This is a genomic window from Micromonospora sp. URMC 107, assembly GCF_051386315.1.
GTDB lineage: Bacteria > Actinomycetota > Actinomycetes > Mycobacteriales > Micromonosporaceae > Micromonospora.
On sequence record NZ_JBPQTK010000047.1, the window covers coordinates 1 to 41,630 of the forward strand.

A 41,630-nucleotide genomic window follows, 5' to 3' on the forward strand; every position below is an offset into this window, starting at 1 on the left:
CCCCACCCGCGCAACCAGCATTCCCGCAGCGCCCCACCACCCCGCTCTCCACCGGTGCACTCCTGGTCAACGGCCGCCACCAGCCCCGCATCGGCCACGAGGTCACCCACGAGATGGTGTCGGCGGAGCAGGTCGACCTGCTCTGCGCGTTCATCAAGTGGTACGGCCTGCGCATCGTCGAGCCCGCCATCCGCGAGCTAATCGCCCGGGGCGGCAAGCTCCGCGTCATCACCACCACCTACCTCGGCGCGACCGATCAGCGGGCCCTCGATCGGCTCGCCGAGCTGGGCGCCGAAATAAAGGTGTCCTACGAGACCAGGACCACCCGACTGCACGCCAAGGCGTGGCTGTTCCGCCGGGGCAACGGCATGAGCACCGCGTACGTCGGCTCGTCGAACCTGTCGAAGACGGCGCTCATCGACGGCGTGGAGTGGAACGTCCGCGTCTCCAACGTCGAGCAGCCGCACGTCATCAACACGTTCACGGCCACGTTCGAGGATTACTGGAACGACCCGGCGTTCGAGGACTACGACGCCAGCCGGGACGCCGAGCGGCTGCGCAACGCCCTCAGTGGGGAGCGGCGCGAGCACTCGCCGACGCAGATCGCCAACCTGGACGTGCGGCCGTACCCGTACCAGGCGGAGATCCTCGCCGACCTGGACGCCGAGCGCCAGGTGCACGGCCGGCACCGGAACCTGGTGGTGATGGCGACCGGCACCGGCAAGACGGTCATCGCGGCGCTGGACTTCCGGCGCCTGCATCGGCAGGGCCACGTCGACTCGCTGCTCTTCGTCGCCCACCAGGAGCAGATCCTGACCCAGAGCCTGGCGACGTTCCGGCAGGTGATGCTCGACGGCAGCTTCGGCGAAACGCTGGTCGGGGGCAAAACCCCGACCAGGTGGCGGCACGTCTTCGCCTCCATCCAGTCGCTGCACCGGCGGGAGATCGACCCCGAGGCGTACGACATGGTGATCGTCGACGAGTTCCACCACGCGGAGGCACCGACGTACGCCCGGCTGTTGGAGCGGCTTCGGCCGCGCGTACTGCTGGGGCTGACGGCGACCCCCGACCGGGCCGACGGTCGCGACGTGCGGCGGTGGTTCGACGGCCGGGTGGCTGTGGAGCTGCACCTGTGGGAGGCGTTGGAGCGGCAGTTGCTCGCGCCGTTCCAGTATTTCGGGCTGCACGACGACGTGGACCTGTCGCGGCTGCGTTGGAAGCGCGGGCAGGGGTACGACCTGGGCGAGCTTGATGGCCTCTACACCGGCAACGACGCGCGGGCGCGGCTGGTGCTGAAGGCGGTACGCGACACGGTCGACGTGGAAGGGATGCGGGCGCTCGGATTCTGTGTGAGCATCGCCCACGCCCGGTTCATGGCGGAGTGGTTCACCCGGCACGGCGTGCCGTCAGCGGCAGTGACCTCCCAGGTCGACCGGCCCGTGCAGCATGACCTGCTGCGGGAGTTCAAGGCCGGCAAGCTGCGGGTGCTCTTCACCGTGGACCTGTTCAACGAGGGCGTCGACCTGCCGATGGTCGACACGATCCTGATGCTGCGGCCCACCGAGAGCGCCACGATCTTCCTCCAGCAGCTCGGCCGAGGGCTGCGCCTGGACGACGACAAGCCCTGCCTGACGGTGCTCGACTTCATCGGCGGCCAGCACGCCAACTTCCGCTTCGACCTGCGCTGGCGCGCCCTGACCGGCGTCAGCCGCCGAGAGATCAAAGAGGCCGTCGAGCAGGACTTCCCGTCGCTGCCCAGCGGCTGCCACATCCAGCTCGACCCGGTGGCCCGCAAGGCCGTGCTCGACAACCTACGTACCGTCATGCCGACGTCGAAGAACGGCCTGCTGGTGGAGCTGCGACACCTCGGGAACGTCAGCCTCGCCGAGTTCCTGCGGGAGACCGGCGTGGAGATCGAGGACGTGTACCGATCGGCGACCATCGGCGGATGGACCGGGCTGCGCCGGCTCGCCGGGCTGGAATCGTCAGCGCCGGGGCCGGACGACCGGGAGTTGGGCCGGGCCATCGGGCGGATGCTGCACCTCGACGACCCGGACCGGCTGGACCTGCTGACCCGGGCGGCGGCGGGCGAGCGGCCGGACGCCGGGCGGCTGTGGGACATGCTGCACTTCGACCTCTGGGGGCCGAACGCGCCGCTGACCTCGCGGGACGAGCGGCTGGCGCGGCTCTGGGCGGAACCGGCCCGCTGCGCCGAGCTGCGGCAGGTGGCCGAGGTGCTACGGGATCGGATTCACCGGGTCACGCCGGAGCCGCTGTCGGCGGCGGTGCCGCTACGGGTGCACGCCCGCTACAGCCGCAACGAGGCGTGCGCCGCCTTCGGCATGCCGAACCCGGGATCGCTGCGAGAGGGGGTGAAGTGGCTGCCCGACGCCCAAGCGGACCTCTTCTTCGTCACCCTGGTCAAGTCGGAGCAGCACTACTCCCCCACCACCATGTACGCCGACCGGGCCATCACCGACAGCCTGTTCCAGTGGGAGTCGCAGAGCACCACGTCGTCGGCCTCGGCGACCGGTCAGCGCTACATCCACCACGCCTCGCGCGGCTCGACCGTGCACCTGTTCGTGCGGGAGACCCGGGTCGCGGACCGGGACCTGGGCGCGCCGGCCTACCTCTACGCCGGCCCGATGACCTACCAGGAACACACCGGCGACCGGCCCATGCGCGTCATCTGGCGGCTGGCGCACGCCCTCCCCGCCGACGTGTACGCCACCGCCCGAACCATCGCCGCATGAGCACCCGACAGGAGGTGTTGGAGAGGCTAACCTCCCTGCGGCTGCATCAGCAGCGTGGCCGGCGCGCACCGCACAAGCCGCTGCTGGTGTTGCTGGCACTCAGCCAGCTCACTGAGGTCGGCTCCAGCGAGCTGCCGTGGTCGCAGGCGCAGGAGCGGCTGAGCGACCTGATAACCGAATTCGGCCCGGCGTCGAAGACCGGGCGGGCGCAGAGCGCCGCGTACCCGTTCACCCGGCTCCGCAGCGATCGCGTGTGGACGCTGAACCGGAACGTACCGATGGACCTGGTCGGACCGCTGGCGGTCCACGACGTGGCGGGCCGTTTCGAAGCCGCCACCGAGACGGCTCTGCGCCGCGACCCCGAGTTGGTGCGGCAGGTCGCCCGCGCTCTGGTGGAGCAACACTTTCCGCCCACCATCGCGCCCGACGTGCTAACCGCCGCCGGCCTGGACCCCGACGACATCCTCCAGGCACCGGGCGTCACGCCGGTCCCCGCGCGACGGCGTGACGCGGCCTGGCGCATGAAGGTGCTTCAGGCGTGGGATCGGCAGTGCGCGTTCTGCGGGTACGACGGTCAGCTCGGCCACGCCTCGGTCGGAGTGGAGGCGGCGCACGTGCGCTGGTGGGCCTTTGACGGCCCGGACAGCCCCGACAACGGCCTGGCTCTTTGCGTGCTGCATCACAAGCTGTTCGACTTCGGCGCGCTGGGGCTCGACGGTGACCTGCGCATCGAGGTGTCGGCCGCCTTCACCGCCCGTACACCGGCGGGTCGGTCGACCTATGACCTGCACGAGAAGGTTCTGCGGCCCCGCCCCGGGACGGCCATTCCCGCAATCGAGCACATTTCCTGGCACCGCCGCGAGGTGTTCAAGGGCGAGTCCCTCGCCGCATAGGAACGGCGAACCGATTCGGAGAAGGAGCGCTCAGGCGGCATCGGCGTCCGGAGCGAATCTGACGTCCAGTTTCATGCTGAGCGCCCGTGCGAGACGTTCCAGGACCGGCAGAGTCGGCACGGTGCCGCCAGCCTCGAACCGGGCCACTGCGGACTGGGTCATTCCCGCGGACCTCGCCAACTGGCTCTGGCTCCATCCCTTGTGTTCCCTCAGGAGCCGCACCTCCTGACCGAGCTCGAAGGCGATGCGCGTCGCCTCGTACGCCTCGGCGGCTCCTGGCTCCGCCATCCGGCGATCACGCAGGTCGTTCCAGTCGACGCGATCACTCATCGCTCCGCCCCCTCGTTCACTGTGTGCCGCTCCGCCACGCATCGCTCAAGCGCCCGGCGGGCTCGTTCCACCTCCCGGTCCTCCCGCATACGCGTCTTGCGAAACACGGTCAGCAGGATGATCCGCCGATCGGAGGCTATCCAGTACGTCACCCGGACCGCATCGCGCTCCAGGTAGAAGCGCAGTTCCCGCAGCTTGCCGTCGAGCTGCCGGGAGTGCGGTTCGCCAAGCAGAACTCCCTTACTCCCAAGTAGGTCGATATAAAACGCCGCTCGCGCGAAGTCCGCGCTGGGCAGCCCCTCCAGCCAGTCTCGAATCTCTGGTTCCAGCTCAACGCTACCCCAGGCCATAGCATCAATGCTATGGCACCGTGATGATTCCCCTGGGCATTGCGCCCCCGCATGTCGTTTACGAACTGCTTGTCAGGACGCGTGGGCGGAGGCGTCCACCACCCGGTTGCTGGCGATGGCCAACTCCTCGTCGGTGAAGAGCGGCCGGAAGCGGGGCCGGATCACCACCGCCTCGGCGGTCAGGTCCACCCGCCCCCGCTCCCAGAGCGCGGTGAACCCGTCGGAGACCACCGGGTGGTGCAGGAGCTGCCGGGCCGTGGCGAGGCCGCCCTTCTCGGTCACCATCCGCAGCAGCAGGCTGGCGTGGTAGTTCGCCTCGTCGCGCGCCCGCTCGTACGTACGTACCATCGCCTCGTGGAACGCGGCTTCGAGCGCCCGGCGGTCGGCCGAGACCTCGACCGCCTCGTCCGCCAGCTCGGCCTTTCGGTCGTATGCCCGCACCATCGCCTGGTGCAGCGTTTCCTCCAGTTCCCGCCGGGCGGACGTCCCCTGCCCCGCCGGCGCGGGCCGCGACTCGACCGGGCCGCGCTGCTCGGGCGCGGGCCGGACCGGCGGCGCGGCCTGGCGGCCGTCGCGGCTCTCGCCGCCCGACAGCCGCAGGAGCCGGGTGACGCTGCGGAAGCGTACGGCGGCGGGGCTGGTGGCCGGGAAGTACTGAACGAGGCCCGCGTGCCGGCCGTGGCTGTCCTCGATCGGCATGTCGCGCTTCATCGACGCGGCGGCAACCACTGCCTTCGCCTCGTGCGGGCGCACCCAGCAGACCAGTCGCGCACCGTTCGGGTGTGCCCGCTCGACGCGGACGTTCGCCCGGTACTTGCGCGCCTCGGCGGAGGCACTGTCGTAGTAGCGGGCCCACCCCAGCACCTTGCCTTCGTGCCGCACCGGCACGTCGCGGCAGTGCTGGTAGCTGTCCAGGGCGGCCACCGCCTCGTACGGCCGCAGCCAGGCCACGTTCCGGTAGCCGGCGGGCACCGGCACAATCCCGTCCTCCAGGGTCCCCGCCGGCTCGTCGGCCGGCGGTGCGGCCGGGGCCGGCGTGGGCCGCACCGGGGGTGCCGCCCCGCGCGGCTCCTCGTCGCCGCTGCTCTCCGATCCGGCGCGGGTGGCCGGCGCCGGACGAACGGGCTCGACCCCGACGGGCTCGGTCGCCACCGACGGCGATTCGGTGCTGACTGAACCATCGTCGCCGGTCGTCTCCGCCAGCGGCACAACGTCATCAACCGGCTCGGCGGGCGCCGGGGCCGGCGTGACGGTGGAAGTCGCGCGGGTTGCCTCCGTGCTGACCGGCGCAGCCTCGACTACGTCCGCGTCGATGACCGGCGCAGCCGTTGGGGACGACACCGCGATGCCCAGCTCGGCGATGCGCTGCCAGAGCGGCTCCAGGGCCGCCTCCGGGTCCCGGCTGAAGACGCTGCCCCGGATGCGGACGAAGACGCAGTTGCCGACTCGCTCCAGCACCGCCTGGCGGCGCATGTCGCTCTCCCACTGGTCCGGCCCGTGGTAGGCGTCGCCGTCGCACTCGATGGCGAGCCGCCGCCCGTCCGGCGCGGGGAGGACGAAGTCGATCCGGTATCCGCCGATGCGGAACTGCGGCAGCGGCCGGTATCCCCGGCTCAGGATGCGCCGCAGCACCGCGCGTTCGAAGTCGCTGTCGCAGCGCCGCTCCAGGTCGTCGTACGCCTCGTCGGCGGCGGTGACGTTCTGGCAGTAGGTGAGCAGCAGGCCCCGGGCGTCGTCCTCGCGCAGGTCGGCGGGCTGGACGGAATGGAAGACCCAGAGCTGGTCGCGGGCGCGGGAGGCGGCGACGTTGACCCGCCGGTGGTGGTCGCGCTTGGTGAAGGCGGAGACCATGCCGTTGTGCGGCGAGACGACCGTGGAGACGAGCACGATGTCCCGCTCGTCGCCCTGGAAGGTGTACGAGTCGCCGACGCGCAGCCGACGTCGTTCCATCTCCTCCTCGCCCACCACCTCGCGCAGGCGGGTGAGCAGGTAGACGGCCTGCCCGCTGGTGCTGAGCAGGCTCACCACGCCGATGGTGCGTCCCTCGTACGCGGGGTCGGCGACGATCGCGGCGACCCGCTCGACGAGGGCCTCGGCCTCGGCGACGTTGACGTTGCCGTAGGCGGGGAGGTCCTGGCGGATGCCCTCGGGGACGTGCACGGCGATGACGGGGTCGCCGATGCCGGCGGGCCGGTCGGTGCGCAGCGGCTCGATCTCGCCGCCGTAGTACGTCTGGCTGGAGAAGCCGATGATCGCCGGTACGGAGCGGAAGTGCTCGGTCAGCAGGATCCGCTCGGGCGAGCGCCGTACGGCGTGGTCGTAGAGGCTGCTCTCCGGGTCGAAGTGCTCGGCGGAGGGCACGTCGACCAGGTGCGAGTTGATCAGGCCGGTGACCGTGCCGACGAACGACAGCTGCGGGCCGATCTGCTGGTCGTCGCCGACGACGACGGCCCGCTCGGCGAGGCTGAGGATCGGCAGGGAGAACATGTCCGCCTGCGACGCCTCGTCGACGATCACGACGTCGAAGTGGGCGCCGCCGGCGAACTGCTCGATGGCCCGGTCGACGGACATGACCCAGACCGGCACGGCGTCGACCGCGGCGTTCATCGCCCGCTGGGCGTGCGCCTGCCACTGGGCGGCGTTCTTGCCCGTACCCTTGCCGATCTTGCGCAGCGCGGTGGTCCAGTCGGCGAGCGCGGCGCGGCGCCGGTCGTCGAGCGCCTTGGAGACCTCCAGCCAGGAGGAGGCGACGACGAGTTCCTGGGTCAGCCGGCGGATCCGCTCCCGCGTCTGCTCGATCCGGCGGCCCAGGGCGACGGGGTCGACGCTGCCGACGACGGCGTCGAACCAGGTCTGCGCGCGGCGCCACTGCCAGCGGTGCGGGCAGTCGGCTCCGGTGCCGCCGATCGCGACGGCGCTGCCGTCCTCGATCTGGGCGGTCCAGCCGGGCGCTGCCGGCCGCAGCCGCTCGGTGAGCTGCGCGAAGCGTTGCGCGTCGGGGCGCAGCGCGGCGAGCCGGCGTACCTCCGCGAGGATGCCGTCCCAGCCGCCGAGGTCGGCGCGCTGGCGGCTCTGGTCGAGCAGCCGCCACAGCTCGCTGGCGTCCGTGCTGGACATGCCCTCCTGGAGCACCGTGCCGAGGGCCCGCTCGTCGGCGACGAGCCGGTCGTAGTCGAACACGGTCGCGCACCGGGAGACCAGGTCGGTGAGGGCGGTCAGCCGGCGTACGTCGACCGCCTGCTCGGCCCGGGGGACCAGCCGGCGGACGGTGGCGTGCAGGGTGGGCCAGCGGCGGCGGTCCCAGTCGAGCGCGGTGGCGGCGTCGGTGAGCAGCCGGCCGACCCACAGGTCGGGCTGGTCGCCGAGGTCGTCGGAGAGGTTGAGCAGTTGCCGCCACTCGGTCCACCGGGTGTTCAGCTCGTGACGCAGCCGCAGCCGGGTGACGTACGCGACGACGACGTCGACGTCCTCGGTGGTGCGCAGGGGCTCGCCGTCGATGCGGCACTCGGCGGCGAGCCGGGCGAGGGTGCCCTGGAAGAGCCGGCTGACGCCCTTGCCCGTGGCAAACCGCTGCCGCAGCTCACCGAGCTGGGCGAGGAGACGGCGCGGCTCGGCGAGCTGCGTCTCGGGGACGCTCGCCTGGTGGCCGGCGAGGGTCCGGGCCGCCGCGGTCAGGTCGGCGAGCGCGCGCTGGCAGGCCGCGACGTGGTCCTGCCACATGGTCTGCCAGTTCGGGTCGGCCTGGAGCAGGGTGGCCAGCCGGTCGGTCCACGCGCCCTCCCGGCCGGCGAGCAGGGTCAACGCCTGACGCAGCTGGCCGACGAGCTCGTCGAGCGCCGGCCGGCCGAACGCCCGTACCTCCGGCAGGACGACCCCGGCGGCGGCGAGCCGGTCGAGCTCCTCGCGGGCGGCGGCGAGCGCGCGCCGCCCGTCGAGGACGGCGGCCTCCGCGGGCAGCTCGGCCGCCGTGGGCAGGTGCCGCAGCGCCTGCGTGCGGTCCTGCCGGACGGTACGCCGGGCGATGTCGAGCAGCTCGGTGAACTCCTCGGCGTCGAGCGGCGCGGCCACGTCCGGCGCCACGGCGTCGGGGATGTCCCCGTAGCGGTCGGCCCGCTCCCGCAGCCAGTTCCCGACGTCGCTCGGCGACAGCCGGATGCCGTCGATCTCGTAGTGCGCGGACTCGTTCTCGGCCATCGTGCGCAGGCCGGCGAGGGCCTGGCCGAGGTCCCGCTCGGCCTCCTCAAGCTGGCGACGCAGCCGGTCGACGCGCTGCTGCTCGCCCCGCTTGTCGAGCGTCGCCCCACGGTCGGAGAGTTCGCGGGCCGCCAGTTGGAGCTGCACGAGCTGGTCGGTGGAGCGGCCCAGCACCGCCAGGCACAGCGACTGGATCTCCTGCGGCAGGCCGTCGCGCAGGACCCGCAGCGGGTCCTCCTTCTGCGCCACGACGAGCACCCGCTTGCCGTGCGCCATGAGGTGGCAGATGAGGTTGCGGATGGTGTGGGTCTTGCCGGTGCCGGGCGGGCCCTGCACGGCGACGTTGCGGTGCTGCGCGAGCCGGCGGGCGATGGACTCCTGCGCCTCGTTGGTCGGCAGCGGCATGAGCAGCCGCTCCCCCAGCGGCGCCCACCGGGCCGGCTGGTCCTGCGGCATCTCCAGCCGGCTCGGCTCGTGGGCCAGGATGGCGGCCAGCGAGCCGATGCTCGCGGTGTCGCCGGCGAGCAGCCGGGCGCGCAGCTCCTCCAGGAAGCGGCGCAGCATCCGCTGCCGGGGCCGGACGAAGAGCACGCCCGTGTCGTGGACGTGCGGGCCGGCCGGGGCCGCCGCGCCGCTGTCCCGGACGACGGGGTCGTGCCCGAGCCGCCGCAGCGCCCGCTCGAAGAACTCCACCCGGTCGAGGTCGTGCCAGACGTCGAGGTCGAGCTGGCCGCCGGAGCCGGCAAGGGCGAGCAGTTGACCGAGGTAGCGCTCGTCGAGGCCGGTCAGCGGATCGGTCTGGAGCCGGGGCGCGCCCTGCGGCACCACCGTGACCATCGACCGGTCGGCGTCGAACTCGATGGCGACCGGGGTCACCACCAGCGGGTACTGCACCCGGTGCCCGGCGACGTCGGTGCGGAGGACGCCGTGGCCCCACACCAGCTCGTGGGTGGCGGCGTCCATGTCGACGCGGTGCTTCAGGTCGAACAGGCTGCGGTGCAGCTGCCGCGTCGTCTCCGTACGCCGTGCCTGGTCGGCCCAGGGACGCCACTCGCGCTCCCGCCACTGCGCGAACCGCTCCCCGAGCCTCCCGATCGTCTCCTCGTCGCCGGCGAGCCGGGGTTCGTCCGCGTACGAGGGCGCACCGGCCAGGTACGGCGTGAACTCGCTCGGCGTCCTGATCGGTCTCGTGACGGCGGGCAGGCCGACCCGCAGCCAGCTGGCGCCGTCGGTGGAGACGCCCACCTCGCAGTCGGCGTGCGCGGGGAAGTCGTGCTGCCAGAAGGCGTCGCCGGTGGGCACCGTCCGGGCCGGCTTCTCCATCTGCGCCCGCACGGCCATCAGGTACTCGACCAGCGAGGTGGCCCGGTCCCGGATCAGTGTGGGCGATTCCGTCGAGGACGTGGAGCGGGAGAGCATGCGGCACCTTTGGTTCTGGGTGGATGGACCTGCCACGACAAGGTCGGAACGCCCCGTCGTCAGGAAGTCGGCAGGCGGGCTCGTCGTACGAGCAGTCGGTCCCCTCCGCGCTGACGCACGGCTCCCACCTCCCCACTGGCGGTCCCCGGACCCTACCCGCAAGAGTCCTACCAGCGGGACCCCCGATCTTCCACCGATCGGCCGGCGTCGGCTGACCTGTTCCCGCCGTCGACTACCTGCGAAGTCGATATTGCGCACGCGCAACTACTTGCCGGCAATCCGACGTCCGTCATGTGCCGAAAGAGGCGACAGCGGGCGCGACCGCCTTCTCCAGGTAGCTGTCGACGTCCGTCGCGTGGTAGATCCGCTCGCTCGCCTCGATGCCGTCGAGGAACATCGCGTACACCGCCGCCATCCGCAGCGCCGCGACCGGCCGCAGCAGCTCCACGGCCCGCTCCGGCTCGCACCCCGGCACCTCGGCCCGCCACCGCGCGCACCACTCGGCGAGCACCGGGGCGGCGGCGTCGTCGGGAAGCCCCTCGGCCAGCCGCAGCGCGTCGAACGCCGGGTGCCCGACGAACGCGTCGCCCCAGTCGATGACCACGTGCCGGCCGGCGTCGGCGCGCACGTTGCCGGGGTGCAGGTCGCCGTGCACCAGCGTCTCCGGCAGCCCGCACCCGCGTACCTCGTCGAGCCGCGCCTCCAGCCCCGCCAGCAGGGACGCCGCGCTGGAGGTGTCCCAGCCGGCCAGCCGGTCGCGGATCCAGCGTGGCAGGGCGTCGGCGCGCAGGTCGGGCACGCCCGCCGCGACCAGCGCCGCCGCGTCCGGGACGGACCGTACCTGCACCGGGTGGAAGTCGGCGGCCATCGCCAGCCGCTCCGCGACGGGCGCGCCGTAGCGGTCCTCGCCGGGCACGTGCGCGATCAGCATCCGCCCGTCGCCGTCGTCGGCGAGCAGCGTCGACGTCTTCCCCGGCACGGTTCGGCCGAGCCAGCGCAGCACCGCCGCCTCGTGCCGGAAGAACGCCGGCACCTGCTTCAGCCAGGCAGTCCCGCCCGGGCCGTCGAGCCGCCAGACCGCCGAGAGGTTCCAGGTGCGCTGCTGGGCGACGGTCTCCGCGGGGCGGCCGAGCCGCCGCAGCTCCCCCGTCGCCCAGGCGAGGCTGCGCGCCGGTCCGCCGGGCTCGGCGTACGGGGCGCGCAGCGGGTCCGCCGCCAGCGGAATCGGCGTCGGCACGAGCGGCGTGGCGGGCGGCTCGTCGACCTGCCCGAGGTACGTCACGTCGCCGCCCATCGGCTGCGGCGCGTCGCCGGCCAGCAGGCGGAGCACGGCCACGTCGACGCCGTACCGCCGGCGGGCCTCGGCCACGACGGGGCCCACCTCCTGCCACCAGGGCGACGGGACGTCGAACGGCGGCAGCGCGCCCAGCGGCGCGCCGGCGGCGTCGACCAGGACGAGGGTCACGGTGCGGGACACGCCGGCACGCTACCGCCGCCCGCCGGGCCCGGGCGAGGGGTTAACGGCGGGTGCGGGCCAGGGTGCCGACGACGGCGAGTGAGGCCACCGCCGCCCCCGCGACCACCACGGCCATCGGGACGGCGCTGCCCTCGCCGCCCAGCCCGACCAGCGGCGCGGCCATCGCCCCCACCAACGACTGGATGGTGCCGAGCAGCGCGGCGGCCGTCCCGGCGTGGGCGGGGTGCCGGTCCAGGGCGAGCGCGGTGCCGTTCGGCATCACCATGCCGAGCGAGCCGACGAAGACGAAGAGCGCCACCGCCACCAGCGGCAGGCTGCCGAGCAGCGCGCCGGCGAGCAGGACGGCGGCGGCCAACAGCCCCACGCCCAGCGGGCGCACCAGCAGCGTGCGGGGCGCGAAGCGGTCCAGCAGGCGGGCGTTGAGCTGGCCGGCGGCGACCAGGGCGAGCGCGTTGACGCCGAAGATGAGGCTGAACGCGCCGGCCGAGACGCCGAAGACGTCCTGGAAGACGAAGGACGACCCGGAGATGTAGGCGAAGAGCGCGGCGAAGGCGAGGCCCTGCGCCAGCGCATACCCGAGGAAGATCCGGTCGGTGAAGAGCGAGCGTCCGGCGGCGGCCGTGGCGGCGAGGCCGCCGGTGCTGCGCCGCTCGGCGGGCAGCGTCTCCGGCAGCCGCCACGCGACGGCGGCGGCGAGCAGCGCGCCGATCACGGCGAGGGCGACGAAGACGGTACGCCAGTCCCCGAAGCGCAGCACCAGGCTGCCGAGGGCGGGTGCGGCCATCGGGGCGATGCCGAAGACGAGGGTGAGGCGGGAGAAGTACTTCGCGGCCTCGCGGCCGGCATAGAGGTCGCGGACGACGGCGCGGGCGACGACCACCCCCATGCCGCCGGCGAAGCCCTGCGCGAGCCGCGCCGCCGCCAGGGTCTCGGCCGACGGCACGGCCGCGCAGACCAGCGACAGCAGGGTGTACGCGGCGACGCCCACCAGCACGGGTCGGCGCCGCCCGAAGCGGTCGCTGAGCGGGCCGGTGACGAGCTGCCCGAGGGCCATGCCGACGAGGCAGGTGGTCAGCGAGAGCTGGATCTGCGCCTGGCTGGCGGACAGGTCGCGGGTCATCTCCGGGAACGCCGGCAGGTAGGTGTCCAGGGAGAGCGGCCCGAACGCGGTGAGCGTGCCGAGCAGCGCCAGCAGCACGACGGCGGCCCGCCCGGTGGGCGCGGCGACGCGCTCGCCCGGTCGGACGGGCGGTGCGGTGGCGTGCGGCATGGTGGTCCCCTCGCTGACGACTCGGCCCGGCTAAGGTAGCTCTGACTACAGAGCTATTGCACCGACGGAGGGCCCGACTGTGACGGACGAGACGGTCGACCAGCTCGGCGGGGCGCTCGGCGACCTGCACCGGGTGCTGCGCCGGGCGGCCACCCAGCGGGCCGCCCGCACCGCCCTGCCGGACGCGCAGGTGGAGGTGCTGCGGCTGGTGCAGCGGTGGCCGGGAATCGGCGTGCGCGAGGCCGCCGAACGGTTGGGCACCGCCCCGAACACGATCAGCACCCTCGTCGGCGAGCTGACCGCCGCCGGCCTGCTGCGCCGGGAGCGGGACCCGGCCGACCGCCGCATCGTCCGGCTGGACCTGACCGCCGCGGCGCGGGAGCGGATGGCCGCGTACGGGCGACACCGGCGCGACCTGCTCGCCGCCGCGCTGGCCGAGCTGGACGACCCGGACCGCGAGGCCCTGCTCGCCGCCGCCCCGGCGCTGCGCCGCCTCGCCGACGGGATGACGGGACGGAGCTGAGCCACCGGGGCCGGAACGGCCCGCGACTTCAGCCGGAAAGTCGACTCGCGAGCGGGCCGAGGGTCAGGAGGACACCCGGCGGGGGTACGCGTCGGCCTCCCGCGCCCACTGCTCCGCGGCCACGGAGAGGGCGTCGGCGGAGACGGTGAGCGTCAGCGGGTAGACCGCGCCGAGCGGCTGCCGCCGCATCCACGGCGGCAGGGACTCGTACGCGAACTCGACGGTCAGCGCCAGCCGGCGGCGGCGCAGCACCCGGGCGCGGAAGGCCAGGTTCGGCTCGGTGAAGCGCACCACCGCCGAGGGCTCCGCCGGGTCGCCGGTCGTCTCGGCCTGCTGCCGCAGCCAGCCCGCCAGCACGTACGCCTCGGCCACCGTCAGGCAGGGCGTGAAATGCGACCAGGCCTGCCCGTCGGCGGTGCGGGCGTCGGTCTCGACGAGCAGCCAGTCGTCCCAGTCCGCCGCCTCGTCCGGGTCGTCCGGCGGCTCGACCCCGGGCTGGTAGCCCACGGGCCGCATCCTCACCCGGGCGCCGTCGTCGGAGCGGATCTCCATGCTGCCATCATGACCGATCCCAGGGGTGACGATGAGGCATCCACGCAGCTCAGGGGCACCCCGCCGGGCAGGGCACCGGGTCGTGGGCGCCCGGTCAGCGCACCGGGTCGTGGGTGCCGCGCGGCACGTCGGGCCGGCAGCGGCGCACCCGATCGGCGGCCAGTCGCCCGCCGACGGCCAGCCCGTACCGCTCCACGGCGGCCAGCCCGTACGCGCTGCACGTCGGGGTGAAGCGGCACTGCCCGGGCCAGCGGTGCGACAGCCAGCGCCGGTAGCCCAGGATCGCGGCCCGCCCGGCCCGGTCCACCAACGGCGCCCGCCCGGCGGCAGTCCTCGGCGGCGTCGACGCCCGGCCGGGCGCCACGAGCCGGGCGAACAGCGCGCCGAGGGTGAGCAGGAACGAGAAGAGCCCCAGGTCGCAGCAGGGCACGTCGCAGCTGGGCATGTTGCAGTTGCACGCGTCGCAGTTGTCGAAGTAGTCCTTCTTCTTCTTGCGACGCCGGTCGCCCTTCAGGTTGATCACAGGGAACATCATGCGCCGGCCGCGCCACCCCCGGCCGGTCGGCCGCCGGGCAGCTCGACAGCGTCCCGCGTGTGGATCCGGTCGGGCATGCCGGCCGCGTCAGCGGCACCCGATCAGCGCCAGACCGTGCGGCGCACCCCGTCGTGCGCGGCGCAGGCGTCGCGCCGCCCGCCGGTCAGGCTGACCGAGCCGTCGCCGCACTGCACGAGGTAGCCCCGGCCGGCCCAGAACTCGGGCGTGCAGTCGAACCAGTCGCAGATCTCGACGGCCGGCCTGCGGACGCGGTCGCCGCCGCAGAAGTCGTACCCCATCGGGTTGGCCGGGGCGCCGCAGCGCGGCTCACGGGCGGGCGTCGGCGTGGCGGCGGTGTCGCGTCGCGGCTTCGAGGCGGCCGGCGACGCCTTCGCCGGCGCGGCCGGGAGGGCGACGGGCGGGACGGCGGAGGCGCCCGGCGCGGGGGTGGCGGCGACGGCGACCTCGGAGCCGGTCGGGTCGGAGGGGTCGGTGTCCAGCAGCGCGGCGGGCACCAGCAGGGCGATGCCGGCGGCGACGGCCACGGTGCGCCGGCCGCCGGGCACGAACGCGAACGGCCGGGCCTGCGCCGGGGTGGCGATCAGCGGCCGGAACGGCTTGAGCTGCGCGTGCTCGGCGATCGCCTCGTCGAGTTGGTCGAGCACCGCGCCGCGCTGCTCGATGGCGTCGGCGAAGGCCAGGGTCAGCTTGAACCGGAAGTCGGCGGCGACGTCGGCGGGAAGCATCAGCCCGGAGGTGCGCCGCCGGTCCAGCACCTGCATCAGGGTGACCGGCGCGTGCGGGTCGTGGGCCAGGCCGGTCATCTTCCCGTACGCCCAGTCGCGCCGGCCGCGACCGCCGAGCAGCACCAGCCGGCGGTTGGTGATCACCGCCATGCCGGCGTCGGCGACCCGGATGCCGTCGGGCCTGCGGGGCCGCGGCGGCGCGGCCGTCGGAGCGACCGTGAGGTCGGGCGCGGGCAGCACGGTGGTGTGTCGGACCTCCACCAGTTGCGCGGCCGGCAGCACCCAGAACACCACCTCGTCGGACGCCAGCTCCAGGGGCAGGCCGGCGCCCGCCGCGGCCGAGCCCTGGAACTCCTCGGCGAGGGTACGCAGGCGGCGCAGTTCGTCGTCGCGTCGTCGCCATGCCTTGTCGGCGCTGCGGAACTCCCGCCGCCGCCGTTCGTTCTGCCGGTGCACCCACCGGTACCGCCACGTGGAACCCGTCGAATCAGTCCTTGCCACGCCGACTCCTTCGCCGCGCAGGCCACCAACCGGGGTGTCACAGGGATCAACGGTGACAACGGCCGACCGGGACACGTCGTGACGGGGCAAAATGGCCGAACGAGGGGCGAAATCGGGCGATCGGTGGATTTCGGCGGGCCGATTCGGGTCCGTCGGGCGTGTCGACGGGCGCGGAACGCACCACCCCGAGCCGCGCACCCGTGAACGCGGTCGCGCCCGCCCGGTCGCGGTGACCGGACGGGCGCGACGGGCGGCGGGTCAGTGGCCGCGGCCCTCCCCCACCCGGTAGGTGCGCAGGTTCGGGTCGGCCTTGATCTGCGCCTCCGTGTACTTGACGGTGTCCCAGCCCTTGCCCGAGTAGAGCCGGGTCTGGTCGCCGTACCAGGGCGAGTTCGGGTTGGCCGACTGGGAGTAGGTGAGGATCTGCCGCCCCGAGGGGCCGTCGCGGCCCAGCTCGACGGCCATCACGAAGGACGAGCCGTGCACCACCTTCGGATAGCCGACGCCGGGCGCCAGCGGACTGACGATCATGTTGAACACGCCGGCCTCGGCGCGTCCGCCGTGGATCGGGATCCGCCGGTCGCCGCGCGGTTCGGTCTGGACGTCGCCCAGCCGCGCGTCGAGCGGGATGCCGGCGAGCTTGCGGACCGCGTCGGCGAGCGCGGTGAGCACGCGCGGGTCGGCGGTGTTCAGCCGGCTCGGGGTGCGCACCGGGTCGGCGGCGTCGAACGCGTCGGCGAACCGGATGCCGCCCGACAGGGCGAACTCGGTGAACAGGTGCGCGCCCCGGCTGTCCAGGTCGACGCGCAGGTCCCAGCCCTTCAGCGCCGCGCAGGCCCCGCGCAGGTCGACCGTGGTCCCGTCCGAGGCGGTCGCGCTGGGGTGCGCGGCGCAGAGCGCCACCAGGTCGTCGCGGAGCAGCTCGCCGCCGTACGCGCGGTTGCCGAAGACCGTCTGCCAGAGCCGGGACGTGGTGTAGCCCCGCCCGGGCAGCCCGTCGGTGCCGGCGAGCCGCCCCTGCACCTGCTCCACGCCGAGGCGGGTACGCAGGCTGCGCTCGGTGCGCTCGTTGCCGACGATCCGCGGGTAGCCCTCCAGCGGCGCCTCCGGGTTGGCCAGCCAGTGGCTGTCGTTGGAGTTGGTCACGTAGTCGGCGCGGAACCGGATCGGCAGGTTCGCCGGGCCGAGGATGCCGGGCACCGCCGCGTCGGGGTCGCGGCCCAGCGCGCAGGCCGACCGGGAGCCGTCCAGGACGGCCTGGCCGCTGGTGGCGTAGAGCGGCTGGAACGGCGCGGGGATGCAGGCGGCGGCCAGCTCGTCCGTGACCCGGGGCACCACCGAGTGGTCGGCGTAGAGCGCCTCGCCGCGGGCGTCGGCGGCGATCACGTTCACCCAGGGCAGGAACTGGTGCCGGTCGAGGACCTGCTTCAGCTCGCGGACCGTCTTCGCCCGGCCCATCTCGAGCCAGCCGTCGAAGGCGCGGTTGTTGGTCGCGTTGGCGTCGGTGATCGCGTACGCGGCGGTGGTGGTCCAGTCGAAGGTGCCGGGGACGACGACCACCGGGCCGAAGTGGGTGTCGTGGAAGGTGCGGCTGACCGGCACGGTGCCGCCGCCCGGTGCGGGCACCCGGACGGTGACCGTGCGGGTGGTCATCTTCCGGGCCCCGCCGTCCACGTAGTACGAGGTGGGGTCGCCGGGGACCAGCGCGAGCCGGTGCCAGACGAAGCGGCGGGCGGTGGAGACGGTGTGGCTCCAGGCGAGGGTGCGGTTGTGCCCGATCTCGATGATCGGGTCACCGACCAGGGCCGCACCCTCCACGTCGTAGCGGCCGGGGACCTTCAGGTGCATCCGGTAGAAGCGCTCCGCCCCCTCCCACGGGAAGTGCGGGTTGGCCAGCACCATCCCGCCGCCGTGCGTGGTGGCCCGCGCGCCCAACCCGTAGGCGTTGCTGCCGACGCCGGCGGGCGCGCCGTCGCGGGCGGCGACGATCGCGGCGGCGCCCGGCGCGTCGAGGACGGCGGCCGGGCCGGTGGCCGTGGGCGGGGCGGCGGCGACGATCCCGTCGAGCACCGCCCGCGAGCCGGCCCGGACCATGCTGGCCCAGCTCGTGCGCCACATGTCCAGCTCGGTCAGCGGGCGCACCCACGGCTTGCCCCGGCAGGCCGGGTCGGTGAGGTTCGCCGCGCCGGTGCGGCGCAGGTAGTTGTTGTAGCCGGCGACGAAGCCGCGGATCTGGTCGCGGATTTCGTTCGACGGGGAGTGCACGCCGTCGCGGGGCCCGAGCAGCAGCCGCTCCGCCGCGCCGTCGTCGATCGCCTTGCGGAAGAACAGGTCGCTGCGCACGTTCGCGTCCGTGGGGCCCGCCGCCCCGAAGTAGCGGGACCGCTCGGCGTTGACCGTGACGACCTTCTCCGCGATGACGCAGATGTTGTCCTCGGCCTGGACGTGGCCGACGCCGAAGCCGAGGCTGGCGAAGGAACGGGCGGTGATGTGCGGGACGCCGTACGACGCCCGGCGGATCTCCGCCGAGTAGCCGCCGTCACCGTGCCGTGCGGCGGCCGGCGGGACGCCGGCGACCGCGGTGGTGGCGACCGTGGCGAGGGCGGTGACCAGCGCGCAGAGCGGCCTTGGCCTCATCGGGACTTCCTCCCGTCCGGTGGACGTGTGAGAAGTTCACACGACCGGCATTCTCGCCGGGCGCGGGCGTGCCGAGGAAGACCCGACCGGGAAACCGGGTTGTTCCCCCTACGGGCCGCCCGGACGCTGGGTAACGTCGGCGGCAGCCAGGGCCAGCGAGGGGGTGGGACCGGTGGGCGACCCGCTCCGCCCGGTGGTGATCGGCGTCGACATCGGCACCACCAGCACCAAGGCGGTCGCGTACGACGCAAACGGTGCCCAGCTCGCCCATCACTCGGTCGGCTATCCGCTCGACGAACCCCTTCCCGGCTACGCCGAGCAGGACGCGCGGCACATCCACGCGGCGGTGCTGGAGTCGGTGCGCACGGTCGTGGCGGAGCTGGACCGGCCGGTCGCCGGGCTCTCGTTCGGCACGGCGATGCACAGCCTGATCGGCCTGGATCCGGACGGCCACCCGATCACCCCGTCGCTCACCTGGGCCGACTCGCGGGCCAGCCGGCAGGCCGAACGGCTGCGGGCGGTCCCGTCCGGGCTGGCGCTGCACCGTCGCACCGGCACCCCGGTCCATCCGATGGCGCCGCTGCCCAAGCTGCTCTGGTTCGCCGAGCAGGAGCCGGTGCTGTTCGGGCGGGCGGCGTACTGGGTGGGCATCAAGGACTGGGTGCTGCTGCGGCTGTGCGACGCGCTGGTGACCGACCACTCGGTCGCCTCCGCGACCGGACTGATGGACCTGAGCCAGCTGTCCTGGGACGAGGAGGCGCTCGGCGTCGCCGGGATCACCGCGGGGCAGTTGCCGGAGCTGGTGCCCACCACCACCGTGCTGCCCGGCCTCACCGCCGAGGCCGCCGCGGCGACCGGGCTGCCCCGGGGCACGAGGGTGGTCGTCGGCGCCGGAGACGGCCCGCTGGCCAACCTGGGGCTCGGCGCGGTCGCCCCGGGCGTGATGGCCTGCACGATCGGCACCAGCGGCGCGATGCGGGTGATGGTGGAGCGTCCCGGCGTCGACCCGCTCGGTGGGGTGTTCTGCTACGCGCTGACCGAGCACCGCTGGGTGGTGGGCGGGGCGATCAACAACGGCGGCATCGTGCTCGAATGGGTCGGCGACGCGCTCGCTCCGGAACTCGGCGAGCACGCCGAGGAGGAGCTGCTGGCGCTGGCCGCCGAGGCGCCGGTCGGTTCCGGCGGCCTGATCATGCTGCCGTACCTGCTCAGCGAGCGTGCCCCGCACTGGAGCGCGCTGCCGCGCGGCGCGTACGTGGGGCTGGCCAACGGGCACCGCCGGGCCCACCTGGTGCGGGCCGCGCTGGAGGGCGTCTGCCAGCAGTTGGCGCTGGTGCTGGCCTCGGTGCGGGCCGCCGGCAACGAGGTCCGGGAGATCCGGGCCAGCGGCGGCTTCGCGCGCAGCCCGCTGTGGCGGCAGATGCTGGCCGACGTGCTCGGCGTGCCGGTGCGCTTCCCCGCCACGCGCGAGGGCTCCGGCTTCGGCGCGGCGCTGCTCGGCATGCAGGCGCTGGGGCTGATCCCCTCCATCGACGTCGCCGCAGACCTGGTGCGCATCGAGGAGACGGCACGCCCGGACCCGGCCGCCGCCGCCACCTACGCCGCCCTGCTGCCGCTCTTCGCCGGGCTCTACGACGCGCTGGTCCCCACGTTCACCGCGCTGCGCCGCCTCGCCCCGGGCCTGCCGCCGGAGTGACCGGTTCCGTCAGGGCGCCTCGACGCCGGAGATCAGGTACCGGTGCACCTCGGCGCCGCGGATCGCCACCGCCTGCTCCGTCGAGGGGCCGGAGCCCCGGAAGTCGAGCAGTTGCCCCTCGGACTCCCAGCGCTCGTAGACGTTGATCCGGCCCGGCTCGACCAGGTCCGCGCCGATCGCGAAGTCGACGCAGCCCGGCGCGGACCGCGCCTGCCGGACGACCTCCACGCAGTCGGCGAGGTAGGCGTTTCGCTGGTCCGGGTCGACGTAGAGACTGCCGGCGACGATGAGCACGGTGACCTCCGGGGACGGCCGCGCCTCAGGCGCGGGTGATCGCGTTGGCGTGGATGGCCTCGCCCAGGTACGCGGCCATCCCCGGCCTGATCTTCTCGAAGTACGCGGTGAACCGCTCGTCCGCCACGTACATGTCGGCCAGCCCGGTGTGGATCTCGTACGAGCACTCGTAGAACCAGCGGCTGATGAGCTGCCGGTGCTCCTCGGCCAGGTCCATCGCCGCCGGGCTGTCCGCCGGCGCGCCGGAGGACATCACCTCGGCGAACCGCCGGCCCCAGTCCTCGTTCTCCGCCCTGTTCCGCAGCCAGTCGTCCTTCGTGTAGCGGGACACGCGCCGGTTCGACTCCCGGTACGCCTCGCTGCCGCCCCAGCGCTGCTCGGCCTCCTCGGCGTGCGCCTCCGGGTCGAAGTCGCCGAAGACCTCGAACCGCTCCTGCGGGGTGAGTGGAATGTTCAACCTGCTCGCCTCCATCGCGAACTCGATCGCCGCGACCATCTCCTGGAGCCGCCTGATCCGTACGGTCAGCAGCTCGTGCTGGCGGCGCAGGTGCGCCGCCGGGTCGCTCGCCGGGTCGTCGAGGATCGCGGCGATCTCCTCCAACGGGAACCCCAGCTCCCGGTAGTAGCGGATGTGCTGCAACCGCTCCAGGTCGGCGTCGTCGTAGCGCCGGTAGCCCGTGCTGCTGCGGCCACCGGGCGTGAGCAGCCCGATCTCGTCGTAGTGGTGCAGCGTCCGCACGGTCACCCCGGCCGCCTTCGCCACCTGTCCCACCGTGTAGGCCATGGTTTCCCTCCCTTCCGCAAACGAGGCTCCCGCCTGCCGTCACGTGAGGGTCAAGCCCGATCCGCGTCGGCGTCGCGGGCCTCGTCGCCGGCGGGGGTCGGCGGTCCGCCGTGCGTCCAGGGCGTCTCCTCCGGGGCCGGGAACGCGCCGACCGGCATGAACGCGTCCGACAGGGTGGTGTAGCAGAGCCGCTCCCCCACCTCGGGCACGCTGCCCGGCGGCGCGGTCAGCCCCCGGCCCATCCCGCCGGAGAGCTCCAGCACCACCTCGGTCTTGCCGTCCGCCGCCGGGGTGACGAAGACCACCCGGGCCTTCTGCGCCGGCCGGGCCGGCGAGTACAGCGTCGCGCCGGGCGGCATCGGCACCGGCTCGGTGGTGACCAGCTGGATCCGGGGGCGCAGCACCGGCCGCTTGCCGCTGTCGTCCACCCGCTTCGGGTCGGCCAGGGTCACCTCGCCGACGAACGCCTCCCCGGTCAGCCGGTGCTCCGCCATCACCAGCGGGTCGTCGTAGGCGCGCTGCACCGCGTAGGAGGTCAGGGCCCGTTCCAGCCGGTGCAGCCGCTGGGCGGCGGCCACCGCCCCGTCCCGGCGGGGCTGCGGCGCGCCGCCGGAGTCGACGTGCTCGGCGTAGCCGGTGAAGGCGTCCTTGTCGCCGTCCCACCGGCCGGCCACCCGGGCGCCCGGGGGCAGGCCGCGCAGCAGCCCCACGCCGCGCCACATCAGCTCCCAGGTGGGTGCGAGCTGGTCGCGCAACAGCCGGGCCAGCTCCGCGTACGCCTCGGCGCGCGCGGCCGGGTCGTCCTCGGCGGCGGCGTACGCGGCGATGGCCGGGGCGAGCCGCAGGTTGTCGAAGTCGGGGTCGGTGGCCGGGCCGGCGGGCGGGCAGGTCGCCGGGTCCTCGGCCCGGGCCGCCGCCTCGGCGCCGGTGAGCCCGGCGGGCGGGTCGATCCAGCCGAGCAGCGCCGGCAGGTGCAGGTCCTCCACCACGCTCTGCCCGGTGGCCCAGTGCAGCGTCAGCGCGTCGGTCATCGCCAGCAGCGCCGACGAGCCCGGGTGCTCGGCCCGCTCGGCGAAGAAGGTCAGCCAGCGCCCGAGCACCGGCACCGACGGGTGCACCGGATACTCCCCGTCGGGGCGGCGGAAGCGGGTGGACCGGCCGAACAGCCGCAGGAAGGTGACCCCGGCCGGGTTCGGCACCAGCAGCTGCGGGGCGTCGACGTACCGGTACCGCACGTCCCGGCCCCGGTCGACCGGCACCGCCTCGGAGACGCCCCGGAACCGGTCCAGGTAGGGCAGCACGATCCCGGCCAGCTCGGCGGCGAACGCGAACCGCTGGTCGCGGTTGCGGGGCTGCGGCACGATCAGCAGCCGCGCCGCGTCCGGCGCGTCGCCGACCAGCGCCGCCAGCGGCGCGTTCGCCTCGCCGGCCATCGCCAGCGGCACCAGCACCAGCGGCCGCTCGGCCAGGTGCAGGTGCCGGACGGTCGCCACCGGCTGGGCCACCCCGGCGGCGAGCGCCTGGGCCCTGGCGAACGCGCGCAGCGTGCTCACGCGGACCCACCCCACCCGGCGGGCGCGGCGCCCGGGGCGGCCGGTCCGGGGCGGGCGGCGCGGGGCGTACTCATGCGGGAGTCCCGGCGAGGGCGTCGGCGCGTAGCCGGGCGGCGGCCCGCAGCAGCGCGGCGGCCTCCTCCTGCCCGGGCTCCGGCGTGCGCTCGCCGGCGGCCAGCGCCAGCACCTCGTCGACCTCCGCGACCCCGCCGAGCGCCTCCCGGACCGGCCGGCCCAGCGCCCCGGTGTGGCCGCGCGCCTCGTGGCGGCAGAAGTACGCCAGTTCGCAGGCCGCCAGACAGTCGGGCGCGTAGCGGGCCTCCACCGTCGACAGCGCGGCGAGCAGGGCCGCCGGCTCGGCCGTCAGGTCGGCGGTGAAGTCCCCGGGCACGGCGGCCAGCAGCGCGTCGACCCGGGCCATCCGGTCGAGCTGGCGGCGCAGCACCAGCAGTTGCTTGCGCACGTCGACCAGGCTGGCCACCGGCTGGTTGGCGAAGTCGCGCGGGCAGACCAGCACCGCGTCGTGCGACACCAGCTCCGGGTCGTGGCCGGCGGCGCCGAGCAGCTCGCGCAGGGCCAGCACGTAGACGGCGGACTGGATCGCGGCGGCGGACACCTTGGCCGGGTCGGCCTGGCCGTCGACCACCGGGAACGACTTGATCTCGACGACGTGGAACCGGCCGGCGAGCCGGGCGGCGACCAGGTCCGGCTCCAGGTGCACCCGGCGGCCGGCGACGTCCAGACCGAGCAGCGGGTGGTCGAACAGCGCGGCGGTGTCGTCCGTCCCGCCGGGGGCGGCGCCGGTCAGCAGCGCGGCGGAGCGCCGGTGCCGGGCGGCCGTGTCGTCCTCGGCGCCGTCGCCGAGGTCCGTCCAGCTCGCCGCCGCCGGCACGGGTACGCCCAACCGCTCGGCGACCAGCCGCAGCAGCTCGGCCCCGCCGTCGGCCTTGACCTGCGCCTCGAACGCGTTGCCGCGGGTGATGGCGAACCGGGACTGCCCGAAACGGGCGGGAAACCCGATCCGCTCCGCCAGCTTCGGCTTGTCGACCCCCGCGCCGTCCAGCACCGCCCGTCGGGTGCAGCCCGGGTTGCCGGTCAGGGCGGCGATGGTGCGCGCGTTGTGCCGCCTCGGTGGCACGCCGCCGCGGATCGCGGCCAGTCGTTCCTCGGTGCTCGTCACGATCCGCCACGATAGGCGGTCCCCGCCGCCCGCGCCGGGCGCCGCCCCGGCGGGTGGCATGCGGCGCGGCCGCCAGCCGGGGCGCAACGGCTCAGAGCATGGTGGTGAACGGCCCCAGGAAACCGCAGCAGAGCAGCCCGAAGACGCCGAGCGTGAGCAGCGCGATGCTGTAGTTCGACCAGAGCCCGAACTTCGTCACGTCGGTGCCGTACCCGTCGTAGGCGCGGTTGCGCCAGCCACCGAAGCGGAACGACAGGTGGTACGCCACGCCGGGCTGGGCCACCAGCGCGGTGGTGATCAGCGGCATGCCCAGGAAGTCGGTGTACCGGACGTCGTGCGGCCCGGCAGGGATCACCACGTGCCAGGTGCCCTCACCGGGGATCGGCACCGACTGGCCGTCGATCTTGAACTTGCTCGTGGTCGGCGCGGGCACGAGGTAGGGGCCACGGTTCACCGAGACGACGAGCACCGCGTAGCCCGGCGGGGGCGCGACCGGGTGGGGGTACACCATCGGTGTCACGGGGCCGGGCATGTGCGGGTACGACGCATGAGGGGGGTACGACACCGCCACATCCTGGCACGGCCCGACCAGTCCGCCGAGACTCGGCGGATCACGAAACGGTCAGCGTCCGGCGGAGCGGTTCCAGGGCGAACGGGGCAGGGCGGTGCCGGCCAGCGGCCGGCGGTCGCGGCGACGGCGGCGACGTCCGGGGGTGCACGGCGGCCGGGAGACGGTGTGCACGGGTGCCGGGGCGGGCACGGCGGGTTGCCGGCCGATCAGCCAGCAGAGGAAGCGGGCCATCGGTGGGGCTCAGCCGACCGGGAGGCGCTCGGCCTCGGACCGGGAGATCTCGTACTGGGCGCCGCAGAAGGTGCACTGCTGCACGTAGCGGGTGCGGATCGGGATGATCGGAACGAAGAAGAGGCTGAACTTCGTCGACCGGCGCGTGACCACCTGCGCGGCGTGGTTACGGCAGTTGCGGCAGACCTGCTGCACCACGCCGGACTGGCTGACCTTGGTGCGGAGCCCGAAGATGAAGAACATCGCCCGTCAGTACCCACCCGGAGCCCGACTATCACCTGCAATTCCGACCGGTTCCGGGCGCGGCCCGCGGCGGGACCGCGCCCGGTACGCGTACGTCAGCTCGTCGCCTTCACGGGCTCCAGGCCCGGCACCTCGGCGGGGAGCCAGATCGGCTGCCAGTTCTCCATCTCGTGGAAGCGGCGCAACTCGAACAGCCCCGCGACCGACCCGGCCCAGGCCCCGTACGGGGGGTGCTGCTCGTCGAAGCCGGACTGCACGAAGGTCAGCTTCGTCCTCCCCTGCGACTCGGCCAGCTCCCAGGTGGTGACGCCCGTCGGCCCCCAGTCCACCGACAGCTTCCGGCCCGGCTCCAGGTCGACGACCTTGGCCGCGTAGCCGTGCTCGAAGCCGCCCATCGCGTAGCGGCCGCCGACCCAGGGCTCGATGCCGATCGGGTAGCCGAACCAGGCGCTGGCCTGCTCGGAGTCGGTCAGCGACTCGAACACCTTCGCCGTCGGCGCGTCGATCAGCAGCTCGCCGCGCATGTCGGCGGAGGTGAAGTCGACCTTCGGCAGCAGCGGTTGCCCTTCCAGGTGGGCGGCCAGGTTGGCCAGCGACAGGCTCCAGAACGTCTGGAGCACGCCGCGGATGGTGCTGCCGCTCATCGCCTCGGCGAAGTCGAAGTGGCTCTGGGTGAGCGTCAGCACCGTGGTGTCGGGACCCTCGGCGCGCAGGGCGAACTCGGTGGTGGTCTCCACCCCGTCGAGCAGCCAGGCGAAGCGCAGCGTGTCGTCGTCGGCGTGCAGCAGCCGCTGGTGCGGCACGTCACCCTCGGGCGTGTGCCGGCCCCAGAACTCGTACCGTCTCGGCAGCTCGACCTCGGCGTGCTCGGCCAGCCAGACGCGCAGCTCGGCCGGGTCGGTCAGGGCGCGGCGGACGGCCCCGGCCGGCGCGGCGAGACGGACGGGCAGCCTCATCGGTTCAGTCACGTTCTTTCCCCTTCGGATAGCAGGCCACGGCGAGCTTGAAGGCGTCGCCCTCGGCGCCGCCGTAGCGCGTGAACAGGTCCTGCAGAGCGGCCTGCAGGTCGTGCAGGAACTGCGGGCGAAGCTCCGGCGGCACCCGGATCTCGCCCGCGACCCCGATCGAGGGGAGCTCGGGGGCGGCGCGGTCCAGCGCGGCGACGTCCGCCTGGACCTCCTCCATCAGGTCCAGCAGGTGGCCGAGGCTCAGCTCGTCGCGGGCCCGACGCAGGCCGATCCGGCCGACCAGCCGGGGGGACAGCCAGTAGGACCGGGCCGCGGCCTGGTAGATGCCCTCGGTGATGCCCCGGACCTTGCGCTCGCTGACCAGCTCGACCAGCCCGGCGGCGACGAGCTGCTTGACGTGGTAGTAGACGCGCTGCGGCGTCTGCTCCAGCCGGGTGGCGACCTCGGTGCAGGTGCGCGGCTCGGCCAGTTGCCGCAGCACCTCGACGCGCTGCGGCTTGAGCAGGACCTCGGCCTGCTCGATCTGTTCCAGGTACAGGACGTCTCTCATGGCAAAATCAGTTTGTACGTACAAAACTTTCTTGTCAATCGGTTCGACGACAGCCGCGCCGAGGGTCGGCGCGGCTGTCGGACGCGGATCAGGCCAGCCAGTCGGGGCGTAGCGGGTAGCCGCTCGCCCCCTCCGGGCCGTTGCGGGTGGCCAGCACCTGGTGCAGCTGGATGCCGTTGCGCTCGAACGCCAGCCGGGACCCGGCCATGTAGAGGCCCCAGACCCGGGCCGTGCCCGGCCCCACCTCGGAGACGCAGAAGTCCCAGTGCGCCACCAGGTTGCGGCACCAGCCGGCCAGGGTCAGCGCGTAGTGCAGCCGCAGGTTCTCCTCGTGCTGCACCTCCAGCCCGACGTCGTGGATCTCGCTGACCACGCGCCCCGGGCCGGCCAGCTCCCCGTCGGGGAAGACGTAGCGGTCGATGAACGCGCCCGAGCGGTGCGGCGCGTGGTTGTCGGCCCGGGTGATGCAGTGGTTGAGCAGCCGGCCGTCCGGCCGCAGCCGGTCGGACAGGGCGCCGAAGTAGGCCGGGTAGTTGCGCACCCCGATGTGCTCGGTCAGGCCGATCGAGGAGATCGCGTCGAACTGCTCGCGCGGCGCGTCGCGGTAGTCGAGGTGGCGCACCTCGGCCAGGCCGGTCAGCCCCTCCCGCTCGATCGCCGCCCGCGCCCACTCGGCCTGCGCCCGGGACAGGGTCACCCCGAGCGCCTGCACGCCGTACTCGCGGGCGGCGTGCCGGACCATGCCGCCCCACCCGCAGCCCACGTCGAGCAGCCGCATCCCCGCCTTGAGCGCCAGCTTCTGCGCCACCAGGTCGTACTTGGCCGCCTGGGCCTGCTCCAGCGTGTCGTCGGGCGAGCGGAAGACCGCGCAGGTGTACGTCATCGACGGGCCGAGCACCTTCTCGTAGAAGGCGTTCGAGACGTCGTAGTGGTGGGAGATCGCGGTGCTGTCGCGGGCCCGGGAGTGCCGCAGCCCGTTCATCAGGCGCTTCCAGCGCGGCTGCGCCTCCTGCGGCGGGGGCGGCGGCGGCACCAGCCGCTCCCAGCCGAGCCCGCGCACGAGGGCCAGCCCCTCGGCCAGCGACGGCGTACGCAGCCGCAGCTCGTCCTTGAGCACCCGCAACGCCTCGTACGGGTCGCCCGGGTGCACCCCCTGCAACGCCAGGTCGCCGCCGACGTACGCCCGGGCCATGCCCAGGTCGCCCGGGGCGGTGAGCAGGTAGGTCAGGCCCCGCTCAGAACGGATCGACAGGGTGATCCCGGCGTCGGCCGGGCCCACCGCGCTGCCGTCGTACCCGGTGACCCGCACCGGGAGGGCCCCGGTGGTCAACGCGCGGACGACGTCCGCCACGGTCGGACCCGGGCGCCGGCTCCCCGCCGGCGGACTGGCGGGAGCGCTCGCCGCCCCCTGGTCTCGATCGGTCAGGCTCATGCTCGTGCTACCGCCTTCTCGTACAGTCCGGTGAGCCGGTGGTCCGGGTCGTAACGGTCCTTCACCGCGCGCCACGTCGCGCCTCCGTAGAGCCGGTCGAAGGATTCCCGGTCGTAGTACGCGTCGGAGTAGAGCGACTTGTGGCCGCCCGACTCCGACACCGTGCGCTCGATCGCGCGGTTGACATCGCCGTCGGCGGCCCCGGCCGCGATCGGCACGCTTCCCCAGAAGCCGACGTTCACGTAGTTCTGTCCGGCTCGGAGCGGATAGAGCGGCCAGGCCCGGGCCGACCCCGGACCGGACGGTTCGCGCAGCCGCAGCGGGCACAGCCAGACCGGGGTCATCCCGACGGTGCGGGCGAACCAGCGCAGGAACTCCGCCGTCCGCTCCAGCGGGATCTCCACGTCCTGCACCACCCGCTCGCGCGCCGGCTGGCCGCGCAGGCGGTCGATCCGGGCGGCCACGCCGTGCCGGTGCTCCAACCGGACCAGCCGGTGGTAGACGTCGCTGCGCCGCCACCGCGCCGGCCAGACCCGCCGCAGGACCGGGTGCTGCACCCCGAACGCCGCCGAGCACCAGAACCAGTCGGTGTCCCAGCGCCAGAGATAGTCGTACGTGGTCAGTGCGTCGCGCGTGTGCCGGCGCAGCGACCGGTAGTAGATTTCCTGGCCCGTGTAGTCGCTGACCCGCGGGGCGTCGTCGGTGAAGGTGCCGAGCACCAGGTAGGCCTCGCCGGGGCTGAACATCACCCCGTCCATCGCGTCCACCGCCTCGCCGGCCCAGGACCGGGTCGCGGTGACCTCGGCGAGCGCGTCGGCGAGGGCCTCCAGCCGGGTGAACCGGACGTTGCGCAGGGCCACGAAGCGGCGTACCGGCTGGAGCTCGATGCGCAGCCGGGTGGCGTAGCCGAGGCTGCCCAGCGAGTTGGGGAACGCCGCGAAGAGGTCGGCGTGCTCGCCCTCGGGGCGGGCGGTGACGATCTCGCCGGCCCCGGTCAGCACGTCCATCTCGGTCACCGACTCGTGCGGCAGGCCGTTGCGGAACGACGTCGACTCGATGCCGAGCCCGGTCACCGCCCCGCCGAGGGTGATGGTGCGCAACTGCGGCACCACCAGCGGCATGAGCCCGTGCGGCAGGGTCGCGTCGACCAGGTCCTCGTAGGTGCACATGCCCTGCACGTCGGCCGTGCGGGCGACCGGGTCGACGGCGAGCACGCCGGTGAGCCCGCTGACGTCCAGGCCCGGCGCGCGCGGGGCGGACCGGGGGCGGAACAGGTTGGAGGTGCGCTTGGCGAGCCGCACCGGTTCGCCCGCGGGCACCGCCGCATAGGACCGTCGCAACTGGGCCACCGCGCCGTCGTGGTCGACCGGATGATGATCCACACGGACCGCACACATGCGATCACTGTACGCGCCAGGTGCCCGTGGCGTGGGACCTCCACGTCCGCATTCGTGCCATGTCGGGGTGACTGGCCGTCGCCGGCCCGGCGACATAGCGTGGAGCCATGCCGAAAGCCGTCTGGAACGACCTGGTCGTGGCCGAGAGCGACGACACCGTGCTGGTCGAGGGGAACCACTACTTCCCGCGTGCCGCCCTGCGCGCCGACCTGATCCGCGAGTCCGACACCCACACGGTCTGCCCGTGGAAGGGCACCGCGTCCTACTACACCCTGGAACACGAGGGCCGGACCAGCGCCGACGCGGTCTGGTACTACCCGGAGCCGAAGCCGGAGGCGGAGATGGTCCGCGACCGGGTCGCCTTCTGGAAGGACGTCCAGGTCGTCGACTGACGCGCCTCAGCCGGCGCGCAACATGCGCAGCTGGGCGAGGTGCTTCGGCAGGTGGACGCGGGCGTGCAGGTCGAGGGTGCGGCCCCAGGGCAGCGGCTCGTCGACGACGAGGTCGAAGCCCTCACGCAGGTGGGTCTCGACCGGGGTCTGCGCCGCCGGGCCGAGCCGCTCGGTCAGCGCGCAGAGCTTCTGGCTGGTGGCCCGCAGCAGGGTGGCCAGCCCGGCCAGCCCGCCACACTCGACGACCAGCGCGTCCACCTGCGGGCGGTGGACGGTCTCCAGGTCGTAGTACGCGAACGGCGAGCCGGCGATGACCGCCTCGGTCGCCTCGGTCATCAGCTCGTCGTTGGCGGCGAGGTGGGCGACGATCTGCTCGGCGCTGAGCTGCCCGGCCGGCGGCGGCCCGAACCTGCCCGCGTCGACCTCCGCGAGCACCTCCTCGTACGCCCCCCGCAACGTGCCGCTGTCCATGTCCCCAGTCAATCCCGGCCCGCGCCGTCCGACCCGGCGTTCCCGCGGACGGTTCACCCGGAAGGGGCCGGCCGGAAACGCATGCCCGGACGTCGCCGGCCGGAGGGCTGACCGGACGCTGTCGAGCTGCCCCGTCGATAGGACCAGGAGCGGCGGGCCGGAAGGACTCGGCAGGAGACGCGCATCGGCGCTCCTCCTTCGACTCCCGGCCCTCGCCGGAACGATCCAGCCGCTGCATCTGGTCGGCAGGCCGGGACCGGGCCTTCCGGGGTAGCTTCGGACGAGGTCCCAGGTTGGCACGGCCTCCCGTCCCGGACGAGGCCTCTGACCGGCACAGCCTCCCGTCCCGGACGAGGCCTCTGGCCGGCACAACCTTGAGGCGCCCGGCATCGGCACGACCTCCGGCCACGCACGAGGCCGCGGCATCGGCACGTACCGTGGTCTCACCAATGGGGCAGCTCGACAGCGTCCAAGCGGCGCGCCCCAAGGCGAGGCGCGCCCCAAGGCCGGGCGCACTTCAAGGCTGGGCGCACCCAGGGCGAGGCGCACCATGCCCGGGCACGCCCCGAGGCCCGACGGCGCCCGAAGCCCGAGGGCCAACCAGAGCGCTGCACCGCGCCCGGATCGGGCCTCCCTGCCGGCCGGGGCCACGGGGTGCTCAGCCGCTCGGTCCGTCGAATCCGCCAGGTCAACGCCGGCGGGGCTGCCGGGTGCGCAGGTAGTCGGAGACCACGTACTCGCCGAGGTCCTCCAGGTCGGGGGTGAACATCCGGCCCTTCGAGCGGCGCGCCACGGCGTCGACGAAGCGGCGCAGGCCGGGATCGTCGCCGAGCATGAACAGGTTGAGCGTGGCGCCGTAGCGGGTGAGCCGGTCCACCTCGCGTACGGTCGCCTCGATCGTCTCGGGCAGCGGCGGCCAGTGGAACAGCGCCTCCCCGTCGTCCGGGTCCAGGTGGGCGGTCGGCTCCCCGTCGGTGACCACCAGCACCACCGGCTCGGCGTCCGGGTGCCGCCGCAGGTGCCGGGCTGCCAGCCGCAGCGCGTGCTGCAGATTCGTGCCCTGCCGCATGTCGGGCTCGACGGCGGCCAGCTCCTGCTGGGTCAGCGGCAGCGCCTCCAGGCCGAAGCCGACGATCTGCAACGCGTCCTGGGGGAACCGGGTGGCCATCAGGTGCGCCAGCGCCAGCGCCGTCTGCTTCATCGGGCCCCACCGGCCCTGGGAGATCATCGAGTAGGAGAGGTCGACGCAGAGCACCACGGCCGCCGAGGCCCGCCGCTCGGTCTCCACCACCTCGAAGTCCTCGACGGCCAACCGCACCGGCACGCCGGAGCCGGCGCGGCTGACCGCCCGGGTCAGCGTCCGCACCACGTCGAGGGGCTGCTCGTCGCCGTACTCCCACGGCCGGGAACCGCCGCTGACCTCGCCGGCGGCGCCCGCCGAGCGCAGGTCGTGCTGGCCGCGCGGCCCGGCGGTCAGGTCCGCGAAGACCCGCCGCAGCGCGGTGCCGCCGAGGCGGCGCAGCGCCTTCGGGCTCAGGGTCAGCCCCTCGGCGTCCCGGCTCACCCACCCCTGCCGGCGCAGCTCCCGTTCCAGCTCCCGCAGCCGGCGTACGTCGTCGGCGGCGTCCCGGCCCAGCGTCCGGGCCACCGCGTCGACGTCGACCTCGTCCAGGGTGGCCCCCGGATGCTCCTGGTCGAGCTGGTCCAACAGCTCGTCCAGCTCGGCGATCTCGCCGAGCGCGCCGGCCGCCTCGCCGTAGCCGAGGGGCCGCTCGCCCCGCACCCGCTCGCCCGGGCCCCGGTGCAGGTCGGGGCGGAGCGCGCGGAGGTTGGCGTCCAGCGCGGACAGCTCCCCGGCGAGCCGGTCGCCCAGCGACTGCCGCATCAGGTCGGCCAGCTCCTCGCGCTGCCGGTCGGACAGCGAGCGCATCAGCCGCTCACCGGCGGCCGACCGCCGGGCCAGCACGTCGACCAGTTCGTCCACGTCGGCCGGCCGCTCCGGGAAGAACTCGCCGTGCCGGCGCATGAACTCGGCGAAGGCGTCGGTGGTGTCCTCCGACCGGGCGTGCCGGGCGAGCAGGTCGTTCAGGTCGCGCATCATCTCGGCGAGCCGCTGCTGCGCGCCGGGGTCCGCCGAGGCGCGCACCGCGTCCCGAAGCCCGGCGAAGCGCTGGCCGAGCACGTCGTCGCGCAGCCCGTCGAGGATCCGCTGGAACGTCCGGCCGGCCTCGTCGCTGCTCCACCGGTATCCGGTCAGCTCCGCCACGGCGCGGGCCGTCGAGGGGGGCAGGTTGTCCAGCACCGCCTCGGCGAAGCGCGCGTCGTCGTCGTCGCGCCCGCGCAGCTCGTCCCGCTCGGCGGCGAGCGCCTGGTCGAGCAGGGCCCGGGCCCGGGTGACCGCCCCGTCGAGGTCTCCCCGGCGCAGCGCCTCCCGGCGCAGCCGCCTCGCCCGGGCGGCGAGGTCGTCGAGGCCGCCGCGTCCCTGCGGCCCCCGACGCAGCAGGTCCCGCAGCGCCTCCCGGAGGCTGCCGCCGGCGAGCACCTCGGCACCGACGGCGTCCACCGCCCCCCGCACGTCGTACGGGGGCGCGAGCGGGTCGGGGCCGCCCCGCCACTGCCCGTACCGGAACCGGTCGCCGGCCATGCTCAGGCCCGGCCGCCGTAGCGGGTCCGGCCGGAGTCGGTGACGTCCTTGCCGAGCCGGCGGGTCAGGTGCAGCCCCTCCAGGACGAACTCCACGCCGGCGGCGGCCTGCTCCGGGGTGGGCGCGTCGCCCAGCCCCAGCCGGTCGAGCGCCTTGGCCAGCCCGGGGACGGTGCCCACCTGGCGCAGCAGCTCGGCGGAGCCGACCAGCTCCCCGGTCTCGATCACCGCGTCCTCGTCGACCAGCGCGGTGAAGCCGGAGAGGTCCAGCCCGGCCAGCCGGGACCGGAACGTCTCGGCGGTCGCGGTCCGCAGCAGGTGGCCGAGGATCTCGACCTCCCGCCCCTCCTCGCCACTCTCGAACTCGACCTTGCCGCGCAAGGTCGACGTCACCGGCACCGCGTCGCCGACCCGGGCGACCGGTGCCTCGGGGCGCACCCCGTCGGCCGGCGCCGTGCCGGCCGCAAGCAGGCCGGCGCGGCGCAGCGCGGCGGCGGCGACCGTCTCGGCGGCGGCGATGGCGAACCGGGCGGAGACCCCGGAGCGCGGGTCCACCGACGGCGACTCGCGCACCGCGCGGGCGAACCGCGCGAGGACCTCCAGCACGTGCTCCGGCACCTCGGCGACCAGGTCGGCCTCCTGCCGGATCAGCTCCAGCTCCAGGTCGAGGTCGACCGGGTAGTGGGTGCGGACCTCGGCGCCGAAGCGGTCCTTCAGCGGGGTGATGATCCGGCCCCGGTTGGTGTAGTCCTCCGGGTTGGCGCTGGCCACCAGGAACAGGTCCAGCGGCAGCCGCAGCTGGTAGCCCCGGACCTGGATGTCCCGTTCCTCCAGCACGTTGAGCAGCGCCACCTGGATCCGCTCCGCCAGGTCGGGCAGCTCGTTGACGGCGAAGATGCCCCGGTTGGTGCGCGGGACGAGGCCGAAGTGGATGGTCTCCGGGTCGCCGAGGGTGCGCCCCTGGGCGATCCGGATCGGGTCGACGTCGCCGATCAGGTCGCCGACGCTGGTGTCCGGGGTGGCCAGCTTCTCGCCGTAGCGCATCGAGCGGTGCAGCCACGCCACCGGCAGGTCGTCGCCGGCCTCGGCGACCAGCGTCCGCGAGCCCGAAGTGAGCGGGTGCAGCGGATGCTCGTTGAGCACCGAGCCGGCGATCACCGGCGTCCACTCGTCGAGCAGGCCGACGAGCGAGCGGATGAGTCGGGTCTTGCCCTGGCCCCGCTCGCCGAGCAGCACCATGTCGTGCCCGGCGAGCAGGGCCCGCTCGACCTCGGGCAGGACCGTGTCGTCGTAGCCGACGATGCCGGGAAAGCGCTCGACGCCGGACCGCATCCGGGCCAGCAGGTTGTCGCGGAGTTCCTGCTTGACCGTGCGGTACGCGTGGCCGGCCGCCCGCAGCTCGCCGAGCGTACGGGGCAGGTCGGCCGGTGGGGCCGGGGTAACCGGGGAAGGCGCAGTCACCCGACCCACGCTAGCTCACGAGAGCGGGGACGCCCGGGCCGTCGACCGGGCGCCCCCGCCGGCGGGACGCTCAGCCCCGCCCGCAGCGCCGGCAGGCGCCCCGGCGGCGCAGGTGGTACGCGTACGTGGCGGCGCCGAGCGCGACGCCCCAGAACGGCCAGAGCAGCATCGGGGCGGTGGCCGCGCCGATCTCGGAGAAGTCCCAGAAGTCGGGGGTCGCGAGCAGGCCGAGGGTCGCCGCGGGAGGGAACGTTCAGCCCGACGGGGTGACGAACCCCGATCGGCCTCGCCGTCGTCGCCGTGGCGCACCAGGTGCGGGTAGAGGATCGCCTCCTCCGCCTCGGCGTGGACGTCGAGGTGCAGGGCGAGCGCGTCCCAGATCGCCAGCAGCTCGTGCTCGTCGCGGGCGTCGTCGAGGCGGGCGAAGCCCCGCCGGAAGGCGGCGTGGTCGTCGAGGATCAGCGCGGTGATGTCGTCCATCGGCTCACCTTCCGGTGCGGGCCCGAAGCAGGCGGGGCGCCGCCGCGAGCCCGGTGACCGGGCGGAACTCCCTGGCCGCCCGGGCCAGCGCGGCGTGTTCGTCGTCGGCAAGGTCGATGTCGGCGGCCGCCGCGTTGCGTTCGACCTGTTCCACGCCGGACGCACCGGGGATGGCCAGCACGTTCGGGTGGCGCAGCAGGTAGGCCAGGGCGATCTGGCTGGGGGTGGCGTCGTGCGCGTCGGCCACCTGCCGCAGGGTGTCGATCAGCGTCGCGCCGCGCTCCAGGTTCTCCGGCAGGAAGTACGGGTTGGCCCGGCGCACCGCCCCGCTCGGCGGGTTCTTCGCGTCGTACCGACCGGACAGGAAGCCCTGGGCCAGCGGGCTGTACGCGATGACCACGCGGCCGGCCTGCCTGGCGTACGGCAGCAGGTCGTGCTCGGGCCCGCGGTCGACCATGCTGTAGCGGACCTGGTTGCTCAGCACCCGCCGGCCGAGCGCCGCCTCGGCGACCTGCCAGCGGCGCAGGCCGTAGTTGCTGACGCCGACCTCGCCGACCAGCCCGACGTCCTGCAACGCGCGCATGCCGCGCATGGTGGTGTGGTCGGCGACCAGCGGGTTGGCCTGGTGCACCTGGTAGAGGTCGAGGTGGGTGACGCCGAGCCGGGCGGCCGAGGCGACCGCCCGCTGCTGCACCACCGGGGCGACCGGCAGGATCGGGAAGATCTTGGTGGCGAGCACCACCTTCGGCCGGTCGTCGCCGAGCGCCTCCCCGAGGATCCGCTCGCTGCGGCCGAAGCCGTACAGCTCGGCGGTGTCGAAGACGGTGATGCCGAGGTCGACGGCACGCCGGACGATGTCGGCCGCCCGGCGCTCGTACTCGGGGCCGTAGCCCCACTCCCGGGACCCGAACTGCCAGGTGCCGAGGCCGATCTTGGAAAGGGGCTTCGGGGTGTCGAGCGGGACGAAACGCATGGTCCCGAAACTACCCCGGCGTCCGTTGTCGCAGGCCCGTTCGCCGCGCACGCCCCGCACCGGCGGGGATAGGGTCGGTGACCGTGACCTACCTCGCCGCGGATGAGCGCTACGACCAGATGACCTACCGGCGCAGCGGGCGCAGCGGGCTGCGGCTGCCCGCGATCTCGCTCGGGCTGTGGCACAACTTCGGCCCGGACCGGCCGTACGAGCGGCAGCGGGACATCGTCCGCCGCGCCTTCGACCTCGGCGTGACCCACTTCGACCTGGCCAACAACTACGGGCCGCCGCCGGGCGCCGCCGAGGAGAACTTCGGCCGGATGCTCGCCACCGACCTGCGGGCGTACCGGGACGAGCTGGTCGTCTCCACCAAGGCCGGTTACCTGATGTGGCCCGGCCCGTACGGCGAGTGGGGCTCCCGCAAGTACCTGATCTCCTCGCTGGACCAGTCGCTGCGCCGCCTCGGGCTGGACCACGTCGACATCTTCTACTCGCACCGCTTCGACCCGGACACGCCGCTGGAGGAGACGATGGGCGCCCTCGACGCCGTCGTCCGGGCCGGCAAGGCGCGCTACGTCGGCGTCTCCAACTACGACTCCGCGCAGACCGAGCGGGCCGCCGCGATCCTGCGCGACCTGGGTACGCCGCTGCTGATCAACCAGCCGTCGTACTCGATGCTCAACCGCTGGACGGAGCACGACGGCCTGCTGGACACGCTGGAGCGGGTCGGCGCGGGCTGCATCGCGTACAGCCCGCTCGCCCAGGGCCTGCTCACCGACCGCTACCTGGGCGGCATCCCCGAGGACTCCCGGGTGCGCACCAGCGTCTTCCTCAGCGAGGGCGACCTCGACGAGGAGAAGATGGCCACCATCCGGGCGCTCGGCGCGGTCGCCGAGCGGCGCGGCCAGTCGCTGGCCCAGCTCGCGCTCGCCTGGGCGCTGCGCGACCCCCGGATGACCAGCCTGATCATCGGGGCGAGCAGCGTGCCGCAGCTGGAGGCGAACATCGCGACCCTGGACAACCTCGACCTCACCGCTGAGGAACTCGCCGAGATCGAGGGCCACCTCGGCTGACCCGCACCGTCCTCAGTAGATGTCGGCGTACGGCGACGCCCGGGAGAACGCCCTGAGCGCGTCGAGGTCGTAGCCCTCCTCGAAGTTGGTCAGCTCCGTCAGCAGGTCCTCCGGCTCGTACCGGTACCGGCCGGCCCAGGTCTCGAACGACTCGACCCGGGCCGGGTCGGCCCCGCTGAAGCAGCGGTAGCCGCGCGGCGAGTTGCGGATCACCTCGTCGACCGCCGGGGCGAACCGGATGTCGATGTTCCACCGGATGCGGTCCGACACGTTGGGCGTCGAGCGGTGCAGCGTGGTGTCCGTGAAGATCACCACGTCGCCGGGCTCCATCCGGGCGGTGCTGACCGGGCCGTCCCCGAGGGCCGCGTCAGACGTGCCGTACTCGCCGTTCGGCAGGCGGTCGCGGGGGATCCAGCCCCGGGTGTGCGAGCCGGTGACGAACTGGAGGCAGGCGGTGTCCTCGTCGACGGGCACCAGCGGGATCCACACCGACAGCAGCGGCCCGACCGAGGGGTCCCAACCCTTGTAGTAGTAGGCGTCCTGGTGCCAGGCGACCTGCTGCGTGCGGCCGTGGGGGTCGCGCGGTCGGGCGTTCCAGACGCCGTGCGCGTAGACCTCGTCGCCGATCAGGCTGCGCACCGGGCCGAGCAGCTCGGGGCTGCGCCACAGGTCGTACACCGGCCGGCCCACCAGGATCCGCCGCCAGGCGGCCGGCACGCGGACCTGGCTGGACTCGATCAGGCGCAGGTAACGCTGGTCGTACGGCAGGTCGGCGAAGGTCTCGGTGACCCCTCCCCGCTGCTGCCACTGTCGGGCGAGGTGGTCGACGACGCGGCTGAACGAGCCGTGCAGCGCGTCCAGGGTCCCGGCCGGGAGCACGCCCCGCAGGATCAGGTGCCCGTCGCGCCGGAACTGGTCCCGTTGCTCGGCTGTCAACGCGTGGGGGTGGTCCACCATCGGCTCCTTCACCGGCCGCACGGGATCGGGCCCAGCCACCGGGCGGGGAAAGGCCTCCAGTGTGGCGATCGTGACAGAAGGCCCGAGGGGCGACAACGCCTCATTCACGCGAGGAGCCCCTATTCCGGTCGCGCCTCGCCGACCGGCGGCACGGGACGGGCCAGGAAAAGTCGAAAGCCCTGGTGCGGGATGACTCCCGCACCAGGGCTTTCCGCAAGGGTGGAGCCGAGGGGACTCGAACCCCTGACCCCCACACTGCCAGTGTGGTGCGCTACCAGCTGCGCCACGGCCCCTTGCCTCGTCCCGGTCACCCGGGCACGAGAGAACTATACACAGCGCCCCCCGCATGGTCATCTCGCGGGGGCCACCGGCCGGCGGCTCAGTTCAGCGCCACGTCCGGCGGGAAGTGCGCGACCGCCGCCATCATGCCGCCCTGGCGGCGCAGCACCATCGGCCACAGGTCGTCCGGCCGGTCGACGAAGGCGTCACCGGGCAGCGCGTCCAGCACGAACCACGAGCCGTCCTCGATCTCCTGCTCCAACTGCCCCGTGCCCCAGCCGGAGTAGCCGGCGAAGACCCGGATGCCGGTGATGCCCTCCCGCAGCCGCCCCGGGTCGACGGAGAGGTCGAGGGTGCCGACCGCCCCGGAGACCTGGTGGAATCCCTTGAGCCGCTGCACCGGGTTTCGCATCCGGGCCAGGCAGATCGCCGAGTCGGGCTGCACGGGGCCGCCCTCGAAGAGCACCGCCGGGTCACGGGCCAGGTCGCTCCAGTCGCCGAGCACGTCGGCGACCGGCACCTCGGTGGCCCGGTTGAGCACCACGCCGAGGGCGCCGCCGGGCTCGTGCGCCACCAGCAGCACCACCGTACGGTCGAAGTTCGGATCCTTCAGCGCCGGTGTCGCGACCAGCAGTCGTCCGGTCATCGACCCCGTCGCCCGCCCGCCGATCGCCTGCCCCTCTCCCTGCATGCCGGACACCCGGTCAGACCGACCCGACCGGGACGCCCGGGGGCACCGGTGCCATCCGCGCTGTGAACGCCATGCCTGGCACCATAGCTTGCCCCCGGGGCGGTGGCTAAGGTCTGACGGTCGGTTGATCGAGGACACGAGGGGAGGGCTTGATGGGTCCCACGGCCGAACTCGCGGTGATCGGTGGCTCCGGGCTCTACGCGCTGTTGGACGGCGCGACCGAGCACGAGGTGGAGACGCCCTACGGGCGGCCGTCCGACGCCGTCACGATTGCCGAGGTGGGCGGCCGGCGGGTGGCGTTCCTGCCCCGCCACGGCCGGGACCACCGCCACCCGCCGCACCTGATCCCCTACCGGGCCAACCTCTGGGCGCTGCGCTCCCTCGGCGTACGCCAGGTGCTCGCCCCCTGCGCCGTGGGCGGCCTGCGGCCGGATCTCGGCCCGGGCACGTTCGTGGTGCCGGACCAGCTGGTCGACCGCACCAGCGGGCGGGCGCAGACCTACTACGACCGGGGCGCGGTGCACGTCTCCTTCGCCGACCCGTACTGCCCGGCCGGCCGCCGTACGCTGCTCGCCGCCGCGGCCGGCCGGGACGTGCCGGCGGTGGACGGCGGGACGGTGGTGGTGGTCGAGGGCCCGCGCTTCTCCACCCGTGCCGAGTCGCGGTGGTACGCCTCGATCGGCGGCACGGTGGTCAACATGACCGGCCACCCGGAGGCGGTGCTGGCCCGCGAACTGGCCCTCTGCTACTCCTCGATCGCCCTGGTCACCGACCTCGACGCGGGCGTGGAGGGCGGCGGCGCGGTGACGCAGGAGGAGGTGTTCCGGGTCTTCGGGGAGAACACCGACCGGCTGCGCGGCCTGCTGCTGGAGGCCGTCGCCGCGCTGCCGGCCGAGCGGGACTGCGCCTGCGGGAGCGCGCTGGACGGCATCACCCTTCCCTTCGCGCTGCCCTGAGGCGAAAGGCCCGGCTCGCCCGACCTGCCCCGATAGATTGGGGGGCGATGGCAACGGTCCGCGACACCACGTACGACCTGCTCCGTGCCCTCGGCCTGACCACCGTCTTCGGCAACCCGGGCTCCACCGAGGAGCCGTTCCTGCGGGACTTCCCGGACGACTTCCACTACGTGCTCGCCCTGCACGAGGCGTCGGCCGTGGGCATGGCGGACGGCTACGCGCAGGTCACCGGCCGGCCGGCACACGTCAACCTGCACACCGCCCCCGGCACGGGCAACGGCATGGGCAACCTGGTCACCGCGTGGCACAACCGCACCCCGCTGATCGTCACCGCCGGCCAGCAGACCCGGGAGATGCTGCTGACCGAGCCCCGGCTGACCAGCCGGCGGGCCACCGAGCTGCCGCAGCCGTACGTGAAGTGGAGCCACGAGCCGGTCCGCGCGCAGGACGTCCCGGCGGCGCTGATGCGGGCGTACGCGACGGCGGTGCAGCCGCCCGCCGGGCCGGTCTTCCTCTCGCTGCCCCTCGACGACTGGGCGCAGCCGGCCGATCCCCCGCCGCCGGTGCGGACGGTGGCGACCCGGTTCGCTCCCGACCCGCGCCGGCTGCGCGAGTTCGCCGCCGTGCTGGCCGCCAGCCGCGCGCCCGCGCTGGTGCTCGGCGCGGCCGTGGACCGGGCCGACGGCTGGCCCGCCGCCGTGGCGCTGGCGGAGCGGCTCGCCGCGCCGGTCTGGTCGGCCCCCGCCCCGGAGCGGGCCGCCTTCCCCGAGGACCACCCGCACTTCCGGGGGGTGCTCCCCTTCGCGATCGGGCCGCTCTCCGAGGCGCTGGACGGCCACGACACCGTGCTGGTGGTGGGGGCGCCGGTGTTCCGGTACTACCCGCACGTGCCGGGCGACCACCTGCCCGCCGGGGCCCGCCTGCTGCACGTCACCGACGACCCGGACGAGGCGGCCCGGGCCCCCGTGGGCGACAGCCTGCTCGGCGACGCCGGACTGGCCCTGACCGCCCTGGCCGACCTGCTCCCGGCGGCGGACCGGCCGGCACCGCCGGCGCGCCCCGACCCGCCCCCGCCGGTGGACGGGCTGCCACTGGCCCCGGACGCCCTCTTCGCGGCCCTGGCCCGGCACTGGCCCGCCGACGGCGTCCTCGTCCAGGAGTCGCCCTCGAACCTGCCGGCGCTGCGTCGCCGGCTGCGCAGCACCCGCCCCGGGTCGTACTTCACGATGGCCAGCGGCGGTCTCGGGTACGGCCTGCCGGCGGCGGTCGGCATCGCGCTCGCCCAGCGCGACACCGGCCGTGGCCGGCCGGTGGTCGCGGTCATCGGCGACGGCTCGTTCCACTACTCCGTGCAGGCGCTCTGGACCGCCGCGCGGCTGCGCCTGCCGCTGGTCGTGGTGGTGCCGGTCAACCAGCAGTACGCCATCCTGAAGGCCTTCGCCGACTTCAAGGACACGCCGGGGGTGCCCGGGCTGGACCTGCCCGGGCTGGACATCACGGCGATCGCCCGCGGCTACGGCTGCGCGGCCACCGTCGCGGAGACCCCGGAGCAGTTCGGCGAGGCCCTGACCACCGGACTGCGCGCGGACGGCCCGACGGTGCTGCCCGTGCCGGTCAGCACGGAGGTCCCCCGGCTCCTGTGAGCGCTCCGGCCGGGCGCCGGGGCGCCCGCCGCGCCGTCGAGGGCGCCGCCGCCGCCCACCGACAGCCTTTCGGTGGTCACACCCCTCCAGCGGAGACCTCGCACGCCCTGTCGAGCTGATGTCGTAGACGACTCAGCTCGACAGGCACGCCGGGCCCAAGGGCAGCACGTCGACGGGTGCGCCGGCAGCAGGCCCACCGGGCCGGCCGGTCACTGCCCGCTCCCGATCGGTCAGGGCGACGCGAGCCGCAGCGGCGCACCGGTGAGCACGTCGAGGACAGGCCGGCCGCCCAGCGGCGCCTTCAGCGTGGCGGTGACCGGTTCGATCTTCAGCATCGCGTTGCACACCCCGGTGGCGGTGACCACGCTGCCGCCCACCACCACGACGTCGTCGCGTTCCTGCACCAGCGGCGTGATCCCGGTGTCGCAGCTGCCCACGCCGAGCCGCCAGGTCAGCTCCGCGCCGTCCACGGACTGGACGTCCTGGGCGCCGACCACGCCCTCCGGGGCCGGGCGGGCCGGCGGGGCGGGCT

The 41,630-nt window shown here is 74.1% G+C and carries 33 protein-coding genes, 1 tRNA gene and 2 pseudogenes; 8 read left to right on the forward strand and 28 right to left on the reverse strand.

Annotation, left to right across the window (positions count from 1 at the left end; genetic code table 11):
- A partial coding sequence (locus ACSNN9_RS13485; protein ID WP_436673374.1) for a DUF3427 domain-containing protein occupies positions 1-2,753 on the forward strand: 2,753 nt, incomplete at its 5' end.
- On the forward strand, positions 2,750-3,646 hold the full coding sequence (locus ACSNN9_RS13490; protein WP_436673375.1) for a phosphorothioated DNA-binding restriction endonuclease: 897 nt from the start codon (positions 2,750-2,752) through the stop codon (positions 3,644-3,646). The genes ACSNN9_RS13485 and ACSNN9_RS13490, both read left to right, overlap by 4 nt.
- Before the next feature lie 30 nt (positions 3,647-3,676).
- On the opposite strand, the gene ACSNN9_RS13495 is transcribed toward ACSNN9_RS13490, so the two are convergent.
- The 5 genes from ACSNN9_RS13495 to ACSNN9_RS13515 all read right to left on the reverse strand — a co-directional run bounded on the left by ACSNN9_RS13495 (position 3,677) and on the right by ACSNN9_RS13515 (position 12,686).
- On the reverse strand, positions 3,677-3,976 hold the full coding sequence (locus ACSNN9_RS13495) for a helix-turn-helix domain-containing protein (protein WP_436673376.1): 300 nt from the start codon (positions 3,974-3,976) through the stop codon (positions 3,677-3,679).
- A complete protein-coding gene (locus tag ACSNN9_RS13500) occupies positions 3,973-4,326 on the reverse strand; it encodes a type II toxin-antitoxin system RelE/ParE family toxin (protein ID WP_366640610.1) in 354 nt (117 codons plus the stop codon). Before ACSNN9_RS13500 ends, ACSNN9_RS13495 begins: the two co-directional genes overlap by 4 nt.
- A gap of 72 nt (positions 4,327-4,398) precedes the next feature.
- Entirely contained in the window at positions 4,399-9,939 is a 5,541-nt protein-coding gene (locus ACSNN9_RS13505; RefSeq protein WP_436673377.1) for an AAA domain-containing protein, read from the reverse strand.
- Between the two features lie 289 nt (positions 9,940-10,228).
- Entirely contained in the window at positions 10,229-11,416 is a 1,188-nt protein-coding gene (locus ACSNN9_RS13510) for an aminoglycoside phosphotransferase family protein (protein ID WP_436673378.1), read from the reverse strand.
- A 40-nt stretch (positions 11,417-11,456) separates the two neighbouring features.
- Positions 11,457-12,686 (reverse strand): multidrug effflux MFS transporter, encoded by a 1,230-nt coding sequence (locus tag ACSNN9_RS13515; RefSeq protein ID WP_436673379.1) that lies wholly within the window; start codon positions 12,684-12,686, stop codon positions 11,457-11,459.
- A gap of 79 nt (positions 12,687-12,765) precedes the next feature.
- Here ACSNN9_RS13515 and ACSNN9_RS13520 point away from each other — a divergent pair, with 79 nt between their 5' ends.
- Entirely contained in the window at positions 12,766-13,209 is a 444-nt protein-coding gene (locus ACSNN9_RS13520) for a MarR family winged helix-turn-helix transcriptional regulator (protein ID WP_436673380.1), read from the forward strand.
- A gap of 63 nt (positions 13,210-13,272) precedes the next feature.
- Here ACSNN9_RS13520 and ACSNN9_RS13525 read toward each other — a convergent pair whose 3' ends face one another.
- The 4 genes from ACSNN9_RS13525 to ACSNN9_RS13540 all read right to left on the reverse strand — a co-directional run bounded on the left by ACSNN9_RS13525 (position 13,273) and on the right by ACSNN9_RS13540 (position 18,180).
- Positions 13,273-13,761, reverse strand: a complete 489-nt coding sequence (locus ACSNN9_RS13525) for a WapI family immunity protein (protein ID WP_436673381.1) — start codon at positions 13,759-13,761, stop codon at positions 13,273-13,275.
- Between the two features lie 94 nt (positions 13,762-13,855).
- Positions 13,856-14,293: a membrane protein insertion efficiency factor YidD gene (gene yidD / locus ACSNN9_RS13530; RefSeq protein WP_436673404.1), complete on the reverse strand. Its 438-nt coding sequence runs from the start codon at positions 14,291-14,293 to the stop codon at positions 13,856-13,858.
- Between the two features lie 104 nt (positions 14,294-14,397).
- On the reverse strand, positions 14,398-15,543 hold the full coding sequence (locus tag ACSNN9_RS13535) for a hypothetical protein (RefSeq protein WP_436673382.1): 1,146 nt from the start codon (positions 15,541-15,543) through the stop codon (positions 14,398-14,400).
- A gap of 258 nt (positions 15,544-15,801) precedes the next feature.
- On the reverse strand, positions 15,802-18,180 hold the full coding sequence (locus tag ACSNN9_RS13540) for an acylase (RefSeq protein WP_436673383.1): 2,379 nt from the start codon (positions 18,178-18,180) through the stop codon (positions 15,802-15,804).
- A 172-nt stretch (positions 18,181-18,352) separates the two neighbouring features.
- Between ACSNN9_RS13540 and ACSNN9_RS13545 the strand changes: the two genes are divergently transcribed.
- Positions 18,353-19,876 carry a gluconokinase gene (locus ACSNN9_RS13545; protein WP_436673384.1) on the forward strand — a complete coding sequence of 508 codons (1,524 nt, stop codon included), beginning with the start codon at positions 18,353-18,355 and terminating at the stop codon, positions 19,874-19,876.
- A 9-nt stretch (positions 19,877-19,885) separates the two neighbouring features.
- On the opposite strand, the gene ACSNN9_RS13550 is transcribed toward ACSNN9_RS13545, so the two are convergent.
- The 10 genes from ACSNN9_RS13550 to ACSNN9_RS13595 form a co-directional block, all read right to left on the reverse strand.
- A complete protein-coding gene (locus ACSNN9_RS13550) occupies positions 19,886-20,170 on the reverse strand; it encodes a putative quinol monooxygenase (protein ID WP_436673385.1) in 285 nt (94 codons plus the stop codon).
- Between the two features lie 25 nt (positions 20,171-20,195).
- Positions 20,196-20,954 carry a MerR family transcriptional regulator gene (locus tag ACSNN9_RS13555; RefSeq protein WP_436673386.1) on the reverse strand — a complete coding sequence of 253 codons (759 nt, stop codon included), beginning with the start codon at positions 20,952-20,954 and terminating at the stop codon, positions 20,196-20,198.
- A 50-nt stretch (positions 20,955-21,004) separates the two neighbouring features.
- A complete protein-coding gene (locus ACSNN9_RS13560) occupies positions 21,005-22,507 on the reverse strand; it encodes a hypothetical protein (protein ID WP_436673387.1) in 1,503 nt (500 codons plus the stop codon).
- Between the two features lie 70 nt (positions 22,508-22,577).
- Positions 22,578-23,687, reverse strand: coding sequence for a hypothetical protein (locus tag ACSNN9_RS13565; RefSeq protein WP_436673388.1), 1,110 nt, complete (start codon positions 23,685-23,687; stop codon positions 22,578-22,580).
- 91 nt (positions 23,688-23,778) lie between these two features.
- Entirely contained in the window at positions 23,779-24,198 is a 420-nt protein-coding gene (locus tag ACSNN9_RS13570) for a hypothetical protein (protein WP_436673389.1), read from the reverse strand.
- A gap of 300 nt (positions 24,199-24,498) precedes the next feature.
- A complete protein-coding gene (locus tag ACSNN9_RS13575; protein ID WP_436673390.1) occupies positions 24,499-24,732 on the reverse strand; it encodes a zinc-ribbon domain-containing protein in 234 nt (77 codons plus the stop codon).
- 95 nt (positions 24,733-24,827) lie between these two features.
- Entirely contained in the window at positions 24,828-25,700 is an 873-nt protein-coding gene (locus tag ACSNN9_RS13580) for an SRPBCC family protein (RefSeq protein WP_436673391.1), read from the reverse strand.
- The gene (locus tag ACSNN9_RS13585; RefSeq protein WP_436673392.1) at positions 25,693-26,250 is read right to left on the reverse strand and encodes a helix-turn-helix domain-containing protein; all 558 of its coding nucleotides are present in this window, start codon (positions 26,248-26,250) and stop codon (positions 25,693-25,695) included. The genes ACSNN9_RS13580 and ACSNN9_RS13585 overlap by 8 nt, the downstream gene beginning before the upstream one ends.
- Before the next feature lie 88 nt (positions 26,251-26,338).
- Positions 26,339-27,682, reverse strand: a complete 1,344-nt coding sequence (locus ACSNN9_RS13590) for a class I SAM-dependent methyltransferase (RefSeq protein WP_436673393.1) — start codon at positions 27,680-27,682, stop codon at positions 26,339-26,341.
- Positions 27,679-29,079 (reverse strand): FAD-binding oxidoreductase, encoded by a 1,401-nt coding sequence (locus ACSNN9_RS13595; protein WP_436673394.1) that lies wholly within the window; start codon positions 29,077-29,079, stop codon positions 27,679-27,681. The genes ACSNN9_RS13590 and ACSNN9_RS13595 overlap by 4 nt, the downstream gene beginning before the upstream one ends.
- A 107-nt stretch (positions 29,080-29,186) precedes the next feature.
- On the opposite strand from ACSNN9_RS13595, the gene ACSNN9_RS13600 reads away from it, so the two are divergent.
- Entirely contained in the window at positions 29,187-29,471 is a 285-nt protein-coding gene (locus ACSNN9_RS13600) for a DUF427 domain-containing protein (protein WP_436673395.1), read from the forward strand.
- Positions 29,472-29,477: 6 nt separating this feature from the next.
- On the opposite strand, the gene ACSNN9_RS13605 is transcribed toward ACSNN9_RS13600, so the two are convergent.
- The 5 genes and pseudogenes from ACSNN9_RS13605 to ACSNN9_RS13625 all read right to left on the reverse strand — a co-directional run bounded on the left by ACSNN9_RS13605 (position 29,478) and on the right by ACSNN9_RS13625 (position 35,499).
- Positions 29,478-29,942, reverse strand: a complete 465-nt coding sequence (locus ACSNN9_RS13605; RefSeq protein ID WP_436673396.1) for a hypothetical protein — start codon at positions 29,940-29,942, stop codon at positions 29,478-29,480.
- Positions 29,943-30,630: 688 nt separating this feature from the next.
- Positions 30,631-32,586, reverse strand: coding sequence for a VWA domain-containing protein (locus tag ACSNN9_RS13610; RefSeq protein ID WP_436673397.1), 1,956 nt, complete (start codon positions 32,584-32,586; stop codon positions 30,631-30,633).
- A 2-nt stretch (positions 32,587-32,588) separates the two neighbouring features.
- Entirely contained in the window at positions 32,589-34,055 is a 1,467-nt protein-coding gene (locus ACSNN9_RS13615; RefSeq protein WP_436673398.1) for a magnesium chelatase, read from the reverse strand.
- 336 nt (positions 34,056-34,391) lie between these two features.
- A pseudogene (locus ACSNN9_RS13620) lies at positions 34,392-34,526 on the reverse strand (hemerythrin domain-containing protein); the annotation flags it as partial.
- A gap of 4 nt (positions 34,527-34,530) precedes the next feature.
- A complete protein-coding gene (locus tag ACSNN9_RS13625) occupies positions 34,531-35,499 on the reverse strand; it encodes an aldo/keto reductase (protein ID WP_436673399.1) in 969 nt (322 codons plus the stop codon).
- Positions 35,500-35,576: 77 nt separating this feature from the next.
- On the opposite strand from ACSNN9_RS13625, the gene mgrA reads away from it, so the two are divergent.
- Positions 35,577-36,572 (forward strand): L-glyceraldehyde 3-phosphate reductase, encoded by a 996-nt coding sequence (gene mgrA, locus ACSNN9_RS13630; RefSeq protein WP_436673400.1) that lies wholly within the window; start codon positions 35,577-35,579, stop codon positions 36,570-36,572.
- Between the two features lie 12 nt (positions 36,573-36,584).
- Here mgrA and ACSNN9_RS13635 read toward each other — a convergent pair whose 3' ends face one another.
- From ACSNN9_RS13635 to ACSNN9_RS13645, 3 genes are all read right to left on the reverse strand, one after another.
- Positions 36,585-37,541, reverse strand: coding sequence for a phytanoyl-CoA dioxygenase family protein (locus tag ACSNN9_RS13635; RefSeq protein WP_436673401.1), 957 nt, complete (start codon positions 37,539-37,541; stop codon positions 36,585-36,587).
- Positions 37,542-37,749: 208 nt separating this feature from the next.
- A tRNA-Ala gene (locus ACSNN9_RS13640) sits at positions 37,750-37,822 on the reverse strand.
- 86 nt (positions 37,823-37,908) lie between these two features.
- Positions 37,909-38,499, reverse strand: coding sequence for a YqgE/AlgH family protein (locus ACSNN9_RS13645; RefSeq protein ID WP_357867705.1), 591 nt, complete (start codon positions 38,497-38,499; stop codon positions 37,909-37,911).
- Positions 38,500-38,651: 152 nt separating this feature from the next.
- Between ACSNN9_RS13645 and ACSNN9_RS13650 the strand changes: the two genes are divergently transcribed.
- On the forward strand, positions 38,652-39,455 hold the full coding sequence (locus ACSNN9_RS13650; RefSeq protein ID WP_436673402.1) for an S-methyl-5'-thioadenosine phosphorylase: 804 nt from the start codon (positions 38,652-38,654) through the stop codon (positions 39,453-39,455).
- A gap of 47 nt (positions 39,456-39,502) precedes the next feature.
- Complete coding sequence (gene mdlC, locus ACSNN9_RS13655; protein WP_436673403.1) at positions 39,503-41,098, forward strand: benzoylformate decarboxylase; 1,596 nt, start codon at positions 39,503-39,505, stop codon at positions 41,096-41,098.
- Between the two features lie 230 nt (positions 41,099-41,328).
- On the opposite strand, the pseudogene ACSNN9_RS13660 reads toward mdlC, so the two are convergent.
- Positions 41,329-41,630 (reverse strand): annotated as a pseudogene (locus tag ACSNN9_RS13660) (hypothetical protein); the annotation flags it as partial.

Coding starts and splice junctions, on each gene's coding strand:
- ACSNN9_RS13525 (WP_436673381.1), bottom strand. CDS start 13,761: ATGGAGATCCGCTCCGACGACGGCGCCCGGGTGAGGATGCGGCCCGTG.
- ACSNN9_RS13610 (WP_436673397.1), bottom strand. CDS start 32,586: ATGGCCGGCGACCGGTTCCGGTACGGGCAGTGGCGGGGCGGCCCCGAC.
- ACSNN9_RS13650 (WP_436673402.1), top strand. CDS start 38,652: ATGGGTCCCACGGCCGAACTCGCGGTGATCGGTGGCTCCGGGCTCTAC.
- ACSNN9_RS13540 (WP_436673383.1), bottom strand. CDS start 18,180: ATGAGGCCAAGGCCGCTCTGCGCGCTGGTCACCGCCCTCGCCACGGTC.
- ACSNN9_RS13595 (WP_436673394.1), bottom strand. CDS start 29,079: ATGTGTGCGGTCCGTGTGGATCATCATCCGGTCGACCACGACGGCGCG.
- ACSNN9_RS13505 (WP_436673377.1), bottom strand. CDS start 9,939: ATGCTCTCCCGCTCCACGTCCTCGACGGAATCGCCCACACTGATCCGG.
- ACSNN9_RS13585 (WP_436673392.1), bottom strand. CDS start 26,250: ATGAGAGACGTCCTGTACCTGGAACAGATCGAGCAGGCCGAGGTCCTG.
- ACSNN9_RS13605 (WP_436673396.1), bottom strand. CDS start 29,942: ATGGACAGCGGCACGTTGCGGGGGGCGTACGAGGAGGTGCTCGCGGAG.
- ACSNN9_RS13575 (WP_436673390.1), bottom strand. CDS start 24,732: ATGTTCTTCATCTTCGGGCTCCGCACCAAGGTCAGCCAGTCCGGCGTG.
- yidD (WP_436673404.1), bottom strand. CDS start 14,293: ATGTTCCCTGTGATCAACCTGAAGGGCGACCGGCGTCGCAAGAAGAAG.
- ACSNN9_RS13645 (WP_357867705.1), bottom strand. CDS start 38,499: ATGCAGGGAGAGGGGCAGGCGATCGGCGGGCGGGCGACGGGGTCGATG.
- ACSNN9_RS13590 (WP_436673393.1), bottom strand. CDS start 27,682: ATGAGCCTGACCGATCGAGACCAGGGGGCGGCGAGCGCTCCCGCCAGT.
- ACSNN9_RS13625 (WP_436673399.1), bottom strand. CDS start 35,499: ATGCGTTTCGTCCCGCTCGACACCCCGAAGCCCCTTTCCAAGATCGGC.
- ACSNN9_RS13570 (WP_436673389.1), bottom strand. CDS start 24,198: ATGGTGTACCCCCACCCGGTCGCGCCCCCGCCGGGCTACGCGGTGCTC.
- ACSNN9_RS13515 (WP_436673379.1), bottom strand. CDS start 12,686: ATGCCGCACGCCACCGCACCGCCCGTCCGACCGGGCGAGCGCGTCGCC.
- ACSNN9_RS13600 (WP_436673395.1), top strand. CDS start 29,187: ATGCCGAAAGCCGTCTGGAACGACCTGGTCGTGGCCGAGAGCGACGAC.
- ACSNN9_RS13490 (WP_436673375.1), top strand. CDS start 2,750: ATGAGCACCCGACAGGAGGTGTTGGAGAGGCTAACCTCCCTGCGGCTG.
- ACSNN9_RS13555 (WP_436673386.1), bottom strand. CDS start 20,954: ATGGCCTACACGGTGGGACAGGTGGCGAAGGCGGCCGGGGTGACCGTG.
- ACSNN9_RS13495 (WP_436673376.1), bottom strand. CDS start 3,976: ATGAGTGATCGCGTCGACTGGAACGACCTGCGTGATCGCCGGATGGCG.
- ACSNN9_RS13500 (WP_366640610.1), bottom strand. CDS start 4,326: ATGGCCTGGGGTAGCGTTGAGCTGGAACCAGAGATTCGAGACTGGCTG.
- mdlC (WP_436673403.1), top strand. CDS start 39,503: ATGGCAACGGTCCGCGACACCACGTACGACCTGCTCCGTGCCCTCGGC.